The organism is Megalodesulfovibrio paquesii (assembly GCF_054653055.1).
In genome coordinates this window covers 223,770-267,500 of the sequence record NZ_BAAIGQ010000006.1, presented here as the reverse complement: position 1 = coordinate 267,500, position 43,731 = coordinate 223,770, and the positions used below count along the sequence as shown (strand labels likewise).

Here is a 43,731-nt window from a genome sequence, read left to right as displayed (position 1 = left end):
CTGGCGAACCCGCGCATAGTGCCATGTCTTTCTAGCTGTTATCGCGTTTCAGCATATTCCCCTCCATGCGTGCATCCTGCGGCATGGTTGGTGCTACGCCGGAGCCGTGTCCCGTGCTCTTTCGTTGCCGAATCATGGCGCCTTCAACAAAGTGAGTTCCCATGAGTGAGACTTCGCAACAAGCCACCATGCGCGCCGCCGTATGGCATGGCAGAAAGGATGTGCGCGTCGAGACGGTTCCGGTCCCACCCTTCCCGCCTGCGGGGTGGGTCAAAATCAAAGTCGCCTGGTGCGGCATCTGTGGCTCGGACCTGCACGAATACGCTGCCGGGCCGATCTTCATTCCCGTGAATGCCCCCCACCCTCTGACCGGCAAGCAGGGCAGCCTGATCCTGGGCCATGAGTTCACCGGCACTGTGGTGGAGGTTGGCGAGGGCGTGACCAACGTCCGCGTTGGCGATGTGGTGGCGCCGGATGCCTGCCAGCATTGCGGCCAATGCGTCACCTGCCGGGCCGGAAGGTACAACGTATGCGAAAAGCTGGCCTTTACCGGCCTGCACAACGACGGCGCCTTTGCGCCCTACGTCAACGTGCCGGCCGAGCTGTGTTACGTGCTGCCCGAGGGCGTTTCCACAGAGGCCGGGGCGGTCATCGAACCCCTGGCCACAGGCTTCAAGGCCGTGCGCGAGGCCGGGACCATCCTGGGCGAGACGGTGGTGGTCATTGGCGCAGGCACCATCGGCCTGGGCACGCTCATGGCAGCCAAGGCCGCGGGGGCGGGCAAACTCATCGTACTGGAGATGTCTGCGGCCCGCACGGCCAAGGCCTGGGAATGCGGGGCGGACGTGGTCCTGAACCCCAGAGAGTGCGACGCTGTGGCTGAAATCAAGGCCATGACCGGCGGCTCCGGCGCGGACGTCTCCTTCGAGTGCGTGGGGCACAAGGACACGGGTCCGCTGGCTGTGGAGGTCCTCCGCAACGCCGGCAGGGCTGTCATCGTCGGCATCTTCGAGGAGCCCAGCAGCTTCAACTTCTTCAGCCTCAGCGGCACGGACAAGAAGCTCATCGGCACCCTGGCCTATACGCTGTCGGATTTTCAGGGCGTTTCGGCCCTGCTGGCCAATGGCAAGCTCCAGGCTGCCCCGCTGATCACCGGCCGCATCGGGTTGGAAGAGATTGTGGACAAAGGCTTTCTGGAGCTTCTGAACCACAAGGACAAGCATATCAAAATCCTCGTCCGGCCGGAATAGCCTCCACGCCGATTCTCCGGTGAGGACACACCCGCCCGGAGCTGCCGTACAGGTCGCGGCGGCGGCTCCGGGCGGGCATCCCTGTTTAATTTATCCGCCACTCTTATTGATCATTTTACGTTATCCCCCACCTTCGAGAGGCCGCTCTGGCGTGGCAGGCTCCACAGCCGGACTGCCGGGAACCCAGCCGGTCCAGGCTTCCCGGGCGACTCCCTCCTGCCCGGCCTGTTCCGCGCCGAGGGCACGGGTCCGCCGCAGGGAAAAGGCCACCGAGCCGGCAATGAGCAAGCCCGTGAGCAGCAGCGTCCATTCCGTGGGAATGATCTTGGCGGCGAAGAAATGGTTGATGACCATCTTTGTTCCCACCAGGACCAGTACCAGGGAGAGGCCGTATTTGAGATAATGGAACCGGTGGATGACGCCCACCAGCGCAAAATACAGCGCCCGAAGCCCCAGGATGGCAAAGACGTTGGACGTGTAGACGATGAAGGGATCCGTGGTGATGGCAAAGATGGCCGGGATGGAGTCCAGGGCGAAGACCACGTCCGTGAACTCAATCAGCACCAGGGTGATGAGCAGGGGCGTGATGTAGCGCACCCCGTTGCGCCGGACGAGGAATCGATCGCCTTCAAAGCCTTCCGTGACCCGGAAATGCCGGCGCATGAAGCGGTTGACCCGGTTCTTTTCCAGGTCCGGCTCCTCGCCCACGGCCACGAGCATCTTCACGCCGGTGACGATGAGGAACGCGCCGAACACGTAAATCAGCCAGCTGAAGGCCGCAATCACTGCCGCGCCAGTCACGATGAGCGTGGCCCGCATCACCAGCGCACCCAGAATGCCCCAGAAGAGCACCTTGTGCTGCGAGCAGCGCGGCACGGCAAAATGCATGAAAATGAGCACGAACACAAAGATATTGTCGATGCTCAGGCTCTTTTCGATGAGATAGCCGGTAAAATACTCGGTCGCCGCCTGCGGACCAAGGGTGAAGTACAGGCCCAGACCAAAGGCCCCGGCCAGGACCACATAGCCCAGGGTCAGCAGCAGTGCTTCCCGGACACTGATCTCCCGCCCCTTGCGGTGCAGCAGGCCGAGATCCAGGGCCAGCAACAGCAAGACCAACAGATTGAAGCCAATCCACATCCATGCAGTGCCCACGGCAATGCTCCTGAAACAACTTGGCGCATGAGTTTGGGAAAGGACCGGGGCGGGCCATCCGCCCCGGTCAAGATCAACAGCACAAAGGCCGCGCGTTACACGGCCAGTTGCTGGATGCCTTCGAGAATCCACTCGGGCCGGGCCGCGGCCTCGTCCCGGCGGATGTGCCAGACTTCCCGAACCTGCTCCGGCCGTTCGGCTGTGGCGTCTTCCCGCAGCAGCACGTCAAAGAACACCGAGATGATGGTGTGTGCGCCCTCACGCTGGGATTCGATCACCCGCGCATCCACCAGCAGCAGTTCCGTCTGGCCTGGAGTGGGATCTTCCTTGGCCTGACGGGTGATTTCGGCCAGGACTTCCGGGCTGGTAAAGGTGGCGATATCCGCCAGATCCCGGCGGTCCCAGGAGCCTTGCAGCCGGACGAAGAGGGCCTTGGCGCCTTCGAGGAACTCGGCCTCATCCATGCCGGCGGGCAACAGGGACGCTGCCGGCGCAAGCGCGGCCGCCGGCTCGGAACGCAGCGCACCCCAGCCATTGTCACTGCTGTTGTCCCGGGTAGGGGCCTGCGGCTGACTGCGCACTGAGTCGGCACCGGCGCCAGCGTAGGCCAGACGATCCCCACCCTGGGAACCTGCTCGCCCGGGAGAAGCCGCGCGGCGCGAGCGCAGGAACTTGAAGATCATGAAGCCCACGCCCACCAGCAGCAGGAGTTCCAGGATCCCGAATCCGCCACCCATGCCGCCGCCAAAGAACAGCGAGCCCAAAAGCCCGCCCATCAGCATGCCGCCCAGCATGCCTCCCAGCCCGCCAAATCGCGAGCCCAGGCCACCAGGCTGCGCCGCGCCTTGCTGGGCCGAGTTTTGCCGCTGGACAGTGGAGGGATTGGACGGCGAAGACGCGTCCTTGGGCGGGACGGGCTTGGAATACGAGCCAGACTGCGAGCTGCGGCTGCCAAAGGACTTGCCCCCGCCCATGCGCTTGGCTTCTGCCGGCTCAAAGGCCAGCAGCGCCACCAGCAGGGCCAGCACCGGCCCGCACAGCGTGCGAAGCAACCGATGTTGCGGGGCGCGCTCCACAACGGGAACGGCAGGGGGGATCTGGTCAGGAGTCAGGGGAACAGACGACACGTCGTGCACGGGAACCTCCATGCATCCCGGCCACGATGGTCGCGCCGGGGTTGGGCTGGAGGTCCCATAAAAAAGACCTCCAGCATGATTACTCATGCTGAAGGTCTTGCTCATCGGCGATATTCCGACGACAAGGCCAAGCGCCCCGCACCTCCGCAAGAGATGCCTGAAACGCCAGTACTGTTGACCTTGTCCGAAAGAGCTACTCCCCTTCAGGTGGAGAAAATATAGCGGTATCTCTGCAATTGTCAAGGGTGGTCTCCTGGAGATGGCCGAGACAGTCGCATCTTCCGTGCTGGCTGGGCTGGTCCGCCAGGCCGCAGCCTCCGGGCACTTACTTCGGGCGCCACACCCCGCCTTGCATGCCGCCTCTGCAGCCTCCACCCATGCCACTGGCCACAAGGCCGAGACTGGCGAGACTGGCCACCAGCGCGGCCTGATCGGCAACCATACCCGAAGCGCAGGCAGCGATTCTGTCACATTGTTCTGCAACGCCTCGCCTCTGGGCGACGGACCGCATCTGTACTGAGCCCCCGTCCTTACCGTTGTAAATGTTCTGACCCCCTGCCCTCGCCGGCCCAGATATTGACATTGATTCTCAACTTCACTATCAGGACTCAAACCGTTTGCGGAGGAGACCGTCCATGAAACCGACCGAAATCGTCACTGCCCTGCACACCCTGCTGGCCATCCGGCAGCCCGCCTTTCTCTGGGGCGCGCCCGGTGTTGGCAAAAGCCAGGTGGTGGCCCAGGTGGCGGCAGCCCGCGGGCTGGCCCTGCTGGACATCCGCGCCGTGCTGCTGGATCCAGTGGATCTGCGTGGCCTGCCGCGTATCGATACCCAGGGCGCGGCAGTCTGGTGCCCGCCGGCCTTTCTGCCGCGCGAAGGCGCGGGCATTCTTTTTCTGGACGAGCTGAACGCTGCGCCGCCTCTGGTGCAGGCCGCCTGCTATCAGCTGATCCTCGACCGCCGGCTTGGCGAGTACGAACTGCCGGACGGCTGGACCGTCTTCGCTGCCGGCAACCGCGAGTCCGACCGCGCCGTGACCCACCGCATGCCCTCGGCCCTGGCCAACCGCATGGTCCATCTCGATTTCGAGCCTGATCTTGACGACTGGCTCGCCTGGGCCGCCGGGCAGGGAGTCGATCCCCGGCTCCGGGCCTTCCTTCGCTTCCGTCCCGCCCTCCTCCACGCCTTCGACCCTTCGCGGCAGGAGAAGGCTTTTCCCTCGCCGCGCTCCTGGGAGTTCGTCTCCCGCATCCTCGCCGCCCGGCCGGATCGCTCCACCCTCCTCGCCTTGTTGCGCGGAGCCGTGGGCGAGGCGGCCGCGGCGGAGTGCCTGGGCTTCCTTGCCGCCTACGACGTGCTGCCCCGGCCCGAAGCAGTGTTGGCCGATCCCGGCGGCATCCCCATCCCCGAGGACCCTGCGGTGGTCTACGCCATGTGCGAGAGCGTGACCCGCCACGCCTCCACCGAATGCATGCCCAGTCTGGCCGCCCTGGCTGCCCGGCTGCCCCTGGAATTCGGCGTGCTGCTCATGCGCAATGCCGCCAGGCAGGAGCCTGCCATCGTCGAGACCGAAGCCTTTTCCGGCTGGGCCTGCGCCAACAGCGACGTGTTGATGTAAGCCCCTGCTCACCTCACCAGCTGCCCGCACCCTCCTCAGCAGGAACCCATGCCCCACTCTGCCTCCCTCAAAATGCGCAAGGCCCGCAGCGAGCTGGTGCTGGAGCATCCCTTCTTCGCCACCCTGGCCCTGCGCCTGGAACTGCGGGAAGACGCCACCTGCCGCACCGCCTGGAGCGACGGCCGGGTGCTCGCGTACAATCCGCACTATATCGAAGCGCTGCCCCTCGAAAAGGTCAAGGGCCTGCAGTGCCACGAAGTATTGCATCTGGCCTGCTGCCATCACACCCGGCGCGGCGGGCGGGACAAGACGCTCTGGAACAAGGCCTGCGATCTGGCCATCAACCACATTCTTCTGGATGCCGGTATCGAACTGCCCACGGGATTTCTGGATGATCCCGCCCACCACGGCAAAACCGCCGAGGCCATTTATGCCGCCCTGACCGATCACGACGAGGAGCGCAAGGGCGGAGCCACAGGCGGGCCGCAGCAGGAGGTGCAGGCCGAGGAGGACATGGCCGGCAACGGTGCGGGCGAACTCAGCCAGGACGACGCCGGCCGCAGCGAGCCCGACGGCAACGAAGCTGAGGACGACGATATTGCCCGCGCCGAGGAAGGCGCCGGCAGCCAGGGCGACGAAGACAACGAGCACGGCGAGGACCGCGAAAGCGACGATCCCGGCCTCTCCGGCGAGGTTCGCGACGCACCTTCCACCGCCAATGGCATGGACGGCGCCCAGGCCCTGCGCCTGGAAGAGGATTCCTGGCGCGTGGCCGCTGCGCAGGCCCTGCACAAGGCCCAGGAAGCCGGTGACCTGCCTGGCAGCCTGGAACGCCTGATCCTGGGTTCCCTGGCCCCGTCCGTCAGCTGGCGCGAGATCCTGCGGCGCTTTCTGGCGGAAGCCGCTCGCAATGATTTCACTTGGATCCGCCCAAACCGCCGCCACCTGCACGAGGGGCTGTACCTGCCCGGCCTGGAAAGTCAGGAACTGGCGGAAGTGGCCGTGGCCGTGGATGTCTCGGGCAGCATCACCCAGCCGGAACTGGACGCCTTTGCCGCGGAACTCTCGGCCATTCTGGAGGAATTCGACACGGCCATCACCGTGTTCACCTGCGATGCTTGGCTGACGACAGAAGCCCGTCTGGCCCGCTGGGATCTCCCCTTGGCCTTTGAGGCCAAGGGCGGGGGTGGGACGGACTTCCGCCCTCCCTTCGCCCGCCTCGATGAATCTGGCATCAGCCCGGCATGCTTCATCTATTTTACGGACCTGGCCTGCAACTGCTACCCTGCGGAACCGGACTACCCGGTCCTGTGGGTCACCCCTGCCAGCAACCCCGCGCCGCCCCCCTTTGGCGAGGTGGCAATGATGCGGGCCGCCTAGGAATGCCCCCCATGCGCATTGAGTGGACCATCATCAAAGGTCGCGGCAACTTGCGTCCCGTACTGCAGTACACGGTCACGCTGTCGGAATTCGAAATCAGCTTGGCCGTGCCCATGCTTCAGGTGGAGAGCGGCATTCCAAAGCCGCCGGATGCAGGCTGGAATTTCTGCTGGCCGGGGCAGAACGAGCGGAGCGACTGGACGCCTTCGGAGTTCCATGTTCTGGTCACGCCCAATCACCGTAGCGGCAAGAACACGGAATCGCTGAAACTTCCCTGGCGGGCCAGCAACGAATACCCCGAGGTGGAGGCCGGATTCATGGCCCTGCGTCAGGCCTTTGAGGAGATGCTCACTGAGACGTCCCGCAGCCAGCCCATGCAGGTGCAGGGCCGTCTGGAGACGTCCGGCGAAGCGAAGAAGCAACTGGCCCCGGCCGTGGTGGCAGCCAGGATCCTCCACGCCGTGAAGGCGTAAGCGATTTTTATTCGAAATAATTACAGATTCTGTATCCCTCGCGCGTGAGGATCTCGTCGCGCATGGCCTCCATGAGATCATGGCGGGCCATTTCCTGAACCAGTTCCGGGAAGCTGATCCGCGGTTCCCAGCCCAGGGTCGCGTTGGCCTTGCTCGGGTCGCCCAGCAGGGTTTCCACTTCCGTGGGGCGGAAGTAGCGCGGGTCCACGGCCACGATGGTGTCGCCCACCTTGAGCCCCTTGAAATCCAAGCGGATTTTCTGGCCGCCCACCTCGATATGCCCCGGGGTGAACCCGGCCAGCAGCCCGCGCTCGGCCACGCCCTCGCCTTCCCAGGCGATTTCCATGCCCAGCTCGCGGCCGGCCAGGGTCACGAACTCGCGCACGCTGTGCTGCTCGCCCGTGGCCACCACGTAGTCGTCGGGGGTGTCGCGCTGCAGGATCATCCACATCATCTCCACGTAATCCTTGGCATGTCCCCAGTCGCGCAGGGCATTCAGGTTGCCCAGGTAGAGCTTTTCCTGCAGGCCGAGGGCGATGCGGGCCAGGGCGCGGGTGATCTTGCGGGTGACGAAGGTTTCGCCGCGCAGGGGGGATTCGTGGTTGAAGAGGATGCCGTTGCAGGCAAACATATCGTAAGCTTCGCGGTAGTTTACCGTGATCCAGTAGGCGTAGAGCTTGGCGCAGGCATAGGGGCTGCGGGGGTAGAAGGGGGTCTTTTCGGTCTGGGGCACTTCCTGGACCAGGCCGTAGAGCTCGGAGGTGGAGGCCTGATAGAAACGCGATTTCTGCTCAAGTCCCAGAATTCGCACGGCTTCCAGGATGCGCAGGGTGCCCAGGGCGTCGGCGTTGGCCGTGTATTCGGCCGAATCGAAGGACACCTGGACGTGGCTCTGGGCGGCGAGGTTGTAAATCTCGTCCGGCTGGGACTCTTGAATGATGCGGATCAGATTGGTGGAATCCGTCAGGTCGCCGTAATGCAGGAACAGACGGCGCTCTTGTTCATGTGGATCCTGATAGAGATGATCGATACGATCAGTGTTGAACAGGGAGGCCCGGCGCTTGATGCCGTGCACAAGATAGCCTTTTTGCAGCAGGAGCTCGGCGAGATACGCCCCGTCCTGGCCGGTGATGCCGGTAATGAGTGCGGTTTTGCGGGACATGAAGTGTTTTATTCCACTGTATGAATAAGATGTTGTGCGCGAAGGTGCGACTGTCGCGAAATCTATTGCCTGCTTCATACGCTGCCGGATGCTGCCCAGTCAACACTGGAACCAAATCGCAACTCATCCCATGAACCGCAATACGTATTGCGTTTTTAATATGCTTATTTGATAGAATAATTTTATGTATTGATTGCGATTATTATACAAAACACATTATTTTGCTTTACGATTAATCGCAATATCGCATTGCGGTTTGTCCTTTCCACCATGAAACCGCCACTTCCTCCCTCCCCGCGATCGTCGGCTGGCGCATGCTCCCGCCAACTGCGACTTGATTCCTCCTCGGCTGCGCGGTAGATGAGGGCATCCCTCATCCAACAAGGACATTCTCGTGGATCAACACGCTCGCATTTTTGTTGCCGGCAAGCGCGGCATGGTCGGCAGCGCCTGTTGGCGGGCCCTGGAACGGGCCGGCTGCACCGATCTCGTGGGCCCTTCCTCCAAGGAACTGGACCTCACCCGCCAGACCGAGGTGGAGCAGTTCATGCGGGAGACCCGGCCCGAGTATGTCATTCTGGCTGCTGCACGCGTGGGCGGCATTCTGGCCAATAGCACCTATCCTGCCGATTTTATTTATATCAATCTGGCCATTCAAAACAACGTCATCCACAGTGCCTGGGAAAGCGGCGTCCGCAAACTGATTTTCCTCGGCTCCTCCTGCATTTATCCCAAGCTTGCGCCACAGCCCATCCGCGAGGAGCACCTGCTCACCAGCCCGCTTGAGCCCACCAACGAGGCCTATGCCATCGCCAAAATCGCCGGTGTGCGCATGTGCCAGTTTTACCACCAGCAGTATGGCGCCAATTTCTGGCAGCTCATGCCCACCAACCTCTACGGCGACAACGACACCTTTGACCTGCTCAAGAGCCATGTGCTGCCTGCCATGCTCCGCAAGTTCCATCTGGCCAAGCTTGCCAAGGCCGGCGATCTGGCCGGCATCCTGCGGGACGAGGCGCTCTTTGGCCCCATCCCCGCCGATATCGCCGCCTCGCTGGGCCTTTCCGCAGATCGCCGGACCCTCAATCCAGAGGAAACCCGGGTGGTGCTCTGGGGCACAGGCACGCCGCGGCGGGAGTTCCTGCATGTGGACGACCTGGCCGGCGCCGTGGTGCATGTGCTCCAACTGGGCGAGAACGAGCCGCCACGACTGCTGAATGTGGGCTGTGGCGAAGACCAGACCATTGCCGAAATTGCCGCGCTGGTGCGAGATATCGTCGGCTTTGACGGTGAGATTGTCTGGGACGCCGGCAAACCCGACGGCACGCCCCGCAAGCTGCTGGACATCAGCCGGCTGCAGGCCCTGGGATGGAAGCCCTCCATCACCCTTCAGGACGGCATCCGCCGGGCCTATGCCTGGTATGTCTCCGCCCTGAACGCCAGCTGATTCCCTGGCGGGGCGCAGCGGCGTCAGCCCTTGAGACAGACCACCTTGTACGCGCCGTCTTCCACTTCCACGCCGTGGGTTTCGTGCGTAAAGCCTGGGAACTGCCGGTCGAAGGCCTCCAGCGCTCTGAGGTAGGCCAGTACGGGCCCATCCGCCGGGCCGGCCAGCTCGCCGGGCATGAGGAGGGGAATACCCGGAGGGTACGGCACCACACCCGTAGCCACCACCCGGCCGGCCAACCCATCCAGGCGGACCGTCTCCACCTGATTGCGCACCAGCCGTTCATACGCCTGCACCGGCGAGTATTTCGGCCTGGGCAGGATGGAAAAGGCCTTGGCCATGGCTTCGGTGGTGCCCAGAGTGCGCATGGCCGTGAAGATGGCCGCGCCCAGGTCCTTGAGCCCCATGCCGGCATACCGTGCGCCGTGGGCTTCCATCAGCGCTGGCAACGCCCGCTTGAGCGGGGTGTTGGCGTCGTAGTGGCGCTTGAATTCATAAAGTGCATTGATGAGCGTGCCCCATTTGCCCCTGGTCACGCCCATGGAGAAGAGGAACAACAGGGTGAAATCCGCCGTCTTCTCCACCACCACCCCGCGGGAATCCAGGAAGGCCGCCACAATGCAGGCCGGGATGCCAGCCTGCTCCACGCCCTTGGCCGCACTGGCCCCGGGGGTGCACAGGGTGACCTTGATGGGATCGAGCATGCAGTAGTCTTCCTGCAGATCGGCAAAGCCGTGCCAGGCCGCGCCGGGCCGCAGCACCCAGCAGGACGGGTCTTCGGCCAATCGCTCCGGGGGGACGTCCTGAAACGGGACGGCCCTGCCCGTGGCGGGATCGGTCACGGCCTCCGGCTGCCAGGGTGCGAAGAACCAGTCGCCACTGCCAGCGTGCTCGGCGTGCAGCCGGGCCATGGTCTGTCGGAAGTCCACGGCTTCGCGGATGGATTCCGAGGTCAGCGCCAGACCACCGGGGCCGTCCATCATGGCCGCGGAAACATCCAGCGAGGCGATGAGCGGATACAGCGGCGAAGTGGAGGCATGCATCATGAAAGATTCATTGAATCTGGAATGATCGACAGCCGAGCGGCCGTCGCGCACATGAATCATGGACGCCTGGGACAGGGCCGCCAGCAACTTGTGCGTGGACTGGGTGGCAAAGGTGGTGGGCCGGTCCGCGGTGTGGTCGGCCGGGTCGCCGTGCATGGCGAAGCGCTGGCGGTACATGGGGTGGAACCGGGCGTAGCCGTACCAGGCTTCGTCAAAGTGCAGGCGGTCCACCGTCTGGCCCAGGAGCGTTTCCACGTGGGCCACGTTGTAGCACAGGCCGTCGTAGGTGGAATTGGTGATCACTGCGTGCACCGGCGCGGGGTCCACGCCTTTGGTCACCATGGGGTTCTCAGCCACGGCGGCGCGCAGGGCCTCCTTGGTCAGCCGCTTGGGGGGGATGGGGCCGATGATGCCCAGGCCGTTGCGGCTGGGGATCAGATAAGTGGGAATCGCCCCGGACATGGTCATGGCGTGTTCCACGGACTTGTGGCAGTTGCGGTCGCACAAGGCCACCTGATCCCGGGTGACGCTGGCCATGAGAATGACCCGGTTTGAGGTGGAGGAACCGTTCGTGACAAAATAGGTCTGATGTGCGCCAAACACGCGGGCGGCATTGCGCTCGCCCTCGCCGATGGGGCCGGAGTGGTCCAGCAGGGATCCCAGCTCTTCCACGGAGATGGAAAGATCCGACCGCAACAGGCTCTCCCCAAAGAACTCGAAATAGGCCCGGCCAGCCGGAGACTTGAGAAACGCCGTGCCCCCGGTGTGTCCCGGTGTATGCCAGGAGTACTCAAAGGCCTGGGAATATTCCACCAATGCCTTGAACATGGGAGGCAGAACCCCGGCGCGGTAGCGCATGATGGCTGCCACCACCCGACCACTGATGAAGCCCGTGGTGTCCTCCAGCATGACGATGAAACCGTCGGTCCGGGCCAGGGCCGAGCCGGGAATGGCGGCGGCGGAAATCTGGTCGGTCAGCAGAAAGACGGGCCGGTCCAGGCTCCGGGCGCGCACGGCTTCCAGCACGGCCCAGCTGCCCGGGCCCTCGGCCAGGGCCCAATCCAGGAGCACGCAGTCGATGGCCGGGTTGGCCGCCAGTTCGTCCAGGGCGTCCTTGGCGCGCAGGGCCTGGAGCACGCGCACGTCACGGCGGATCAAGTCCTGGACCAGCTCGCGAGTGGCACGGCCCCAGGGGGTATCGGCCTGCAGTTCGTCATCCACCAGCAAGGCCCGCATGGGCAGGCGGTCGATGGCGGCAGCGCCTGCGGAGTCTGCCACGGCCTCGGGGCAACACCCCGCTCCGGCGGCCTCAGCCCTGGCCCCGACCGCCCCGCCGAGGGTGGACAGGGCAGGCTCCGTGGCCAGCGTCAGGGCTGCCGTACCGGCGACACCAAAAAACTTCCGACGGTCCATGCGCTCCTCCTTGCAAGGTTCCTGGCAGTTGCAGCTGGTGCGGCAATGGACGTCTCTTCCCGAAGGCAGGGCATCATCCTTGCTGCGACGTCACCGCATAGAATATCCGCATGCGTCAAACAAATCATGGCAAGTTCCGGGTGGCGGTGTCAAGCAACACCGCTTTTGGGTTCGCCATGTGTTCCCCATCGCCTTTCGATGGCTGCCGTGGTGTGTTTGAGCAGCAAGGCACACGCAACCGTGGCCGCAAAAGCCAGCACGCCGCTGGAAATGAAGCCGAGCCTCAGGATCTTGATGCAGAACAACAGCACGCCGCCGTGGAGGAGGAAAAATTCATAGCTCAAATTCTGCATCCACATCACAACAGGATAGCTTCGCTGCAGCATGCGGGAGAGAGACCCTTGCGGCAACATCTCCACTTGCAACAACACCATGCGGCGCAAGGTGGCATGCACTGCATAGCCTATCAGAAATGCGCCTGTAAAATACAGTGGCAAGCCGGCAAGAGTGAGAATCCCCAGCGTTCCTCCGGCTGCGAGGCATTTCCCTGGCACAGTCTTAGCCGCATGCCATGCATACATCCCGACGTAATATGCCAGCACCACCGAGACGAACCACGTCACCACATAGAGCGGGTCGCGAATAAAGAAATTGAAGCCCGCCAGCATACTAATAATCTGCCACAGGCCAACTTGCTTGTATTCAAAAAATGCATTCGCAACAATGACAAGCAGACAAACCTGCACATACGGCAGATAGATTCTCCTTAACCGACGCAGCAGCCATCCTTTTATGTCTGTTGACGTGGTCAGGCAATAATACCCTGTCAGATACATGAACGCGCTAAAGGCCAGCTCTATCCAATCTCCGGGATCTTTTTGGTGCAGACCACACCAGTGAAAATAGAAAACATACATTGTCGCCAGTATTCTGATCATGGCGTTTATGTATGACATGACGATTCCCAGGGACACCGCCGCACCGCACCTTCAGTTGACAGGTTTTTCGAAAGCACACACTGCATGCGTGTATTCTCTAACCGCTTCTTTACAAAATGCTCTTTCCATGCCCACGGGCGGCGACATGCTTGCAAGCTGAGCGCAGGTCGCAATCTGGTGCAGTCTTTGTCGCAACGTACAAAGTTTACCGCCTGCCGTCAAAAAGAAACCCTGCCTGCAGCGCTTACGAAACCGGGTGCGAACGCGAGGCCTGATGCAGGATTGCTTCAAGATGTATCGACCCACTGACCAGAATTGGTCGCAGCGGATCAAGTCATTCGATTTGTCCTGACCAACAATCGCGGGTACGCAACATCCTACCTCCACAAGGATGTTGTATGGACCACCGCATCGCTGCAGGCATCGATATCGGCTCGACCGCCACCAAATGCGCCCTGCTTGCCCTTCCCGCAACAGGCAGTCTCACCATGCTGGCCACGGCCACCGTACCCACGGGGTGGAACCCTCGCGAGGCCGGCGAGGCGGCCCTGGCCCAGTGCCTGACCCAGGCCGGATTGCAGATGGCGCATGTGGCCCACATGGCCGTCACGGGATACGGCCGCAAGGCCATGTCCGCCCTGAATGGACAGCACAAGGCTGTCACGGAAATATCCTGCCATGCCCGCGGGGCGCATCACCTGATGCACGATGGCACCGCGGCGCCAGGCATGCGTCTGGTGCTCGACATCGGCGGGCAGGACTCCAAGTGTATTCAACTCGGCCCGGCAGGGCAGGTCCTTGATTTTGTGATGAATGACAAATGCGCCGCCGGCACCGGCCGGTTTGTGGCCAACATGGCTGCAGCCCTGGGCCTGAGCCTGGAGGAGCTTGCAGCCGCCGCCCTGGCCGGCACGCCGGTGCAGCTTTCCAGCATGTGCGCCGTGTTTGCGGAGAGTGAGATCATCGGCAGCATTGCCCGCGGCGCCGCGCCAGCGGATCTGGCGGCCGGCATTTTCCTGTCCATAGCCCGACGGCTCAAGGCGCTCATGGGCCGCTTTCCTGCCGTGGAATCATGCATTTTCACCGGCGGTCTGGCCTGCAATGCCGACATCGCCGCCCTGCTTTCCAGACATCTCGACCACCCCGTCATCCCTGCCCCCCTGCCCCAGCACGCCGGGGCCGTGGGCGCGGCGCTGTATGCCGCCGCATCGGACTAACGACCATCTGACACCCCGGGAGGAGCCATGCAGTACGCCACGGTGGAGGCCTTCAAGGCCGCAGCAGACAAAAATCCCCTGCGCATCAAGGAAGCCAGGGAGGCCGGCCGGCGCGTCGCGGGCATGTACTGCCTGTATTCGCCCATGGAAGTCATCATGGCTGCGGATGCCATCCCGGTCATGCTATGCGGCACCCGCCAGGATCCCATTCCCACGGCGGAAAAGACCCTGCCCCGCAATCTCTGTGCATTGATCAAAAGCAGCTTCGGCTTTGGCGTGGAAGAGACCTGCCCGTACTTCAACGCCTCGGACATCATCATTGCAGACACCACCTGCGATGGCAAAAAAAAGATGTTCGAGCAGATGGCCGCCTTCAAGCCCCTGCATCTGCTGCACCTTCCGCACAACCCCACCCTGCCCGAGGCGCAACAGTTCTGGCGTTCCGAAGTAATGCGACTCAAGACGCGGCTGGAAGCTTTCTATGGCATCACCATCACCGATGCCGACCTGCAACGCGGCATCGACCTGGCCAATCGCGAACGAACCGCCCTGGACCGTCTGCAAGGGCTGATGGCCCTGCGTCCTGCGCCCATCTCCGGCATGCTGCTGCTGGAGCTGCTCTTCAAGTCCGGCTTCTTCCCGGACAAGGAGGAATCCACGGCCCTGATGCTGGCCATTGCCGACGAAATCGAGGCTGCAGCGGCAACCAGGACCGAGCCCCCGGCGGAAGGCCCCCGGGTGCTGCTTTCCGGCGTGCCCATGGGCATGGGCTCGCACAAGGTGGCCAAGCTGCTGGAAGATGCCGGCGCCCGCGTGGTGGGTTTCGAAAACTGCACCGCCTACAAGCGGATCCAACGGGTGGACGCCGCCATGGCCGCCACGGACCCCCTGGGCGCCATTGCCGCCCGCTACCTGGCCACCCCCTGCTCCATCATGACCCCCAACCCCGCCCGCCTGGAACTCCTGGCCGAGATGATCGACCGCTTCCAGGCCGACGCCGTGGTGGATCTGGCCTGGCACGGGTGCCACACCTACGCCATCGAGCAACACACCGTCCGCCGCTTTGTCCAGGAAACACGCGGGCTGCCCTACCTGGCCATTGAGACCGACTACTCCGAAGCCGACGCCGAACAACTTCGCGTGCGTATTGAGGCCTTCCTGGAGATGCAGACCGCGACGGCGTAAGGAACTGCACCCGCCCGGGGGGAGCCCTCTCCAAAAAGACTCCCCCCGTACCCCGCCGCATCTGGCAGGAGACACATTGCGGCAGGGGGCACTTCCTTGTATGAGGAGGGCTCTTTCTGTTTCCGCCTTCCGCCGGATTGCCCATGCCGCCAGTCTCCCCCCGCCAGCAACTGCCCTGGAAACATCGGGCCAAAGCACTTTTTTCCACGCAGGTCCTCGTGCGCGGGGATGCCTATTTCCGTCAGGGCCGGGTCAGGCTGGATCGGGCCACGCCGCGCGAAATCACCGCCGTGGTGGCCGGGACCGAGACATGGCGCTGCAGCATCCTTGACCTGAACAACCGCCTGCACCTGGACTGCAACTGCCCCCATTTCCGCGGCGGGCACGCCTGCAAGCACCTGTGGGCGGCCATTCTGGCGGCGGACGACGCCCTGGCCGATGCCCCACCCCGTGCCACGCCCCTTGCTCCGCATATCGCGCCGAGGCCGGCCGCAGTCCCGCCGCCTGACTGGCGCACCCTGCTCATGCCCGCGCCGGCCACAGCGCCCAGCCCCTCTGCCCCCTCCACGGCACCCGGCCGTTGGGACGGCGCTCCGGGGCATTTTCTGCTGCGCTACGAGCTGCTGGTCCGGCCGGAGGGCGCCTCGCTCACGGTCATCCGGCAGGCCGTTCTCAAGTCCGGTGAGCCAGGCAAACACCCGGCACCCGCGCCGTTGGGCGTCGTCCACGAGCCGGATCTGCCGGACCACCACCGCGCCGTGCTGGAGCTCCTGCTCCTGGGCCGGCTGGCCGAGCGGCCCGGCGCGTACGTGGCCCTGGGCGGATCGACCTTTCAAGACTGTCCTCTTTCCGCCAGCCGGCCGCCCTGCCTGCTCTCGCGCATGCTGCCCCTGCTGGCGGCCACGGGCCAGTGCCGGGTGCTGCAGGTGGAAGGCGTCAAGCGCATCGTGGCTGACCCCTTGCGCCGCGGCGAACCCTTCGAGGCAGGCATCGACTATGCCGTGGACCCGGAATCCGTGGAAAAACAGCGCAAGGAGCTGGTCTATTTGCCCCAGATCCGGCTGGGCGAGGGCCAGCACGCGCGGCTGGTGCCCCTGGCCGAGGTCCGGGTGCTTTTTGCCGGCACACCCATGCACTGCATTGTGGACGGCGCGTTGCACGCCCTGCCCGGCGTGTCCCTGGACTGGATCCGCAGCCTCCGCACCGCCGGGCACCGCATTCAGGTCCCCAAGCACGAGTTGAAAGCCCTGGTGCAGACGCCAGAGGGCGCGCGCCTGCCCCTGCCCGCGGCCCTGGGCCCCCGCCTCGTGCCTTCCTCCCTGCCCAGCCCCTGCCTGGAGATCGACTGCAAGGACGGCCAGCCCGTCACCGCCCGGCTCTGGATGGCCTATGGGGAACTGGAAATCGCCGCCGACGACAGCCGGCAGGCCATCCTCGACGCCGAAGCCTGGACCCGCATGGACCGCCAGCCCTCGGCCGAGCAACAGTTTCTGGAACGGCTGAGGCAGCTGGATCTGCCGGCCAAAGCCGAGCCTTTCTACTTGCCGGCCTGTTCTCTCTGGGAACTCGTACACCGGTTGGAGCCGTTGCGGGCCGAAGGCTGGACCCTGCGCACGCGGGACCGTCAGGCCCTGGCCACGGGCGCGGCTGCGTCCCTGCGGCTGGGCGCGAGGCAGGACTGGTTCGAGCTGGATGGGGCCATGGACTTTGGCGGCGTCATCGTCCCGCTGCCCACGGTGGTGCGGGCCTATCTGCGCGGGGAGCGCACGATGACGCTTGAGCACGAAGGCCTGACCGTGCTGGGGGTTCTGCCCGAGGCCTGGCTGCGGCGCCACGCCAGGGCGCTTGGTCTTGGATTGCAGGACCCAGACAAGGCGGCCAAGGCCGGCTCACTACGCTTTCACCCCGCCCTGTTGCCTCTGGTGGATGGCCTGCTGGAGGAAGACGGCCTCCGCCCCTTTGGCGTGTCCGTGGCCATGGATCGGACCATCGCCGAACGCCGCAAGGCCCTGCGCGGTTTTCGGGAGATCGTCCCGCCGGCGGTCCCGGCCTCCTTCACCGGCACCCTGCGGCCCTACCAGCACGAGACCCTGGGCTGGCTGGATGCCCTGGCCGCCCTGGGCTGCGGCGGCATTCTGGCCGATGACATGGGCCTGGGCAAGACCATCCAGATCCTGGCCTGGCTGGCCCTTGCACAGGAGCGGGAAGCGCAGACCGCAGAGGCAGGCACGCCCGGGGCCACGTTGATCCTCGTCCCCACCTCCCTGCTGGGCACCTGGCAGGCCGAGGCCGCACGCTTCTGCCCGGGGTTGCGGGTCTTCGTCCACAGCGGCCCGGAGCGCGAGGCCCGCCTCATGGCTGCCCTGGGGCAGACCGACATTGTCCTGGCAACATACGGTATCCTGCGGCGCGATCTGGACCTGCTGCGCCGCGTGCCCTGGCGGCGGCTGGTGCTGGATGAGAGCCAGGCCGTCAAGAATCCCGACTCCCAGACCGCCAAGGCCGTCCGCGCCCTGCGCGCCGGGCACCGGCTGTGCCTCACGGGCACGCCCCTGGAAAACCGGCTGGAGGAACTGTGGTCCCAGCTGCAGATCTGCACGCCAGGACTGCTGGGCGCGCGGGGGGAGTTCGAGGCCCGCTTTGTCCGTCCCATGTCCAAACCCGAGAGCGAAGAGGCGGCCCAGGCCCGCGGCCTGCTCCAGCGGCTGCTCAAGCCTTTCATCCTGCGCCGGACCAAGGCCGCCGTGGCCCCGGATCTGCCGGAAAAGCAGGAGGCCGTGCTGCGCTGCGAAATGCCTGCGGCCCAGGCCAGACTGTATGCCCGGCTGCGCGACCACTACCGCGGGGAGATCCTGGCCGCCGTGGAGGCCGAGGGCATGGACAGAAGCCGCTTCACCGTGCTGGAAGGGCTGCTGCGCCTGCGGCAGGCCGCCTGTCATCCGGCCCTCGTCGGTGACCCCAAAGCCGCCTCGGGCAAACTGGATACACTCATGCGGGCCCTGCGCGAGGTGCTGGACGAAGGTCACAAAGCCTTGATTTTCTCGCAGTTCACCAGCTTCCTGGACCTCATCCGCACCAGGCTGACGGCCGAGGGCATCGCTCATGAGCATCTGGACGGCAGTACCACGGCCAAGGCCCGTGCGGCCAAGGTGACCGCCTTTCAGGACCCGGCCGGGCCGCCGGTGTTCTGCATCAGTCTGAAGGCCGGCGGCGTGGGCCTGACCCTGACCGCGGCGGACTATGTCTTTTTGATGGACCCCTGGTGGAATCCGGCCGTGGAGGCCCAGGCCATGGACCGCACCCACCGCATCGGGCAGACGCGCAAGGTCTTTGCCTATCGTCTGGTCAGCGAGGGCACGGTGGATGAAAAGGTCCTGGCCTTGCAGGCACAAAAAAAGGATTTGGCCGCCCTGCTGGATGAGGCGGCGGCCACGGATTTGCAATCGCTCTCCTCCCTGAGCCGGGAGGACCTGGAGCTGCTGCTGGGCTGAAACGCGAGGGCCGGGCTCAGCGCACGCGCCGGGCCAGCCGCCGCAGGAGGCCGCGGCCCCCCTCGGCGCACAGGACTTCCCGCGCATGTTGCAACGGGTACTCCACCCGCCGGCCGTAGAGTCGTTCCAGGGCGTTTGGCGTGCGGCCCGCCAGAATCCGCCGCTCTTCCAGGGTGGCCGGCAAACGCTGCCAGGGACAGGTGGCGCAGGCCGGATGCGCATGCATGCGCCGGGTGATCTCCGGCAGGTCCAGTTCCAGATAATGCCCCAGCCGGAAGGGCTCCATGCACGGCTTGACACAGCACAGATGCACCATACCCCAGGCATCCACCACGGCCACATGACGGACCACGGCGCAGACCTGATCCGGCGCAGGCCGCCAGCCCTCGGGCGGCGCGGGCACCATTGGCGCAGGCGCGGCGGGCGTGCCGGTATCGGGGAAATCGGGGGAATCGAGATCCCCCGCATCCGGCAGCACGGCCAGGGGATTGCCCGAGGCCTGGAGCACTTCAAAATCAAACCCCCAGTCCCGGGCCATGCGCCGCGCCGGCTCCACCTCTGCGGCGTTGTAGCCGAACTGCAGAAACCGCATGAGCACCTGCCCCGGCACACGGCCGGCGCGTTTGGCCTGGGCAATCTGCTCCAGCCGGGCGAACATGTCTTCCAACCTGCTGCCGCGGTGGTTGATGGCGTGCGTGTCCTGGTTCACCCCGGACATGGACACGATGAGCCCGTCGAGCCCGGCTTCCAGAGTGGGAAGCAGGCTCTCCATGCGTTTGAGCGAGAGATTGCTGGAAATCTCGCTGCGCATCCCGGCCTCTTTCACCGCTTGGACGATGCGGATGATGTCCGGATGGATGAAGGGCTCGGTCCAGTTGTAGAGCTTGAATTCCCGGATGCCCTCGCCTTTGGCCTTGGCCAGGATGGCCTGGAACTCCTCCAGGGGAATGTTCCGGCGGGTATTCTTCATGACCCGCCGCCCGCGCGGGCAGGCGGCGCAGGTGAGGTTGCAGGCGTCCACCACGTCCATGGCCAGAATCTGAATCATGCACCGCTCCACAGGGTACGGCAAAAGCTGCAACCACCCGGTTTGGCAATCAATATATGCGCATTTACGGCTTGATCCCAGCAGTAATAAACCCTCCTGCCCCATCCGTCCAGCCGGGCTTGCGCCTGCAATGGAGTTCATCCCGCGCGCGTTCCAGGATCAGACGTCCCGGCTTGCGCCGTCTGGTGGCCTTGCGCCCGGCTTGCGCCGTCTGGCGGCCTTGCGTATGCTCAGCCTGTTTCTCCCCCACACTGAGGCCCGCATGTCCCAGCCCCTGCACTGCATCATCGTCCACTACGGCCAGCCTGCCCTGACGCTGGAATGCGTCCGCTCCCTGGCCGGCGCACTTGATCTCGTGCGGCCGGTGGTGGTCTGCAACAGCACGCAGGACGAGGCCCGCAGTCTGGCGACGGCACTGACCGCACAGATGACAGCCACCATGCCTCACGCGCAAGTGGCCTGCTGGGATGATGCCCGTCGCGATACTGCCGACGTGCTCGTGCTCTGCACCGGCGGCAACCCCGGCTTTGCCACCGCCTGCAACCTTGGTCTGGCCGAGGTCGCCCGGTGGCATGCGCAACATGGGCAGGCCACCGCGTACTGCTGGCTGCTGAACAATGACGCCCAGGCCGACCCCGAAGCCCCGGCGCGGCTGTTGGCCTTTCTGCAGGCCCACCCCCGCTGCGTGGCCGGCACAGCGGTGGTCCGGCACGATGATCCCTCCCGGCTGGAAGTGGCCCTGGGCAGCCGGTACAACATGTGGACCACCAAACTCTACCCCCAGCTGCCCGGCGCACCCCTGGCCGGGATCCCGGCGGAGTTTACCCCGCAGGTGGACTACATCTACGGCGCCAGTCTGGCCTTTCCCCTGCAGCTGTACCAGGAAATCGGCGGGTTGGACGAGCAGTTCTTCCTGTATTACGAAGAGCACGACTTCTGCCGCCGCGCCCGCCAGCACGGCTGGCAGCTCTGCTGGGCCCGCGAGGCTGTGGTCCGGCACCGTGGCGGGGCCAGTGCAGGACTCCGGCAACCGCGCTCCGCTGCGCGGGCCTGGTCCCACTATCACGAAAACCGCTCCACCCTGCTCTTCACCCGCAAGCACGCCCCCTGGGCCTTGCCCGTGGCGTTGGTGATCCGGCTGGGCGCCAAGCATGTGTTTCTGCCCCTGCGCGGGGAGGCCTGGATGCTGCCTTCGTTGTGGGCTGCGGTGCGGGACCTGCTGTGGCCATGGAGCGCCCGCGCCCCGCAGCGCGGCAAAGGAAAATGAGGTCCTGATGAGCGCCTGGCGTCACTTCCACAAACTCGGGCACGGCGTCCGGGAATTCGGCCTGCCGGCCGTGGCCCGCAGTCTGGCCGGCTACGCCCGCGGCACCCGGCTACGGCCGCAACCTGCCGTGCAGGTGCCGCCGGAACCGCAGGGACCTGCACTGGCGACACCGCCTGCCGTGAAGCTCCTGGCCTTCCACCTCCCGCAGTTTCACCCCATCCCGGAAAACGATGTCTGGTGGGGCGAAGGGTTCACGGAGTGGACCAACGTCCGTCGCGCCCGACCGCTCTTCCCCGGCCATGTGCAACCCGACCTGCCCGATCCCGCCTGCCCGCTCGGGGAGTACGACCTGCGTGACCCCGACGCCCTGCGCCGGCAGATCGCCCTGGCCAGACACCACGGCGTGCACGGCTTCTGCTTTCATTACTACTGGTTTGGCGGCAAGCGTCTGCTGGAGCGCCCCCTGGAACTGCTCCTGGCCGACCCCTCCCTGGACCTGCCGTACTGTCTGAACTGGGCCAACGAGAGCTGGTCGCGCCGCTGGGACGGCAGCAGCGAGGTGCTGCTCCGTCAGGAGCATTCTCCCGAGGATGATCTGGCGGTGATCCAGGATCTGCTGCGCCATTTTCGCGACCCGCGCTACATCCGCGTGGATGGCCGGCCCCTGTTCCTGGTCTACCGGCCGGCCCTGTTTCCGGACATGCGCGCCACCCTGGGCCGCTGGCGGGCGGCCTGTACCGCCGCAGGCGAGGCGGCCCCGTTCTTTGTGATGGTCCAGAGCTTCCGCATGCACGATCCACGGCCCGATGGCTTTGACGCCGCGGTGCAGTTCCCGCCGCACCTGGGGTACACGCCTTTTGGCTTCGGACGGGTCAGGGCCGCGGGCCTAGCGCCCGAATTTGCGGGCCGGATGTTCTCTTTTACCGAACTGGCCCGCGTGACCCTGGCCGGGCTGGCCGCGCCGTACCCCACGTTCCCCTGCGTCTGCCCCGGCTGGGATAACACGCCCAGGCGGGGCGCGGCAGCCACAGTATTTCTGAACGCCACGCCTGAACGCTACGCGGCCTGGCTGGCCCAGGCCTGCCGGCACGCCCGGACCGCGTTTCCCGAAAGCCGACGGCTGGTTTTCGTCAACGCCTGGAACGAGTGGGCCGAAGGCGCGCACCTGGAGCCGAATCTGGCCCACGGGCACGCCTTTCTGAACGCCACCACCCGGGTGCTGGCCTCTTGACCCCCGCTGTTGTTAATTGATGCAGTCTTCTCAATTCATTAGCAAAAGCCCCACATTGACTTCATGGATTGAATCCATTACTTGTGACACCTTGCGTAATGCCCGCCCCAGGCTGGTTGCGTCCGCCTGCAGGTGCGCTGCGTCCCTTTCGGCCAGCCATCCCCGGCCTCCATTCGCCCTTTTTCGGAGCTATCCAAGTGCGCTATATTGATGAAGATGGAACCCCGGTCACCGTCTACACGCCCAATGAGCGGCAGGGCGGGTTGCTCTGGGGGATTCAAAACGCCCGACAGGAGCTGCACCAATCCCGCCATGTCATCCACCGGCTGTTCTGGCGGGACTTCCTGGCACAATTCCGGCAGAAAATTCTCGGCTATCTGTGGGCCTTGCTGGGGCCGCTGATTGGTGTGCTGAGCTTTTTGTTCCTTTACGCCATGGGCGTGCTCCGGCCCGGTGACAATGAGATGCCGTACACGCTGTATGTGATGATTGGCAGCAACATCTGGGGCTGCCTGCCAGGAGCCATGGCCCTGGTCAGCAGCGGGTTGCAGTCGCAGGCGGATCTGATCATGCGCACGCGCGTCCCCAAAATCGCCCTGGCTGTCAGCTCGCTTTCCTCCTTTCTGTACGGCACGTTCATCAGCATGATCACCACGCTCATTGTTTTTCTGGCCCACGGTATCTGGCCGTCGCCGTGGTTTTTCGCCTATCCACTGCTGATTCTGCCCATGCTCCTGCTGGGAACGGCGCTAGGGCTTGTCCTTTCGGTGCTGGGCTCCATTGCCCGGGACCTGACCCCCATGGCCACGCAGTTCCTGAGTCTGGTCATGTACATCACGCCGGTGGTGTATGTGCAGTCCACCATCACCAATCCTGTGGTCAAGGCCTGCGTGGCCTGGAACCCGTTGACCTATCTGGTGGATGTGCCGCGGTCCCTGGTGGTCACCGGCGAGGCGTCGTCCGTGGGCGTGTACCTGCTTGTCTCGCTCGTGGCGCTGGCCTTGCTGGTGGTGGGGCTGCGTGTGTTTTACCTGCTTGAAGATCTCGTGGCGGAGCGTCTGTAATGGCCAAACATCCCGTACAGGTGGAGCGACTGGGCAAAAAGTTTGGCCTTTCCTTGCGCAGCGCCCTGAAATATGGCCTGACCGACTCCCTGCGCCGTCTCTCGGGCCGGGGCAAGGATGAAACCCTGCGCCCCGGGGAATTCTGGGCCCTGAAGGATGTGGACTTCACCCTGGAACCCGGAGACGCCCTGGGCATCATGGGGCTGAACGGCTCCGGCAAAACCACCCTGCTGCGCATTCTCAACGGCACCTACACGCCCGACGAAGGCAAGGCCACCCTGCGCGGCCGCGTCGGCGCGCTCATTGCCGCAGGCGCGGGCTTCTCCCCCATGCTTTCCGGCCGGGAAAACGTGTATATCAGCGGCGCGCTGCTGGGCATGACGCCTGCGGAGATCCGCAAACGCTTTGATGAAATCGTCGCGTTTGCCGAGCTGGACGAGTTCATCGACATGCCCGTGCGCAACTACTCCAGCGGCATGGGCGTGCGGCTGGGCTTTGCCGTGGCTGTGCTGGGCTCGCCGGACGTGCTGCTGGTGGACGAAGTGCTGGCCGTGGGCGACCTGAACTTTCAGAAAAAGTGCTTTGAACGCATCGATACCCTCAAACGCGAAGGCACCACCATCCTGCTGGTGTCGCACTCGCCGGGAGCCATCTGGGCCGTGTGCAACAAGGGCCTGACCCTGCACCATGGCATCACGCAAGGGATTGTGCCCGTTGAAGACGCCTGCCGGGAATACGATCATCGCAACTTCCAGGATCGCCTGCGCAACTCACCGGGACAATCCGAGGAATCCCTCGCACTGCCCAAGGAATACGGCGGGCTCTCCGGAGGCACGGGGGATATTTTCATCACCAAGGTGCAGCTGTTCGACACGCACGGCCATGAGGTGACCGCGCTTGGATATGGCCAGTCCTTTACGCTGCGCTTGCACTTGCGCGTGATGAACCCGCTGAGCAAGGTCATTTTCCGAGTCCAGGTGGATTCTGAAATCGTCAAGGCCATCGCCATTATCGACAGCTATGAGGCGCACGGTGTCTTTTACGACCTCGCGGCGGGCGAGTCCTTTGTCGATATCGCGATCAACGCCCCCAATCTCCGACCCGGGGTGTACTCATTCTGTCCGTCCATTTCCCAGCATGGCGTTGGCGTGCACCTGTTTTATCGATACAATTTCTGTTCACTGCAAGTCTCTCATCCTCAAGAACAATTTTTGTACGCCGATTTTCGTTCCTTCATGCATCTGACGAGCACTTTTTCGATGCATTCAGCAGGGGGCAGCACCATCGCCAATACGTCTGATGACCGCTCCTTTTAGCCTGGAGTTCATATCATGTCCCGCTTTGTGCCCTTTCGCAGCGTGCTCGGCGCCGTAAAGCGTGCTGCGCTGCACGCCCTGCTTCGGAGAGCGCCGCAAGCGCTGCTCATCCAGCATACCTCCTCCGAGTCGCTCATCGATAAAATTCGTACCTCTCCGGAAAGCATCCACGCGCTGCTCGCCATTCTGTCAGAACCGGAGCAGGCAAGCGCTCACCAGGAACTCGATACTTTTTTGACTTCCGAACGTGGGCGGGGGATGATCCGGCGCCTGTTACCCGCGCTTGCAGAGGAGCTGATCGAAACGCTCACAAACACGCACACGGCAGAAGTCATCGAAGTCTTGCTGCGAAACCACAAGGCCGAGACGATGATGGCGCTCCGCAACCAGCTCTCAGGGACGCCGGCTGCATTGTCTGACATGCGTCTCCGGGTGATTCTGGGCGCCGGCACGCATAGACACCCGGGCTGGATTGCCACCGATGCCGACTCCCTGGACATCGTTTCGCAAGCCTCCTGGGAGCGGCTGTTCCTGCCAGACAGCATTGATAATCTGCTGGCTGAGCATGTCTTTGAGCATCTCAACTATGGTGAATGCCTGACCGCATTCCAGCTGGCCCATCGCTTTCTCAAGCTTGGCGGGGTATTGCGAATTGCCGTACCGGATGCCTACCACCCAAGCCGTTACTACTACAATCAAGTGAAGCCGGGCGGAAAAGAAACCCCGGACGAGCACAAACTCTTTTTTGACTATGAGCTTGTGACCGAACTGGCGGCCACCAGCGGCTTCCGTATCGACTTGATTGAATATTTTGATGAGAATGGCCAGTTTCACAAAAAGCCCTTCTCCGAGGAGGCCGGCATGATCCTGCGGAGGGCGGACGCGAATGTGGGGTTTGACCTTTCTGATCCCGACGTACGCGCCCAGTTTTACAACTCCATCCCGGCGCACCTGCGCGACGAGCTTCTGCAGCGCAATATCGGGTACACCTCACTCCTTTTTGACCTGATCAAATAATCCCCGCGGCCGCCCCTTGGCCCGCTGACCTACATTGAACACCCCTCCCACCATCCTGCTCTACAATCCCGTCTCCGGGCACGGGCATGCCGATTCCTGGCTGGCGCTCTTTGCCCGGGCGCTGCTGGAGGCCGGGTTTCGCGTGCAGGTGCTGACGCCGGGGCGCGAGGCCTTTGTCCGGCGCATGGGGGCGCAGGCTGGCCATGCCGGCCTGGAGGTGCTGCCCTGGGAGGAATCGTTGTTGGCCACCCCGCCCGCCAAAGGGCTCACCGGGCGACTCACTAGGCGACTCACTAGGCGACTCACCGGGCGGCGCACCGGACAACTCTCCAACCGACTGGCCGAACAACTGGCCGAACAGCTGGCCCGGTATTGGGACCGCATCGCCTTTGCCGTGGATCGCTACGTGCGACGCACGGAAGACAGCCGGATCACCCCCGGCATGCCCTGGCGGCGGCGCGTCAAAAAGCGCCTGCTCCAATCCCTGCTGCCACCGTTGCGCCCGGTCCTGGCCCGGCTGCCCCTGTCCGGCTGGCCTGGCCTGCGCTGGGCCGATGTCGCCACCCTGCCGGAGGACGACACCAATCACTGGTTCCAGGACCCCGAGGCCCTGGCCCGGCACCTGGAAGCCGCCCTGCACACGGCGCCCTCGCCCCCTGATCTCGTCTTCCACATGTTTCTGGACAAGCTCCGCCACGCCCCGCGCCGCTGGCAGGCCTTTGCGCGCCGGATATCCCGGATATCCCAAACGCCCCGGGCCTCCCTGCCCTGGGCGGGCATCCGCTTTCTCCCTCCGCCGCCCAGTCCACCGGAGGCCTTTTACGCCCTGGACTCCATGCGCGGCACCTGCCTGCTGGATGCGGCCCTGACCCGCGACTATGCCGCGGCCATGCCGCACAAATGCTTCGCCGCCTTGCCGGACATCACCTTTGCGGAACTTCCTGACCACGAGCCCGAGCTGGCCGCCACCATTCGTGCGCGCGCCCGGGGACGGCGGATTGTCTTTTTAGGTGGCGCCATCCGCAGCCAGAAGAACATCCTGCGCTGGGAAGAGCTGATTCACCGCGCTGATCCCGCGCGGTGGTTCTTCGTCATGGTCGGGGAAATCTGTCGAGACGCCCTGGATGGCGACGAGCTGCAGGCCGCGGACCGTCTCCTGCTCCAACCACCCGAGCATCTTTTTGTCCGCCCCGGCTACCTGGAAGACGAACGGGAGTTCAACGCCCTCATCGCCTTGACGGACGTGATTTTCGCTGCGTATAACCAGTTCCCGTACAGTAGCAATATGCTAGGAAAGGCGGCCCAGTTCGGCAAGCCCCTGCTGGCAGCCAAAGGCTATCTGTTGGGCAACAGAGTGGAACGTTTTGGTATTGGCCGCACCGTGGCGGAGGACGACTCTGCAGCCATGTTGTCCGCCCTTGAACACATGGCGGTGTCGCCAGTGCCGGAAGAACAGTTTTCCGCCTGCCGCGATGCGCTCTCAGCCAGCCGTCTGTCCGATGTGCTGCAATCATTCATCCATCAATGCCTGCGTTGCGAGGGCTGAAGGCGATGTCATCCGCACCATGCTGCTCGTGCCGTGATCATCCCTCAACCGGGCGGTTGCGGAGTGTTGACCCATGTGTGGAATCCTAGGCATTCTGCAGCGATCTGCGGACGCGCCGCCCGAGCTGTCCCCATCTGCCCTGGCCAACCTGCGTCACCGCGGCCCGGACGGCAACGGCCTGTTCCAGGCGCCCCACATCGCCCTGGGGCACACTCGCCTGTCCATCATTGACCTTTCCGACGCCGCCGGGCAGCCCATGCACTATGGCCGTGGGCGCTATTCCATTGTCTTCAATGGAGAAATTTACAACTACCTGGAATTGCGCCAGGAGTTGCAGGCTTCGGGGGAGCGGTTCGCCACGGCGTCGGACACGGAAGTCATCCTGGCGGCCTATCACGTCTGGGGGGAACGCTGCGTGCTGCGTTTCCGGGGCATGTTCGCCTTTGCCCTGTGGGACGCCCAGGCCAAAACGCTGTTCCTGGCCCGCGACCGCTGCGGCGAGCGGCCCCTGTTCTACAGTCAGAGCGGGGATCGCGTCTTTTTCGCCTCGGAACTCAAGGCCCTGCTGCCGCTGCTGCCCACCCGACCGGAACTCGACCCGGCTGTGGTGGATATGTATCTGCATTATCAGTATGTGCCCGAACCGTGGACCCTGTTGCAGGGGGTGCACAAGCTGCCAGCAGCCCATACGCTGACCCTGGGGCCGGAACGTCTGCATGCCGAGCCAGTCCGCTACTGGGATGTGGAAACCTCCCTGCCGCCAGCCGACGTCTTTGCCGGCATGCCCACGGACACCGCCGGCATTCTCGAACGCATTCGCGCTTCCCTGGAAGATGCCGTCACCCTGACCTTGCGTTCTGACGTGCCCGTGGGTGTGGCGCTCTCCGGCGGCATCGATTCCGGCGCCGTGGCCGCCCTGGCCCAGAAGCACTACCCCGAGCCCATGCACGCCTTTTGCGTGGGCTACCCGGGCCGGCCTCCCTATGACGAACGCGTGCAGGCCAAGGCCCTGGCCGATCAGCTGGGCATGATCTTCCATGAAGTGGAACTGCCTGTGGACAGCTTCCTGGATTTTTTCCCGGAACTGGTTCGCATCATGGACGAACCCATCGCCGACCCGGCGGCCTTCGGGCATTATTCCGTCCCCCGCGCGGCGCGGGATCTGGGCATCAAGGTGCTGCTCACCGGCATCGGCGGGGACGAACTGTTCTGGGGATACAGCTGGGTGGCGGAATCCGTCCTTCGCAATGAGCAGCTGCAGGCCAATGCAAGGCACCCCCTGGGCCAGGCCATGCGATTCCCGCCAGTGGCCAGCCTTGTGGCGCGCCTGGCCCGTTCCGCCCGGGTGCCTGCCCTGGTGCGGGCGCGAGCCGCGGCCCTGCTGCAGGTCCACCACACGCGAACGCCCGAGGGACAACTCAGCTTTTATGAGGTCATCGACGACTTTTCCGCTGCCTTTTCCCTGAAAACCGATGCCTATGGCCCCGCCATGGCTGCGCTTTCGCCGCAGAACCCGTTTCGCCCCACGGCCATCGGCCCGCGCGCCGGCACGGATCTGCCCGCGGCCTGCATCCGCCTGCTCTTCGACACCTGGCTGGCCTCCAACTGCCTGAGCCTGGGCGACCGCGTGAGCATGGGCGCCAGTGTGGAATCCCGGCTGCCATTCCTGGATGTGCAGCTCATCGAAACGGTCATGGCCCTGCGCGCCCGGGTGCCGGATCATACCCTGGGCCAGAAAGCCTGGCTGCGCGCCGCGCTCAAGGGCGTGCTGCCGGACGAAGTGCTTGGCCGGCCCAAGGCGGGATTTCAGCCGCCGGTCTGGGAGTGGCTCTCCCAGGTGGTGGCCCACTACGGCCACATGCTGCGCGACGGCTATCTCGTGCAACACGGCTTCATCCGCAGCGATGCAGTGGACGATCTGCTCCAGCACCACGCAAGCCGTGGATGGCCCACGTTGTTTTACGCCTACAAACTGCTGTTGATCGAAATGTGGCGGCAGCAAATTATCCTTGGATAGACTGCATTTGGTGCCATGATGCAAAAGATATTTCTTGTTACTCCCGTGCGCAATGCCGTCGCAACCATTGATGAAGTCATCTGGAGCATCGTTTCGCAAACCGGAACGCATGAACTTCATTATCATATTCAGGATGGCGGCTCCACCGACGGCACACTGGAGAAAATTCAGGCCTGGAAGACCCGGCTTGCCAGCTTGCGCGGGCTGCTCCCCACCACCATCCGCTTCAGCTACCAAAGCGCGCCTGACAAGGGCATGTACGACGCTCTGGTCAACGGTTTTGCGCAACTCCCCATCGGGCCGGACGATTTCATGGGCTGGTGCAATGCGGATGACGGACTGTTTCCCGGCGCACTGGACGCCATGGCTCGTTTTGCTGAAGCGCAGCCCGGTGTGGACTGGATCATTGGCTGGTGGGCAGCCTTTGACAACCTTGGCCGCCTGAGCTGGCTGGATCGCCTGCCGAAATACCCGCGGGCCATCCTTGCATCCGGGCTGGCCGATGGCATCCACTGGCCCTTTGTGCAGCAGGAAAGCACCTTCTGGCGCAAACGCCTCTGGGACAAGGCAGGCGGCCTGGACACCTCCCTGCGCCTTGCCGGGGATTGGGACTTGTGGCGACGTTTTGCGGCCCATGCGCCGTTGACGCACATCTACCATCAACTCGGCGGCTTTCATGTCCGCCCTGGCCAGCAAAGCCAGGACATGAATGCCTACCGCGCGGAAATGGATCGGATTAGCCCCCGTCCGGAGCGGCTCAAGGCCTTCCGAAACTGCCTCAATACGGGCATCCCGCTGACCTCGTACCCTTGGTGCATGGAGTCGGATGACCGCAGCTGGATGGATTCCGTACGTCATTGCTCCCGCAAGGCGCAGTGGCTGGCCCGGCTGATCAATAAAATGCCTCCTCATGTGACGCTCCTCAAACATTTTCACAAGGCCTGGTGAACCGCATGCTCCGAAAAATTATCAACCGCCTGACCACGGTTCGGAAACCGGCCGAAGAAACCGAGACGCCGCGCACTCCCGAGTGGGCCACATTCTATGCCGCCTCCACCTCCAGAGCCCTTGAGCGGGTATCCAATCGCGGCCTCCGCCTTGAAACCGTCATTGATGTGGGCGCATCCAATGGCACCTGGAGCCAGGAATGCATGCGCTACTATCCGAACACGAACTACATGCTCATCGAGGCGCAACCCTTCCATACCGCCAGCCTGGACGCCTTTTGCCAGACGCACCCGAATGCCAGCTATGTGCTGGCCGCCGCAGGCAATAAGGACGGCACCTGCTGGTTTGATGAAAGCGACCATTTTGGCGGCTTGGCCTCCAATGAACAGGTTGCCGGCTGCACCCAGGAACGGCCCATGCTCAGGCTGGATACGCTGATGGCGGAGCGCAAGCTGAGTGGCCCGTTCCTGCTCAAGCTTGATACCCACGGGTTTGAGAAGCAGATTCTGGAAGGCGCGGAACAGATGCTGGCCCACACGGAGCTGGCCATCATCGAGGCGTACCTGTTCCGCCTGCATGAGGGGGCGTTACTGTCCCATGAGCTGTGCATGCAAATGGACCATTACGGCTTCCAGCTCTGCGATTTTTCGGAGCCCCTATGGCGCGAACGTGACCTGGCCCTGTGGCAGTGGGATTTGTTCTTCCTGAAAAAAACCAATCCGGTTTTTGCTTCAAACACCTACGTGTGAGCATCTGCGGTGACAGCCCAACAACGCAAGCCTGTCCAACAGCGCAAGACCATTTTGTTGTATAATCATGCAACAAACACCGGACACCACGAATCATGGACTGCGCTTTTTGCTTCGCTCTTGCTGCAGCAGCAGTATCACGTCGTCTGCATGACACCTTGTCCACAGACGTTGCGCAAGATTTTGTCTGAAAGTGGTGTGGAGACGGATCCTCGGTTGCAGATTTTGGAGCTGCCACCCCCTACCTGGGCCATGCGGCTGCGGACGCGCGTCAAGTCTGTCCTTGAAGCCGGCAAGAGGTGGCGGGCTCAATTGCGTGGCACTCGCAGCAAGCGTGCAGCGGAAAAGCCCTTCAAAGTCACACTGCGGTACAAGTGGGAGGTCAATGCCCCGTTGTATGCCGCCAACGCTCCGGAAGTGCAGGTCGACCCCGAGGCGCCGCTCCTGCAGCAGCTCAAGCGTCGGGCGCTTCACGTCATCGTCCCATGCGTGTATGCCATCATCAGGTTGTTTCCTGCGCGGCAGGCCTGCGAAAAGCCTTGCCCTCCGCCATGCATGGGGCTGCTGTCTCCCGACGTGCTCTTCCGGGCCGCCGATTACGCGCAGACCAGGGCGGCCTGGAAACCAGATTTCTTCTTCTGCATGTATACCGACATCTGGCTTACCTTCAGCCCGGCCTGGATGCACTCTCCCGCCAGAATGCCACCTTGGGGTGGCCTGCGTTTTTGCCCATTCAAAGGTTCGGCGGTTGGGGCGGAGCAGTACCTCGCCACTTCTGTATTCCGGGGACTGTGTTTTTTGGACGAACATGCCGTGGAGACTTATGGCAGGGCGTTTCCGGGAAAAACATTCGCCTTTGTGCCGGACATCACCTACGCAGAGCTGCCGGATTGTCAGGGAGAAGTCGTGCGGCAGCTGCTGCAAAAGGCTGCCGGCAGGCCTATTGTGCTGCTGTGCGGATCCATTGAATCGAGAAAAAATGTGCACCATTTTTGTAACGCAGCCTTGAAGCACGTTGATTCCGGTTTCTTCTTCGCCATCGTCGGCCAGTTGCAGTATTCGGCCCTCTCAAACGATGAATTGGATCTGCTCGACTCTTTTGCCGCGATGGAACACACCTTCCTGCATGACGTCTTCTTCGCCCAGGAACGCGACATGAACAGCGTCATTCATAGCGCCCAGTTCCTGTTCGCTGCGTACAAAGGGTTTGACCAAAGCAGCAACATGCCCAGCAAAGCCGCCCTGTTCGAAAAACCCATCCTCGTTTCGCAAGGCAGCCTGATGCATCGACGCGTCGAAAAATATGGCATCGGCCTCGCCATTCCTGAGGACGATGAGGACGCGCTGCTCACCGCCCTGGAAACCTTGCGCGCACGCCCGGTGCCGCCGGAATGTTATGCTGCATACCAGGCTGATTTTTCAGAACAACAGATGGCCGTGGCCCTGAACGCATTCTTCGAACAAACCCTTGCCTGACCTGACGTATTCAGAGCATGCATGCCATGACACCCGCCCACACCCTGGCCCCGGTCGCACTCTTCGCCTATGCACGGCCGGACCATTTGCAAGCCACCCTGGACGCCCTGGCCGCCAATACCCTGGCCAGCCAGACCGAGGTGACCATTTTTTCCGATGGCCCTCGCCACGAACAAGACGCCCAGGCCGTCCGGGACGTGCGCGAGCTGGCCCGCGCCACACAACTTGGCAGCGCCTTTGCCGCCGTGCATGTGGTGGAACGGGACCGCAACTGGGGACTGGCCGACTCCATCGTGGACGGCGTCACCACCCTGTGCGCCAGCCACGGCCGCGTCATCGTGCTGGAGGACGATATCGTCACCTCCTGCCATTTCCTGCAGTACATGAACGACGCCCTGGACCGCTACGCCGACGCGCCACAAGTGATGCATATTGCCGGCCACAACTTCGACATCGACCCCACCGGCCTGCCGGAATCCTTTTTCCTGGGCCACTCCTCCTGCTGGGGCTGGGCCACCTGGCAACGGGCCTGGGCGCACTTTTCCCGCGATGCCGAAATGTTTGTCCGCTCGTTTTCTGCAGACGACATTCACCGCTTCAATCTGGATGGCGCGTACGACTACTGGGGACAGATTCTGGCCAACAGGGCAGGAACTTTGAAAACCTGGGCAGTCTTTTGGTATGCTAGTGTTTTTCAAAAAAATGGGCTCTGTCTGCATCCCAGGGCTAGTCTCGTGGATAACATCGGGCACGATGGTACTGGAACAAACTGCGGTTGTGATACCTTCATGCGCCAATGCGCCAGCCAAGACCAAGTGACTGCTTTCCCGAGATCACTTGAAATAAGTATCTTGGGTTTATCAAAGTACAAACAGTATTTGTCTGCGTTGCACGCATCTGTGCGCAATGCACCTAGTGCTTCTTGTTATTCCTCCACGCATCGCGCCCCTGTACGCGCGCTTCAAAGTTTGGCGTCATATCTTCGTTCAATCTTTTACATAAAGCGCAGATAATCTGTTGCAAAGCTAGGCAGGAGGAGTTAATGAACCCTTTTATTTTGCGCATTTGTTCTTTGTTAGGCATCCGTTGCCACAATCCTCCTCCTGATCCTGAACTCTCTTTGCGCAAACACTGCACAGCAGCCCCAACCGCAAAGTTGTTTCCCACTGCACAAATAATTAACTGTACGATGAAGCCCGAGGACATTGTTTTAGGCGAATATACATATGTCCGCGGGGAATTGATGACTTTCGGCCATGGCGGACGTGTAAAATTGGGAGATTATTGTTATGTTGGTGAGGGCACGCACATCTGGTCCGCCCTGTCTATTGATATTGGCGATCGCGTGCTCATCTCGCACCATGTCAATATTTTTGATTGTGACACGCATCCGATAGACGATTTGCATGCAAGACATGCGCAATACAAGCATATCATAACTGCCGGCCACCCCAGCGACATTACGTTGCGAGAACGCCCTGTTCGCATCGAAAACGACGCCCTCATCTGCTGTCAGAGTATCATCCTGTCCGGCGTGACCATCGGCGAAGGCGCCGTGGTGGGTGCCGGCTCCGTCGTTACCAAGGATGTCCCGCCAATGACCCTTGTGGCGGGCAATCCCGCCCGCGTCATCCGCACCCTGACGCCCCCAGAGCACCGCGCATGAGTGACACTCCTCCCGCCAACAGCATGACCTGGGAAGAAGCCGTGGCCTGGCTGCGTGCCCAGCCCGGCAGCGAGGCCCTGGTACGTGCCTGTTTCTTTGATGATCCCCTGTTCGACGCCGCCAAGCGGTTTCACGAGTGCACCGAATGGCGCGCCGTGCGGGACCTGCTCCCCCGGCCGACCCCAGGTGCGCGCGCGCTGGATGTGGGTGCGGGGCGCGGCATCGCCTCCTACGCCCTCGCCGCCGACGGCTGGCAGGTCACGGCCCTGGAGCCCGACCCCAGCGGACTCGTGGGCGCGGGGGCCATCGCCGCTCTGGCTCACGAAAGCGGCCTGCCCATCGTCATCGAGCAGCAGATGGGCGAGCGCATGCCCTTTGACGATGCCAGCTTCGATGTGGTCCACGCCCGCCAGGTGCTGCACCACGCCCGGGATCTGGAACAGTTCTGCGCCGAGCTGTTCCGCGTGCTCAAGCCCGGCGGGACCTTCATCGCCACCCGTGAACACGTGGTGGACAACGAGGCCGATCTGGCCATCTTTCTGGAAGCGCACAGCCTGCACCGCCTGTACGGCGGCGAGCACGCCTTCACCCTGCCGCGGTACCTGCAGGCGCTGCGCACGGCCGGCTTTGCGCTGACCCATGTGCTCTCGCCCTGGGAGTCGGACATCAATATCTACCCTTCCACAGTGGAGGATATTCGCCGGCAGTGGGCCCGGCGCTGGCATCTGCCGAGCCATCGCCTGGTGCCCATGGCCCTGGTGCGCCGGCGCAGCAGGGCCTTGACCGAGCCCGGCAGGCTGTACACCTTTGTGGGGAGGCGGCCATGAGTGCATTGGCATACGTGACGGGGGCCTCCGGATTCCTGGGCCGGCATGTGGCCCGCCAACTCGAACGGGCCGGCTGGACGGTGCTGGGCCTGGGGTTCGACTGCTGGCAGCAGGAAGCGCCCAGCGCCTGGGGCATCCGCCACTGGCGCACAGGCGCCGTGACCCTGGAGATGCTGGAGGCAGCAGCCAGGGAGCTTGGTGATCCTGCCGCCGTGGTGCATTGCGCCGGCGGCAGCAGTGTGGGCTACAGCATCGACCACCCGCGGGAAGACTTTCTCGCCACCGTTGGCACCATGGTGGATGTTCTGGAATTCGCCCGCCTCCGCTCGCCAGCGGTAAAAGTGATTTATCCTTCCAGCGCCGCCGTGTACGGCGCCCGCGCCGAGCTCCCCCTGCGGGAAGAATTCGCCGGAGCGCCCATCTCGCCCTACGGCCTGCACAAATGCATGGTCGAGGATCTGTGCCGCGCCCACGGCGCGCGCTACGGCGTGCCCTCGGCCCTGGTCCGCTTTTTCTCATTATATGGCAACGGCTTGTACAAACAGCTGCTTTGGGACGCCTGCACCAAGGCCAAAGCCGGAGACTTCACCTTCTTTGGCACCGGGGAAGAACAACGGGACTGGCTTCATGTGGATGACGCCGCACGACTTTTGGCCTTGGCCGTGGACCATGCCACGGCAGACAGCCCTGTGGTCAATGGCGCCACCGGCGTGGGGCTGACCATCCGCGAATTGCTGACCCGTCTTGGCGCGCTGCTTTCCCCTCCGCGCATTCCGGTGTTCTCGCAAGCCGTCAAACCCGGCGATCCCTGCCACCTGGTGGCCGATGTCCGGCGGGCGCAAGCCTGGGGATTCACGCCGCAGGTTCCTCTGGAAGCAGGACTGGCCGCCTACATCCGCTGGTTTGACGCGCAAGGCGGTGATTCCGCATGATCCGCGTTGCCTGGATGGTCCCCAACAATCCCGGCTGGATCGGCGGGCTCAATTATTTCGTCAACCTCGGCGAAGCGTTGCTGCAACTGCCCGAGCGGCGCATCCAGCCTGTGATCCTTGGCCACACCCAGGGCTTGCCTGAACCACTGGCGCACTTTCCGACGGCCATTTTCCCTGCGCCCCGGCGGCGTCTGCTGGGCCGGCTGTGGCGCGAGGTGGATGAGCGTTTCCTGCATCGTGGTTATTATTATACAACCCAGCTGCTGCGCCAGGACATCCAGCTTTTCTCTCACGGGGCCGTGCTCGGCCGGCACTCGGCCTTGCCCGCGTTGTACTGGCTGCCGGACTTTCAGCACCATCATTTGCCGCATCTGTTCACTGCCGAGGATCTCCAGCACCGCCGGAAAATTGAGCGCAACGTGGCCGCGCACGCCCAGGGCGTGCTCCTTAGCAGCGAGGACGCCCGGCAGGACTTCCTCAAACTGCACCCCGAAGCCGAAGCCAAGACGCATGTGTTGCGCTTTGTGGCCCACTCCCCCCCGGCGCACACCCTGCCGGACGCCGCCCAGGTGCTGGCTGCCCACGGCATAGACGAACCGTTCTTCCACGTCCCCAACCAGCTGTGGGCGCACAAGAACCACGCCGTGGTGGTGGAAGCCTTGCAGTTGCTGGCCCGGGAAACGCCCGGCGGCAAGCCGCCCCTGGTGCTCAGTACCGGCTCGGCCCAGGATTATCGCAATCCGGAATTCTTCCCTGCCCTGCAGGCACGCGTGGCCGAGGCGGGCCTGGCGGATCGTTTTCGCTTTCTCGGCCTGCTGCCCTACCCGGAAGTGGCCGTGCTCATGCGTCAGGCCGTGGCTCTCATCAACCCCTCCCTTTTTGAGGGGTGGAGCACCACGGTGGAGGAGGGCAAAAGCCTGGGCAAACGGCTGCTGCTCTCCAACCTGCCCGTGCACCGGGAGCAGGCTCCGGCGCGGGGTTCGTACTTTGATCCGCACACTCCGGCCGAACTGGCCGCGCTGATGCGCCAGACCCTGGCCACCTATGACCCGGCCATCGAACAGCGCGCCCTGGCCGAGGCCGAAGCCGCCCTGCCGGACCGCATGCGGCAGTATGGGCAGGCCTACGAGGAAATCGTCCTGCGGGTGGTCGGCGCACACAGGCGCTGAACGTCGGCAAGCGCGGTCCCATTCAGACAAATGGGGGCGCCCTGTTAAAGGCGCCCCCGAAGTATTCCTGACTCCCTCCAACCGCCGCTACACAAAGCACCCCGCCAGCACCGGGTCCGCATCCAGCAGTTCCTGCACTTCGGGCAGGCAGTCCCGCAGGGACAGGATGGTGAAGAACTCTTCCTTGATGGACGGCGCCAGCCGCACCGCCTCCAGCCATTCGGCGCGGGAGAAGGGGTCGGCACGCACGGCGTCCCAGAAGCCGGTCTCGCGGAAGAGGCGGTCCACCGTGGCGGCTGTTTCCGCTGGCTGGCCCGACGTCTGGCCCGACATCTGGCCCGACATCTGGCCCGACATCTGGCCCGGCGTCTGTTCACGCAGCTTCTCTTTGACCCGATCCTGTAGCCGGCCCATGAGGTAGGTGGCCACACCCACCTGCAGGCCATGCAGCCGGGGGCGGGTGGAGATGGCATCCAGGGCGTGGGAGATCAGGTGCTCGCCGCCGCTGGCCGGGCGGGAGGAACCGCAAATCTCCATGGCGATGCCGTTGAGCATCAACGCCGTGCCGAGCAGGCTCATGCCCTGCACGTCAAACCGCGGCGAGGCCAGGAACTGGTGCACCGTGGCGTCGGAAAGCAGGGCCGCCAGATCGTCCACAGCCTCGCCGCGGTGGTGGAAGGCCAGTTTCCAGTCATAGACCGCCGTGAGCTTGGAGACCAGATCCCCCACGCCGGAAAGCCAGAGGATCCGCGGGGCTGCCAGGCAGACCTCCACATCCACCACCACCCCTTGCGGCAAAGCTGCGGCCAGGGAACGGCGCTTACCAGCCAGGGTCAGACTGGCCTGGGGGCTGCAGAACCCGTCGTTCGAAAGCGACGTGGGGACGGCGAAATAGGGCAGCCGGGCCAGAAAGGCCAGGTACTTGGCCATGTCCAGGGCCTTGCCGCCTCCCAGCCCGACCACGGCGGTGGTCTTTTTGGGCAGGGCGGCAAAGGCGCTGGCGGCATCTTCGAAGGAATTATCCAGCACTTCCGACCAGCTGGCGACTTCCACATCCTCCTGGGCCAGACTCTCACGCACGGTGACCAGCACAGGCGCAGGCAGGCCCTGGGTGGCCAGCACCAGCACCCGCTGATGCCCGCCACGATGCAGGTACACCCCCAGCCGGGCCAATGCGCCGGGCTTGATACGCACCAGCCCGGGAACGGATATGAGCGTGGCGCGGGTCATGGCCGGCCCCCTTCCGCCAGCAGGGCGTCGGCCACTTGCGGCCAGGTTTCGAACGGACGGTATGGCTCCCCGCGCTCGGCCAGGGCGGTGGCCAGATCGGCACGGGCAAAGCGGCGCGCTGCCGGTGTGGCCAGGGCGGCGGGCAGATCGGCGAAACCATCGCCGGCAAAGGCCACCGTTGCCCCGCGCTCCAGGTGGAACCGGACAATGGCCGCCTTGTCCACCCCGGTTTCCAGACAAAAGAAGGGCGATTTATCCGGTGCTTCCATGCGCAGGGGGCCCACAGGGCCTTCGTGCGTGCCGGGGTTGGCGTGGACCTCCATCTCCAGACCCAGGGCAGTCAGGATGCGGCGGATGTACCAGTCGCAGCCGGCCGAAGCCACAATCACCTCCCAGCCCGCCGTGCGCAGCCGGCCTACGGCGTCGGCCAGGCCCTGCACGGGCTCCATCAGGCGGACGATCTCCTCAAGCTGGGCGTCTGTGGCGTCCAGCCGGGCGAAGATGCGCTGCAGGGCCGTGAAGTGGGTGATGTGCCCGGCGCGGTAGTCCTCCCAGGGCGTCAGGGCGTCGGGAGGCAGCAGGCGCGCGGCCACGAGCTTGTAAAAATCATTCACGGTCATGGTGCCATCAAAATCGGTGACCAGTACGGCATGCGTCATGAGAAGGAAACCATCCTCTGGCTGGCTGTAACGACAACACGTCAGGCTCACGCAGTAGACCACATAGCGCGCCCCCGTGGCAATGCGATGACCGCAGGAGGCGGGAGGCCGGTCAGTCTGCCAGCAGAATGGCCGCAAAGGCGTCGAACATCACCCACAGCCGCGCCCCCAGGGCGAGTTCCAGAGCCGCGGCGCTGTCGTTGGTGATGATGGCGCATACCTGCAGGCCGTCCGCCAGCTCGGCCACCACTTCCGTGCACATGTCCCCGGCCTGCACCTGGCGGACCACGCCGGCAAACCGGTTGGCCGCGCTGGACTGCGGGGAGGCGTCCCCCCGGGCCAGGGCCACCCAGGGCGCCTTGACGATGGCCGTGGCATAGCGCCCCGGACGCAACTGCATGCTGCGCACGCTGCCATTGGTGATGACGGCATAGACCGGGTACCCGCCCAGGGTGGTCAGCTCCACTTCGGATTGGATGTCCCCGGACCGAATGCGGGCCACCTGGCCGAAGAAGGTATTGCGCGCGCTCATGCGTCGGGCATTCTCGCGCCGGAGATGCTCGCCCAGGATGCGGCGGGTGGCTTCATCGGAAAACTCCAGCAGGCTGGCGGCCAGATTTGCCGTGCCCTGCCCCAGAACCTGCTGCACAATGGGCAGGGGCATGCCGCCCTGCAGCAGCTCAATGGCCCGTGAACGCCGCAGGGCCGTGGGATTGGCCAGCTCGCGCGGCAGGCCGGCACGCTCGCCGACCTCCTGGAACTTGCGGCGGACGTGGCCCTGGTCCATGCGAAACACCGCCCCCCGCCCCTCGGCCTGGGCCGGATCTTCCAGATACGCGGCCAGTTCCTGCGCGGCCTCGCGGGGCAGCTCCACCTCGCGGGCGTTCTGGCCGGCATCGCCGGGCGCGTCGCCGTCGCCATGTTCCGCCCCCCGAAAGCGGACCACGGCCCTGGCCAGATCCACGTCGGTCCGATCATCCAGATCCAACGTTTCCTGCAGCCGGGCTCCGGTGTAGCGCAGGATCAGAAACAGGCACCAGACCCGGCCGCGCGCCCGCCGGGTGGCTTCGCCTCTGGTGGATTTGTACCAGTCCTCAAAGGCAGCGGTCAGGGCGGCCAGCTGGGTCTGGTCCAGGTATTTCACGCCCTCGGGCACCTGCGCGCCATCCAGCAGCGAGGCGGCCTGCGACGAGGCAGCCTGTGGCGGGGCGGGCATCGTAGACTTTGATAATGATTTCATATGGCTCCCAATGAACAGCCGGACACGGAACATGCATACCATAGGCATACTGTATCCTGGCCAGCAAGAAAATATTCACACGAATAATAAAAAACTCGTGACATTTCAGGAAAGACCTCGTATTCTTTGCCTGCAGAGTAAGGAGGCCACCGCCTCGCCGGAACAGATCAGAACAGGTCAGCCCTGGAGGCGCCTATGTTGTTCCAGACCGCCAACATTGAAGTGTCACCCTTTGTGCCGCCGCTGGTGGCCTGCGTCATCTCGTTTTTCACCTCCATGGGCGGGGTGTCCGGCGCGTTTCTGCTCCTGCCCTTCCAGATGAGCGTGCTGGGATACACCAGCCCGTCCGTGAGTTCGACCAACCAGCTATTCAACATTGTGGCCATCCCCAGCGGCGTGTTGCGGTACATCCGCGAAGGCCGGATGGTCTGGCCCCTGACCTGGATTGTGGTGGCCGGGACCCTGCCCGGCGTGCTGCTGGGCGCGGTGATTCGCGTGGCCTACCTGCCCGACCCCTCGCAGTTCAAGGCCTTTGCCGCCCTGGTGCTGCTGTACATTGGCTGGCGGCTGATGCGGGATCTGCTGCGCAAGGGGCAGGCCGGGCAAGAGAAGAAAAGCAGCGAGCAACGCTTCCAGGAACTGGCCAGGGCCCACCGCGAGCGTCAGGCCGGCGCACAAGGGCAGCCCCTGCCCGCAGCCTGCGTGAAGCAGTTCACCTGGCGGGTCGTCTGCTACGAATTCTACGGCGAGATGCACACTGCGCCCACCCTGGGGCTGCTGGCGCTGGCGGCCATTGTTGGCGTGGTGGGTGGGGTGTACGGCATCGGCGGCGGCGCCATCATCGCGCCCTTCCTGGTCTCGTTTTATCGCCTGCCCGTGTACACGGTGGCCGGGGCCGCGCTCATGGGGACTTTCGTCACCTCCGTGGCCGGCGTGGTGTTTTACCAGCTCATCGCGCCGCTGTATCCCCAGCTCTCCGTGGCTCCGGACTGGAAACTTGGCATCCTCTTCGGTCTGGGCGGGATGGTCGGGATGTACCTGGGCGCGCTGTGCCAGAAGCACGTGCCGGCGCGGCGCATCAAGTGGATGCTCAGCGGCCTGATTCTCTTTCTGGCCCTGAAGTATCTGGGAGAATTTTTGATGTAACCCCGGTGGTTATACCACCAGGAGCCCACAGGGCTTGCCAGCCGCCTGCATCAGGGGCATTGTCCTTGCCACTGCACGGCACCATGTGTTCGGCGTCTTCCTTCTGGAAGACGCCGTTCCGCGTTTCCGACAACAGGCGGCCCCCGCCAGCCAGCCGGCAGAACAGCCTCTCGCAAGAGGAGAGCACCATGCCTCACGCCAATAACCAGGCCGGAGCCTTCCCGCTCAAGGAAGTACTGACCTCCTGCACCCTGTTCCTGACGGCCATCATCTGGGGCGGCACGTTCATCGCCGGGCGGCTGCTCAGCCAGGAGGTGGCGCCATTTACCGGCGCGCTCCTGCGCTTTCTGGCGGCCTCCGTCGTCTTGCTGGCCGTGCTGCTCTGGCAGGAACGCCGCCTGCCGCGGATCAGCCGTTCCCTGCTCCTGCCGCTGCTGGGGCTGGGGGCCACAGGTGTATTCGCTTACAATATTTTATTTTTGACCGGATTGAAGACCGTGCCAGCCGGCCGCGCGGCGCTGATCGTGGCCATCAACCCTGTGGCCATCACCCTGCTTTCGCGCCTGTTTTTCAAGGAACCCCTCACCCCAGCGAAAATCACCGGTGTGGTGTTGTGTCTGACGGGAGCAGCCACGGTCATCGGGCACGGCAACCCGGCCGCGCTGCTGGTGGGGGATGTCGGCTTCGGCGAGCTGGCCATCCTCGGCTGCGTGCTTTCCTGGACCTCTTACACGCTCCTGGGCAAAACCGTGCTGGGACGACTCTCCGCCTTACAGACGGTGACCATCTCCTGCGTGCTCGGCATGCTCATGCTGCTGCCCTTCTCCCTGGCGGAAGATTTGCCGGCGCAGCTGGCGCGGCTCAGCATCACCGGCTGGTCCAGCGTGCTTTTCTTGGGGGCGCTGGGCACCGGCCTGGGATTTGTCTGGTTTTACAAGGGGGTGCAGGCCATCGGCCCATCAAGGGCTGCGGTGTTCATCAACTTTGTGCCCGTCTCTGCGGCTGTGATGGGCGTATTGCTGCTGCACGAGCACCTGGAGCTCTCAGTCATCGCCGGCGGTTTGCTGGTGCTGGCCGGCGTGGCCTTGACAAACATGCGCAGAATGAAGCCTGCGGAGGCGAAGGGGTAGGCAGGAAGCGCAGGGCATTGGGGCGATTGCATGCTGGCCATCGCAGGCCGCCCCCTTACGAAATGCCCCATTTGCTCCGGCGAAAAATCCGGGATCACAATGGGGTCATACCACACCATAATTCTGCCGATTGATCGTGTTAATTCTTGGTACCCGAGGCGGGACTTGAACCCGCACAGCCTTGCGGCCCAGGGATTTTAAGTCCCTTGCGTCTGCCATTTCGCCACTCGGGCACGGTGGTACGAGTCTCGATAATATTGCGATGCTGTTGCGATTCTGACTCTTTCTGTATTACGATTCAATTGCGATCAAGGCTGCGGTTCTGCTGCGATATTAGGGCGGTATGGTTGCGATGTTATCGCGATCCAGCTGCGGTTTCGACTTGATGGCGATGGCGCGGCCAGGGCAGCCTTGCGTGATTATCCTCCCACCAGGGCGCGCAGGTCGAGGGTCTCCTGGCGGATGTTCCCGGGCCAGAGCCCGAATGCCGCCGCGTGTTTCATGTTTTTGTCGATGCCCAGCATGCGGCCGGAAACGCCATCCGGCAGCAGAGCCGCCAGATCGCGGCAGCAGTCTCCCAGTGTCTCAGCGTCAAAATCTTCCAGCGCAAACTCCAACCGCAGCAGATCCCCGTAGCCCCAGAAATCCAGGTGCGCGGCACCGTAGCCGTTGAGCACGTCCTGGATTTGCACCATGAGGTCCTGCTCCACCTCCTGCAATTCATGGTAGGAGATGGACTGACTGTACATCAATGTTCCAAACACGTGGCAATTGAGTGCGGACATGGGCCAGTCCTTTCCGGGCGTTGCGCCCGATGCGCGGCCGGGCTTGCAGCCGTTGCGCGATGGGTTGCCCGAGACGACGGGCTGGTTGTACACAGGCCGGCGCGCGGCGTCAATTTGACGGCCTCGCGTTGGCCGTTTTTCCCTGGCAGAGGATTCGGCCAACGCACCATTTGTCAGCAGCGGGGCGACGTGCTATGTCGCGCAGATGCAGAACTCCGTCACCCCCACCCCCCGCGATCGCGTCATCCTTCTCGGCCTGGACGGTCTGGCCCTGGACATTGCCCAGGCCATTGCCGCCACTGGCCGGGCTCCGAACATGGCCGCCCTGTGCCAGGATTCCCGCACCGGCACGGTGG

General features: G+C 63.8%; 37 protein-coding genes and 1 tRNA gene (1 of these 38 cut by a window edge). 27 read left to right on the top strand and 11 right to left on the bottom strand.

Annotation, left to right across the window (positions count from 1 at the left end; genetic code table 11):
* Positions 1–161 precede the first annotated feature (161 nt).
* Entirely contained in the window at positions 162–1,250 is a 1,089-nt protein-coding gene (locus ACYQ00_RS14020; protein ID WP_460032766.1) for a 2,3-butanediol dehydrogenase, read from the top strand.
* 120 nt (positions 1,251–1,370) lie between these two features.
* Here ACYQ00_RS14020 and ACYQ00_RS14015 read toward each other — a convergent pair whose 3' ends face one another.
* Both ACYQ00_RS14015 and ACYQ00_RS14010 read right to left on the bottom strand, forming a co-directional pair.
* A complete protein-coding gene (locus ACYQ00_RS14015) occupies positions 1,371–2,405 on the bottom strand; it encodes a TerC family protein (RefSeq protein ID WP_460032765.1) in 1,035 nt (344 codons plus the stop codon).
* 95 nt (positions 2,406–2,500) lie between these two features.
* The gene (locus ACYQ00_RS14010) at positions 2,501–3,541 is read right to left on the bottom strand and encodes a Tim44 domain-containing protein (protein WP_460032764.1); all 1,041 of its coding nucleotides are present in this window, start codon (positions 3,539–3,541) and stop codon (positions 2,501–2,503) included.
* A gap of 259 nt (positions 3,542–3,800) precedes the next feature.
* Here ACYQ00_RS14010 and ACYQ00_RS14005 point away from each other — a divergent pair, with 259 nt between their 5' ends.
* The 4 genes from ACYQ00_RS14005 to ACYQ00_RS13990 all read left to right on the top strand — a co-directional run bounded on the left by ACYQ00_RS14005 (position 3,801) and on the right by ACYQ00_RS13990 (position 7,013).
* Positions 3,801–4,061: a hypothetical protein gene (locus ACYQ00_RS14005; protein ID WP_460032763.1), complete on the top strand. Its 261-nt coding sequence runs from the start codon at positions 3,801–3,803 to the stop codon at positions 4,059–4,061.
* A 115-nt stretch (positions 4,062–4,176) separates the two neighbouring features.
* Positions 4,177–5,160, top strand: coding sequence for an AAA family ATPase (locus tag ACYQ00_RS14000; RefSeq protein ID WP_460032762.1), 984 nt, complete (start codon positions 4,177–4,179; stop codon positions 5,158–5,160).
* A 48-nt stretch (positions 5,161–5,208) separates the two neighbouring features.
* Positions 5,209–6,540, top strand: coding sequence for a vWA domain-containing protein (locus ACYQ00_RS13995; RefSeq protein ID WP_460032761.1), 1,332 nt, complete (start codon positions 5,209–5,211; stop codon positions 6,538–6,540).
* 11 nt (positions 6,541–6,551) lie between these two features.
* The gene (locus tag ACYQ00_RS13990; RefSeq protein ID WP_460032760.1) at positions 6,552–7,013 is read left to right on the top strand and encodes a hypothetical protein; all 462 of its coding nucleotides are present in this window, start codon (positions 6,552–6,554) and stop codon (positions 7,011–7,013) included.
* 7 nt (positions 7,014–7,020) lie between these two features.
* Here ACYQ00_RS13990 and gmd read toward each other — a convergent pair whose 3' ends face one another.
* Positions 7,021–8,175, bottom strand: coding sequence for a GDP-mannose 4,6-dehydratase (gmd, locus tag ACYQ00_RS13985; RefSeq protein ID WP_460032759.1), 1,155 nt, complete (start codon positions 8,173–8,175; stop codon positions 7,021–7,023).
* Between the two features lie 394 nt (positions 8,176–8,569).
* Here gmd and ACYQ00_RS13980 point away from each other — a divergent pair, with 394 nt between their 5' ends.
* Positions 8,570–9,622 (top strand): GDP-L-fucose synthase family protein, encoded by a 1,053-nt coding sequence (locus ACYQ00_RS13980; RefSeq protein WP_460032758.1) that lies wholly within the window; start codon positions 8,570–8,572, stop codon positions 9,620–9,622.
* Positions 9,623–9,645: 23 nt separating this feature from the next.
* Here ACYQ00_RS13980 and ACYQ00_RS13975 read toward each other — a convergent pair whose 3' ends face one another.
* Positions 9,646–12,081 carry an Orn/Lys/Arg family decarboxylase gene (locus ACYQ00_RS13975; RefSeq protein ID WP_460032757.1) on the bottom strand — a complete coding sequence of 812 codons (2,436 nt, stop codon included), beginning with the start codon at positions 12,079–12,081 and terminating at the stop codon, positions 9,646–9,648.
* A 149-nt stretch (positions 12,082–12,230) separates the two neighbouring features.
* Positions 12,231–13,019: an acyltransferase family protein gene (locus ACYQ00_RS13970; RefSeq protein WP_460032756.1), complete on the bottom strand. Its 789-nt coding sequence runs from the start codon at positions 13,017–13,019 to the stop codon at positions 12,231–12,233.
* A 398-nt stretch (positions 13,020–13,417) separates the two neighbouring features.
* Here ACYQ00_RS13970 and ACYQ00_RS13965 point away from each other — a divergent pair, with 398 nt between their 5' ends.
* The 3 genes from ACYQ00_RS13965 to ACYQ00_RS13955 all read left to right on the top strand — a co-directional run bounded on the left by ACYQ00_RS13965 (position 13,418) and on the right by ACYQ00_RS13955 (position 18,912).
* Positions 13,418–14,236: an acyl-CoA dehydratase activase gene (locus tag ACYQ00_RS13965; protein WP_460032755.1), complete on the top strand. Its 819-nt coding sequence runs from the start codon at positions 13,418–13,420 to the stop codon at positions 14,234–14,236.
* Positions 14,237–14,263: 27 nt separating this feature from the next.
* The gene (locus ACYQ00_RS13960) at positions 14,264–15,421 is read left to right on the top strand and encodes a double-cubane-cluster-containing anaerobic reductase (protein WP_460032754.1); all 1,158 of its coding nucleotides are present in this window, start codon (positions 14,264–14,266) and stop codon (positions 15,419–15,421) included.
* 143 nt (positions 15,422–15,564) lie between these two features.
* On the top strand, positions 15,565–18,912 hold the full coding sequence (locus tag ACYQ00_RS13955; RefSeq protein WP_460032753.1) for a DEAD/DEAH box helicase: 3,348 nt from the start codon (positions 15,565–15,567) through the stop codon (positions 18,910–18,912).
* A gap of 16 nt (positions 18,913–18,928) precedes the next feature.
* Here ACYQ00_RS13955 and ACYQ00_RS13950 read toward each other — a convergent pair whose 3' ends face one another.
* Complete coding sequence (locus ACYQ00_RS13950) at positions 18,929–19,960, bottom strand: radical SAM protein (protein WP_460032752.1); 1,032 nt, start codon at positions 19,958–19,960, stop codon at positions 18,929–18,931.
* A gap of 262 nt (positions 19,961–20,222) precedes the next feature.
* Between ACYQ00_RS13950 and ACYQ00_RS13945 the strand changes: the two genes are divergently transcribed.
* The 15 genes from ACYQ00_RS13945 (at position 20,223) to ACYQ00_RS13875 (ending at position 37,185) form a co-directional block, all read left to right on the top strand.
* Positions 20,223–21,227, top strand: a complete 1,005-nt coding sequence (locus tag ACYQ00_RS13945) for a glycosyltransferase family 2 protein (protein ID WP_460032751.1) — start codon at positions 20,223–20,225, stop codon at positions 21,225–21,227.
* 7 nt (positions 21,228–21,234) lie between these two features.
* Positions 21,235–22,458 (top strand): glycoside hydrolase family 99-like domain-containing protein, encoded by a 1,224-nt coding sequence (locus ACYQ00_RS13940; protein ID WP_460032750.1) that lies wholly within the window; start codon positions 21,235–21,237, stop codon positions 22,456–22,458.
* 197 nt (positions 22,459–22,655) lie between these two features.
* Complete coding sequence (locus tag ACYQ00_RS13935) at positions 22,656–23,522, top strand: ABC transporter permease (protein WP_460032749.1); 867 nt, start codon at positions 22,656–22,658, stop codon at positions 23,520–23,522.
* Complete coding sequence (locus ACYQ00_RS13930; RefSeq protein WP_460032748.1) at positions 23,522–24,838, top strand: ABC transporter ATP-binding protein; 1,317 nt, start codon at positions 23,522–23,524, stop codon at positions 24,836–24,838. The genes ACYQ00_RS13935 and ACYQ00_RS13930 overlap by 1 nt, the downstream gene beginning before the upstream one ends.
* Positions 24,839–24,853: 15 nt before the next feature.
* Positions 24,854–25,855: a class I SAM-dependent methyltransferase gene (locus ACYQ00_RS13925; protein WP_460032747.1), complete on the top strand. Its 1,002-nt coding sequence runs from the start codon at positions 24,854–24,856 to the stop codon at positions 25,853–25,855.
* Positions 25,856–25,889: 34 nt separating this feature from the next.
* The gene (locus tag ACYQ00_RS13920) at positions 25,890–27,401 is read left to right on the top strand and encodes a diacylglycerol kinase catalytic domain-containing protein (protein ID WP_460032746.1); all 1,512 of its coding nucleotides are present in this window, start codon (positions 25,890–25,892) and stop codon (positions 27,399–27,401) included.
* Between the two features lie 73 nt (positions 27,402–27,474).
* Positions 27,475–29,418 (top strand): asparagine synthase (glutamine-hydrolyzing), encoded by a 1,944-nt coding sequence (gene asnB, locus ACYQ00_RS13915; protein ID WP_460032745.1) that lies wholly within the window; start codon positions 27,475–27,477, stop codon positions 29,416–29,418.
* 15 nt (positions 29,419–29,433) lie between these two features.
* Positions 29,434–30,366 (top strand): glycosyltransferase, encoded by a 933-nt coding sequence (locus ACYQ00_RS13910; protein ID WP_460032744.1) that lies wholly within the window; start codon positions 29,434–29,436, stop codon positions 30,364–30,366.
* Between the two features lie 5 nt (positions 30,367–30,371).
* A complete protein-coding gene (locus ACYQ00_RS13905) occupies positions 30,372–31,115 on the top strand; it encodes an FkbM family methyltransferase (protein WP_460032743.1) in 744 nt (247 codons plus the stop codon).
* Between the two features lie 9 nt (positions 31,116–31,124).
* Positions 31,125–32,591, top strand: coding sequence for a glycosyltransferase family protein (locus ACYQ00_RS13900; RefSeq protein ID WP_460032742.1), 1,467 nt, complete (start codon positions 31,125–31,127; stop codon positions 32,589–32,591).
* 26 nt (positions 32,592–32,617) lie between these two features.
* A complete protein-coding gene (locus ACYQ00_RS13895; RefSeq protein WP_460032741.1) occupies positions 32,618–33,604 on the top strand; it encodes a glycosyltransferase family protein in 987 nt (328 codons plus the stop codon).
* A 29-nt stretch (positions 33,605–33,633) separates the two neighbouring features.
* Positions 33,634–34,257 carry an acyltransferase gene (locus ACYQ00_RS13890; RefSeq protein ID WP_460032740.1) on the top strand — a complete coding sequence of 208 codons (624 nt, stop codon included), beginning with the start codon at positions 33,634–33,636 and terminating at the stop codon, positions 34,255–34,257.
* Positions 34,254–35,084 (top strand): class I SAM-dependent methyltransferase, encoded by an 831-nt coding sequence (locus tag ACYQ00_RS13885; protein WP_460032739.1) that lies wholly within the window; start codon positions 34,254–34,256, stop codon positions 35,082–35,084. Before ACYQ00_RS13890 ends, ACYQ00_RS13885 begins: the two co-directional genes overlap by 4 nt.
* Entirely contained in the window at positions 35,081–36,016 is a 936-nt protein-coding gene (locus ACYQ00_RS13880) for an NAD-dependent epimerase/dehydratase family protein (RefSeq protein ID WP_460032738.1), read from the top strand. Before ACYQ00_RS13885 ends, ACYQ00_RS13880 begins: the two co-directional genes overlap by 4 nt.
* Positions 36,013–37,185 carry a glycosyltransferase family 4 protein gene (locus tag ACYQ00_RS13875; protein WP_460032737.1) on the top strand — a complete coding sequence of 391 codons (1,173 nt, stop codon included), beginning with the start codon at positions 36,013–36,015 and terminating at the stop codon, positions 37,183–37,185. The genes ACYQ00_RS13880 and ACYQ00_RS13875 overlap by 4 nt, the downstream gene beginning before the upstream one ends.
* Before the next feature lie 87 nt (positions 37,186–37,272).
* On the opposite strand, the gene ACYQ00_RS13870 is transcribed toward ACYQ00_RS13875, so the two are convergent.
* The 3 genes from ACYQ00_RS13870 to ACYQ00_RS13860 form a co-directional block, all read right to left on the bottom strand.
* The gene (locus ACYQ00_RS13870; RefSeq protein WP_460032736.1) at positions 37,273–38,415 is read right to left on the bottom strand and encodes an iron-containing alcohol dehydrogenase family protein; all 1,143 of its coding nucleotides are present in this window, start codon (positions 38,413–38,415) and stop codon (positions 37,273–37,275) included.
* Positions 38,412–39,074 carry an HAD-IB family phosphatase gene (locus ACYQ00_RS13865; protein ID WP_460032735.1) on the bottom strand — a complete coding sequence of 221 codons (663 nt, stop codon included), beginning with the start codon at positions 39,072–39,074 and terminating at the stop codon, positions 38,412–38,414. Before ACYQ00_RS13865 ends, ACYQ00_RS13870 begins: the two co-directional genes overlap by 4 nt.
* Before the next feature lie 112 nt (positions 39,075–39,186).
* Positions 39,187–40,314 carry a TOBE domain-containing protein gene (locus ACYQ00_RS13860; RefSeq protein ID WP_460032734.1) on the bottom strand — a complete coding sequence of 376 codons (1,128 nt, stop codon included), beginning with the start codon at positions 40,312–40,314 and terminating at the stop codon, positions 39,187–39,189.
* A 195-nt stretch (positions 40,315–40,509) separates the two neighbouring features.
* Between ACYQ00_RS13860 and ACYQ00_RS13855 the strand changes: the two genes are divergently transcribed.
* Both ACYQ00_RS13855 and ACYQ00_RS13850 read left to right on the top strand, forming a co-directional pair.
* A complete protein-coding gene (locus ACYQ00_RS13855) occupies positions 40,510–41,460 on the top strand; it encodes a sulfite exporter TauE/SafE family protein (protein ID WP_460032733.1) in 951 nt (316 codons plus the stop codon).
* Positions 41,461–41,648: 188 nt separating this feature from the next.
* Positions 41,649–42,590: a DMT family transporter gene (locus ACYQ00_RS13850; protein WP_460032732.1), complete on the top strand. Its 942-nt coding sequence runs from the start codon at positions 41,649–41,651 to the stop codon at positions 42,588–42,590.
* A gap of 147 nt (positions 42,591–42,737) precedes the next feature.
* On the opposite strand, the gene ACYQ00_RS13845 is transcribed toward ACYQ00_RS13850, so the two are convergent.
* Both ACYQ00_RS13845 and ACYQ00_RS13840 read right to left on the bottom strand, forming a co-directional pair.
* Positions 42,738–42,823 (bottom strand) — tRNA-Leu (locus ACYQ00_RS13845).
* A 186-nt stretch (positions 42,824–43,009) separates the two neighbouring features.
* On the bottom strand, positions 43,010–43,375 hold the full coding sequence (locus ACYQ00_RS13840) for a hypothetical protein (RefSeq protein WP_460032731.1): 366 nt from the start codon (positions 43,373–43,375) through the stop codon (positions 43,010–43,012).
* A 205-nt stretch (positions 43,376–43,580) separates the two neighbouring features.
* Between ACYQ00_RS13840 and ACYQ00_RS13835 the strand changes: the two genes are divergently transcribed.
* Positions 43,581–43,731, top strand: partial view of an alkaline phosphatase family protein gene (locus ACYQ00_RS13835; protein ID WP_460032730.1) — the 5' portion only. 1,187 nt of this gene lie beyond the right edge of the window; only the first 151 of its 1,338 coding nucleotides appear in the window; it begins with the start codon at positions 43,581–43,583; the stop codon falls past the right edge of the window.

Excerpts from the sequence above, each read along its gene's own strand:
- ACYQ00_RS13855 (WP_460032733.1), top strand. The coding sequence starts at position 40,510 with ATGTTGTTCCAGACCGCCAACATTGAAGTGTCACCCTTTGTGCCGCCG.
- ACYQ00_RS13860 (WP_460032734.1), bottom strand. The coding sequence starts at position 40,314 with ATGAAATCATTATCAAAGTCTACGATGCCCGCCCCGCCACAGGCTGCC.
- ACYQ00_RS13910 (WP_460032744.1), top strand. The coding sequence starts at position 29,434 with ATGATGCAAAAGATATTTCTTGTTACTCCCGTGCGCAATGCCGTCGCA.
- ACYQ00_RS13875 (WP_460032737.1), top strand. The coding sequence starts at position 36,013 with ATGATCCGCGTTGCCTGGATGGTCCCCAACAATCCCGGCTGGATCGGC.
- ACYQ00_RS13885 (WP_460032739.1), top strand. The coding sequence starts at position 34,254 with ATGAGTGACACTCCTCCCGCCAACAGCATGACCTGGGAAGAAGCCGTG.
- ACYQ00_RS13990 (WP_460032760.1), top strand. The coding sequence starts at position 6,552 with ATGCGCATTGAGTGGACCATCATCAAAGGTCGCGGCAACTTGCGTCCC.
- ACYQ00_RS13965 (WP_460032755.1), top strand. The coding sequence starts at position 13,418 with ATGGACCACCGCATCGCTGCAGGCATCGATATCGGCTCGACCGCCACC.
- ACYQ00_RS13945 (WP_460032751.1), top strand. The coding sequence starts at position 20,223 with ATGTCCCAGCCCCTGCACTGCATCATCGTCCACTACGGCCAGCCTGCC.
- ACYQ00_RS13890 (WP_460032740.1), top strand. The coding sequence starts at position 33,634 with ATGAACCCTTTTATTTTGCGCATTTGTTCTTTGTTAGGCATCCGTTGC.
- ACYQ00_RS13865 (WP_460032735.1), bottom strand. The coding sequence starts at position 39,074 with ATGACGCATGCCGTACTGGTCACCGATTTTGATGGCACCATGACCGTG.
- ACYQ00_RS13880 (WP_460032738.1), top strand. The coding sequence starts at position 35,081 with ATGAGTGCATTGGCATACGTGACGGGGGCCTCCGGATTCCTGGGCCGG.
- ACYQ00_RS13905 (WP_460032743.1), top strand. The coding sequence starts at position 30,372 with ATGCTCCGAAAAATTATCAACCGCCTGACCACGGTTCGGAAACCGGCC.
- ACYQ00_RS13975 (WP_460032757.1), bottom strand. The coding sequence starts at position 12,081 with ATGGACCGTCGGAAGTTTTTTGGTGTCGCCGGTACGGCAGCCCTGACG.
- asnB (WP_460032745.1), top strand. The coding sequence starts at position 27,475 with ATGTGTGGAATCCTAGGCATTCTGCAGCGATCTGCGGACGCGCCGCCC.
- ACYQ00_RS13850 (WP_460032732.1), top strand. The coding sequence starts at position 41,649 with ATGCCTCACGCCAATAACCAGGCCGGAGCCTTCCCGCTCAAGGAAGTA.
- ACYQ00_RS13930 (WP_460032748.1), top strand. The coding sequence starts at position 23,522 with ATGGCCAAACATCCCGTACAGGTGGAGCGACTGGGCAAAAAGTTTGGC.
- ACYQ00_RS14020 (WP_460032766.1), top strand. The coding sequence starts at position 162 with ATGAGTGAGACTTCGCAACAAGCCACCATGCGCGCCGCCGTATGGCAT.
- ACYQ00_RS13840 (WP_460032731.1), bottom strand. The coding sequence starts at position 43,375 with ATGTCCGCACTCAATTGCCACGTGTTTGGAACATTGATGTACAGTCAG.
- gmd (WP_460032759.1), bottom strand. The coding sequence starts at position 8,175 with ATGTCCCGCAAAACCGCACTCATTACCGGCATCACCGGCCAGGACGGG.
- ACYQ00_RS13950 (WP_460032752.1), bottom strand. The coding sequence starts at position 19,960 with ATGATTCAGATTCTGGCCATGGACGTGGTGGACGCCTGCAACCTCACC.
- ACYQ00_RS14000 (WP_460032762.1), top strand. The coding sequence starts at position 4,177 with ATGAAACCGACCGAAATCGTCACTGCCCTGCACACCCTGCTGGCCATC.
- ACYQ00_RS13995 (WP_460032761.1), top strand. The coding sequence starts at position 5,209 with ATGCCCCACTCTGCCTCCCTCAAAATGCGCAAGGCCCGCAGCGAGCTG.
- ACYQ00_RS13955 (WP_460032753.1), top strand. The coding sequence starts at position 15,565 with ATGCCGCCAGTCTCCCCCCGCCAGCAACTGCCCTGGAAACATCGGGCC.
- ACYQ00_RS13870 (WP_460032736.1), bottom strand. The coding sequence starts at position 38,415 with ATGACCCGCGCCACGCTCATATCCGTTCCCGGGCTGGTGCGTATCAAG.
- ACYQ00_RS13940 (WP_460032750.1), top strand. The coding sequence starts at position 21,235 with ATGAGCGCCTGGCGTCACTTCCACAAACTCGGGCACGGCGTCCGGGAA.
- ACYQ00_RS13970 (WP_460032756.1), bottom strand. The coding sequence starts at position 13,019 with ATGATCAGAATACTGGCGACAATGTATGTTTTCTATTTTCACTGGTGT.
- ACYQ00_RS13960 (WP_460032754.1), top strand. The coding sequence starts at position 14,264 with ATGCAGTACGCCACGGTGGAGGCCTTCAAGGCCGCAGCAGACAAAAAT.
- ACYQ00_RS14005 (WP_460032763.1), top strand. The coding sequence starts at position 3,801 with ATGGCCGAGACAGTCGCATCTTCCGTGCTGGCTGGGCTGGTCCGCCAG.
- ACYQ00_RS13895 (WP_460032741.1), top strand. The coding sequence starts at position 32,618 with ATGACACCCGCCCACACCCTGGCCCCGGTCGCACTCTTCGCCTATGCA.
- ACYQ00_RS13925 (WP_460032747.1), top strand. The coding sequence starts at position 24,854 with ATGTCCCGCTTTGTGCCCTTTCGCAGCGTGCTCGGCGCCGTAAAGCGT.